Here is a 57,671-nt window from a genome sequence, read left to right as displayed (position 1 = left end):
GGCGTCCGCTCGATCATTGCCCGCGCGCCGATCTGATGGATTCCAGCCGATCCCCGGACGACCAAGGAAAACGAACACTCCCCCTGTTAGGGTCGTTGTTGTCAAAGGTTGAAGCGTCCGGATACCGCACCGGGCAGCACACCACAGCACATCCCCTCCGTCGCACCGCAGCCGGCCGGCGTTCGAGCCTGCGGTGATCCGGCACGCGCGGCGGCCCCGTGGCAGGGGCCCGGCCCGCGTACCGGCCCCAGATGCCCAGCCATCCGGACCCGGCAACAGCATGTCTTCTTCGAGGAGAAATGTTCATGGATGCCACGAACGTACGTGATCTGCTCTATTACCCCGTCAGCGCCCGGAAGATGGTGCGCGGCGAAGGGATCTACCTGTACGACGAGGACGGCAACGAATACCTCGACTGTGCCTCCGCCACCTTCAACCTCAGCCTCGGATACTCCCATCCGGCGGTCGTCGGGGCGATGAAGGAACAGCTGGACGTCTTCGCCCATCTGACGTCCTCCGTGCAGAGCGATCCGATCAACGGGCTGGTGCGCCGGCTCGTGGAGGTCTCCCCCGAGAACCTGACCAAGGTGCATCCGAAGGTGTCCGGCGGCTCCACCGCCAATGAGGGCGCCATCAAGATGGCGCAGCACGCCACGGGGCGCTCCGAGGTCGTCTCCCTGTTCCGCAGCCACCTCGGGCAGACCATGATGATGACGTCGATGTCGGGCAACGCCTTCCGCAAGGAGCCGTTCCCGTCCCTGTTCCCGCGCACGCTTCAGGTGCCGGACCCGTACTGCTTCCGCTGCTTCTACGGGCAGGAGCCCGGCAGTTGCGGGATGATGTGCGTGGACCGCATCGAGGACTTCCTGGAGTACGCGAGCACCGGCCGGGTCGCCGCGATCATCGTCGAGCCGATCTCCGGCAACGGCGGCAACATCGTTCCGCCGGACGGCTACTTCCAGAAGCTGCGGGCCTTCTGCGACGAGCACGACATCGTGCTGATCTTCGACGAGATCCAGACCGGCATCGGCCGTACGGGCCGGATGTTCGCGGCGCAGCACTTCGACGTGGCGCCGGACGCCATCACCACCGCCAAGGGCCTGGGCGGCTCCGGCGCCCAGGTGGCGGCGATCCTGACGAACGAGCGGCTGGCGGGCCTGCCTGCCGAGCACCACTCCTTCACCTACGGCGCCAACCTGCTGGCGGCCGCGGCGGCCAACGTCACCCTCGACATCGTCCGGCAGCCGGAGTTCCTGGCCAACGTGCGGGCCACCGGCAACCACATCCTCGGGCGGCTCGCGGACCTGCAAACCCGCTACCCGGCCATCGTGGACGTACGCGGTGTCGGCCTGATGATCGGTTTCGAGATCGCGCACCCCGACGGCAAGCCCGCCGTCAAGCTGACCAACCACCTGGCCGACGCGGCCGGCCGGCACGGACTGATCCTGCGCACCTCCCGCTACGGCTACGGCAACGTGCTCAAGATCCGGCCGCCGCTGATCCTCACCCTCGACCAGGCCGAGCTGCTGTGCGACCGGCTGGAGAACCTCTTCCGCGCGGAGCTGGCCGCATGAGCCGGATGAGGGAGCTGCTGACCGGCCTCGGCCGGCACGTCCGGTCCGAGCTGATGGCGTACGCCGGCCGGGGGCTCGCCCGGCAGGTGCACGGCGACTCCCCCGGCGGCGACGCCCAGTTCGACGTGGACGAGGTCGCCGAGCGGGCCGTCCTCGCGTATCTGCGCGGGCACGCCGAGGTGCCGCTCGCCGTCTACACCGAGGACGGCTCGCTGGTCGAGCTGGCGCCGGACCCGCGGTATGTGCTGGTCGTGGACCCCGTCGACGGCACCCGGCCGACCTCGGCCGGGCTGGAGATGGGCATGGTGTCGATCGCCGCGGCGCCGCTGACGGGGTCCGCGCCGACGCTGGACGACGTCACCGCGGCGCACCTGCTGGAGATCAAGTCCGGCGCCTGGATCTACGGGGACGACGCACAAGGACTCTCGCACGGCGGCTTCCCGCACCCGCTGCCCCGGCTGAGCCGTACCACCGACCCCGCGCGGATGTTCTGGTCGATCGAGTTCAACGGCCACCCCATGCGCCTGATGACGGCGGCCTACGCGCACCTGGTGGACCGGTCCGCCAACACCGGTGGCGTCTTCGTCTTCAACAGCGCCACGTTCTCGATCTCGCGCATCCTCACCGGCCAGCTCGACGCGTACGTGGACATCGGCAACCGCGTGCTGCGCGACCACCCGGCGACCGAGGCGGACTTCCTGGCGGCCGGGCGCGGCTCGATCCTGCACCTGTTCCCGTACGACATCGCCGCGGCGGTGTACCTCGCCAAGCGCGGCGGGGTCACCATCACCGACGCCTACGGCGACGACCTGGGGACCACCGCGCTGCTCGACCTGGACCCGATGAACCAGAAGTCGTGTATCGCGGCAGCCACCCCGCGGCTCCACAAGGAACTGCTCGGCGCCATCCGGTGGGACCTTCCCGGCGCCGTCCCCACCACGGCAGGAGGCACCGGATGAAGGCCCTGGTCCTGACCGGACAGCGCACCGTATCGCTGGTCGACCGTCCGAAACCGGAGGTCTCGGCGCCCGCCGACGTCGTCGTGCGGATCGCGCAGACCGGTATCTGCGGCACCGACCGCAGCGTGCTGGTGGGCAAGTTCCCCGCCGAGCCGGGCGTGGTCATGGGGCACGAGGCGGTCGGCACCGTGGACTCGGTGGGGGCGGCGGTGACCACGCACAAGCCGGGCGACCGGGTCGTCGTCAACCCGACGCTGTACTGCGGAAGTTGTCCGCCCTGCCTGCGAGGGCACTGGGACTTCTGCGACAACAAGGCCGGTACGGAGGTCGGGCTCGACCTGGACGGCGCGTTCGCCGAGTACCTCCGGCTGCCCGGACGGTTCGTCCACACCCTGCCCGACGGCATGGACTTCGACCGCGCGGTGGGCGTGGAGCCGCTGGCGTGCGCGCTGAACAACGTGGCGGCGGGCCGGCTCCGGGCGGGCGAGACCGCGGTGATCGTCGGTGGCGGCCCGGTGGGCGTGGTCTGCGCGATGGCCGCCTGGCACCACGGCGCCCGGGTGCTGCTGACCGAGCCGGACCCGTACCGGCAGGAGCTGTGCCGTGCGGTGTTCGCGGCGGACTTCGGCGGCCGGGTCACCGTGCACGCGCCGGACGAGTCCGTGCTCGTACAGCGCGGCGACGTGGTCATCGACACCGTCGGCAACCTGCTGGAACAGGGCCTGGCGTACGCGGCGGACCGCGGACGCGTCGTGATCATGGGCTACCACAGCAAGGCGTCGGCCACCGTGCGTCCCCTGGAGATCCTCCGGCGGGGGCTGGAGATCATCGGGGCCGGGGACTACAACAGCCGGCTGTTCCCGACGGCGATCGAGCTGGCCCGGTGGCTGCCGCTGGAGCGGCTGGTGACCCATCGCTTCCCGCTGGAGCGGCACGCGGAGGCGTTCGCGGCGCTCGCCGCGGCGCCCGGGACCCCGTACTCGGCGCTCAAGGTGGTGCTCGTACCCGAGTGACCGGCGGGCGGCCCTTGCGACCGGTGCGCGGCGCCGGGCGCAGGGGCCGTCGCGGCGTTCGGGGCGCGCGCTCGGCTCCACGTCCTGCTTGCACCTGACGTCGGCGTCAGGTTTTAGCGTGGCGGACCCCGGTGGGAACCCTCCCATCCGAACTATGGAGCACGCCTGTGAGCAGTATCAGTGGCGGCACGTCCCCGACTCACTTCGCAAGGACTCGGAAGCAAAGGCCTCAGGCGCAATCGGCGAGGTTCGTCGGCAACCCGGTCATGATCGCCGAGAGCGCGGTGTGGCCGGCATGACCAACACCGACAAGACCGTCGTCGTCCTGGGCGCCACGGGGCAGCAGGGGGGATCGGTCGCCGCGGCGCTGCGGGCCGACGGCTGGGCGGTGCGCGCGATCGTGCGGGACCCGTCCGGCCACCGGGCCCGGTCGCTCTCCGCCCTCGGCGTCGAAACCGTCCGCGGTGACCTCGGCGATCCGGACTCGCTCCGCGCGGCCTTCACCGGCGCCCACGGCGTCTTCAGCGTCCAGCCGAACTCCGGCCAGTCCGGCGCCGATGTGACCGACGAGGACGAGGTCCGCTTCGGCGCGGCGGTGGCCGAGACCGCCGGGCACTGCGGCGTCGCGCACCTCGTCTACAACTCGGCGATCACCGCGGGTTCGACAACGGGCGTGGACCACCTCGACACCAAGAACCGTATCGAGGCCCATGTCCGGAACCTGGGCACCGCCGGCACCATCATTCGGCCGGCCACGTTCATGGAGCTTCTGGTGACCCCCGCGACGGGGCTCGACCGGGGGCACCTGTCCTTCCTGATGCGCCCGGACCAGGCCATGCAGTTCATCGCGGTGCGCGACATCGGCCGTATCGTCGCCGCGGTCTTCGGCTCCCCCGATCGCTACGCCGGTCGCACCATGGAGATCGCCGGTGACACCCTCACCGGCAACGCCCTGGCCGAGCATCTGACCCGGGCCGCCGGCCAGAAGATCAGCTACAGCCGCCTGCCGACGACGCCGCTCGCTCAGGGCGAGGTCCTCGGCAAGCTGGAAGCACTTGTCGACGACGGCAGGCTGGCCGGAAGCTCGGACCTCGACGCGTTGCGCGCGGAGTTCCCCTTCCTGCTGCGCTTCGACCGCTGGCTGGCAGGCCCTGGTGCGGGCCTCCTCGCCGAGGCGCTCCGTTCCTAGGAAACGGGCATCGCTCCAGGCCGGGAAGCCGCCCGGGCGTGGCACGGCCGCCTCCACTACGCCGCCGGTCCGGCGCGCGATCGCCTCGGTCTCACGGCCGTGCTCGTCCGGCCGGACGGAGTAGTCGCGTGGGCCGGAGGCGACCGTGACGACTTCGAACAGGCCGCCGCGCAGTGGTTTGCCGCACCGGTCAGCCGACCGTCGCCCGAGCCGACGGAAGGTGCGGTGGGCACCGACCCTGGGCGGTGCCCACCGCACGGCCCGCCCGGCGCCGGGTCTAGCGGTCCTGCCTGGCCTCGCTGTACGGCGCCCAGCCGCGGTCGAGGAGAGAGAACCCTGCGTCGATGGCCGCGACCGGGTCGGGCTCGCGGACGGCCACCAGCTGGATCTGCAGGGCGAAGCGGACGTAGAAGCGGATCTCCTCGCTCGGCTCGTCCAGGCCGAACTCGTCGGTGATGACCGCGACCAGGGCGTCCTCGTGGCGCAGCCACATCTTCTCCGCGTAGTCGACCAGGGCTGGAGTGTCTTCCATGAGCGCGAGGATCCGGCTCTCCGGTTCGCGGGTCAGCGCGTCGATCTCAGCGGCGTAGTGCGCCTTGAGCGCGTCGGAGATCGAGGCCCCCGCCGCACGGTCGGCCACCGCGGCCACCAGCCGGGCATGCCGTTCGCCTTCGTCACTGAAGACCAGCGCCTCCTTGTGCGGAAAGTGCGTGAACACGGTCTTGGGCGACACATCGGCCGCGTCCGCGATCTCCCGCACGGTCACGGCATCAAAACCGCGCGCCACAAACAGCGTCGTGGCCGCCTCCAGGATCACCGCACGGGTCGCCGCCTTCTTGCGCTCCCGCCGCCCCACCGTCGTCTCGTCTGCCATGACCCGCACTCTACTCCCGAGCACTTACTACATTGACGGTAAAAGTAGTCTCGGTGTAGTTAGTAAGTGGGTGAAGCGTGATGCCGCCGAGAGCGGCATCCCCGCGCCGAGCCCCGCACGGCCTCAGGGCTCCGCGCCCGCCGCTTGACGCCACCTCCCGCACTAGGAACGGACCCAAGGACATGGCTGGACCGACCACACGGCGCGCTGCGCGCGTGCCCGCCCGAACGAAGACCGCCGGCGGGCTCCTGACCGCGGGCGGGGTCGTCTACTTCGCCGCGGAATTCATCTCCGCCGCGGCGTGGACCGACCCGCCCTACAGCTACACGTACCACTACGTCAGCAACCTGGGGGTGCGCGGCCCGGTCGAAACACTGCACCAGGTCATGAACTCGCCGCTGGCCTGGGTGATGAACACCGGCTTCTTCCTGTTCGGCATTCTGATCGCCCTCGGCGTCCTCATGCTGCGCGGGCTGCACGGCTGGCGCAGAGGGGTCTCGCTGACCCTGGGACTGCTCATGGCGATCGGCGGCGTGCTGCTCGCCCTGAACCCGGGAGGCGGCCAGGAAGCGGCCGGCCAGATCGACTACCACCCGATCGGCGCCCTGGCGTCGATCGTCAGCGGCAACGTGCTCGCCGTACTGATGGGCCGTCAGCACTCAGCCCTCGGAGTGTCCCGCCGCGTCGGCAGGAGCATGGTGGTGCTGGGCGCGATCGGACTCATCGGCCTCCCGCTCTACCTCAGCGTGGCCGGCTCGGAATTCGGGCTCATCGGCCTGGTCGAACGGGTCGCGATCTACCCCCTGTTCATCGGCCAGATCCTCGCCGGCGCATCCCTGTGGAGGGGGCGGGCCACCGCTGCCCTGTCGCCCCGCCGCGCCCCCGAAGCAGCCCGGACCACGTGAAAAGGGGGTGGCGGGGAGGAACAGGGCGGACAGGATGACGTCTGCGATCCCAGCCGGGCCGAACGGCGGCGCGTCCGGCGGCGGCGCAGGCTCCGTTTGAAAGCCGCTCTGCTCGGGCGCTCGCGAGGCGGACAGACCAGCAAGATCCACGTGGCTGCCGACCGTCGTTGCCGACCCCTGGCCCTGATCCTGACCGCCGGCCAGGCCGCGGACAGCCCGCAGTTCATCCCCGTACTCGCCAAGGTGCGCGCCCGCAGGCCCGTCGGACGCCCCCGCACCCGGCCGGACGCGGTCGCCGGAGACAAGACAGCGCTTACTCCTTCCGGAAGATCCGCGTATACCTGCGCCGCCGCCAGATCCCTCACACTATTCCGGAGAAGCGCGACCAGGTCGGCCACCGCCGACGCCGGGGTTCGGCCGGCGGCCGCCCACCCGGCTTCGACCGTGAGAAATACAAGGCCAGACACGAAGTCGAGTGCCGGATCGGGCTCCTCAAGCAGGCGCGGGGTGTCACGGCACAGTACGAGAGACTTGCCGTCCGCTTCGAAGCCACGATCCAGCTCACCTTGATACGCCAGGCGCTGTGCCATCTCAACCGCGCCCCAGGTGCCCTCCAGCGGCTGCACTACAGTTGGCCCACCATGCCCGAACTCTTCGGAATCAACCATCTGACTCTGTCCACGACCGACCTCGACCGGCTCGTGGCGTACTACACGGAGTTGCTCGGAGCAGTGCTCGCATTCGAGCGCGCCGCGACCCCTTTTGATCCGCGCATCGCAGTCATCGATGTCGGCGGCGATGACCACCTGATGATCGTCGAAACCGCTACCGCCCCCACCACTGATCTCGATCCCCTCAGCAAGGCCGGATGGGGGCTGTGCGTGGGAACACACGCGCAGCTGTGTGAGGTCCGCGAACAAATCCTGGGTGCCGGGTGGCCGGTCGGACAGATCGAAACACTGCCCACGCAGTGGACGATGACAGCTCGCGATCCCGATGGACGCCCTGTGGACGTCCGAGCCCATCGCCCACGCACTTCATCGCCGTCACCAACCACTGGCTACTGAGGTTTTCTCCGCAATGTCGACCGAGCGCGTGACGGCAAGCGAGCCGGAGCAACTGGCCTGCACCCTGAACACCGTGTGAAGCCCCTGGTAGGACGAGTTCGGGAGAACTTCGGATCAGTCGAGCAAGTCGGGCTGCTCCGCTGTGATCTGGTCCCACAGGGGGCGGAAGCTGAGCCAGCCCGCGTAGGGGGAGCCGACTTCCTTGCGGGAGAACTCGGCCGTCTCGTGGTCGATGCTGATCGGACTGCCCGCGGCCATGGCGACGAGCTGGGCTTGGCAGGAGCGCTCCATGGTGAAGAACCACCATGCCGCCTCGCCCACGCTGTGGCCCACAGTGATCAGGCCATGGTTCTGGAGGACGGCGGCCTTGGTGTCGCCGACGGCCTCGGCGATGCGCTCGCCCTCCTCCCGGTAGCCGGCCGGGCCGCCGTATTCGGCGTAGAGGCCGTGGTCCCGGTAGAAGGCCGTCGCGTCCTGCGTGATCGGGTCGAGCCGCATGCCGAGCGAGGCGAACGCCTTGCCGTACAGGGAGTGCGCGTGAGCGGCCGCCACCACGTCCGGCCGGGCCTGGTGGACCGCCGAGTGGATGTGGAACCCGGCCATGTTCACCGGGCCGTCGCCCTCGACGACTTCGCCCTGTTCGTTGACGAGGAGCAGGTCGGAGACCCTGATCCGGTTGAAGCTCATCGCGAAGGGGTTCAGCCAGAAGTGGTCGGGGAACTCCGGGTCGCGCGCCGTGATGTGCCCGGCGACGCCCTCGGAGAATCCGAACCGGCCGAACAGTCGGAAGGCTGCGGCCAGTTCGCGCTTGCGCAGCAGTCGCTCCTGCGAGAAGGGCAAGTTCTCCGGCGGGGCGGGCAGCCCGCCCTGGCCCGTCCGGAAGACGTTCACGTCTCCGTACCGGCCGGGCTCTTCGGTCGGGGCCTGGGGTGCGTCCTTGGTTTCGGTCATGTCTTCACGCTAGGGACGAGTCCGGAGGCCCGGTATGGAGAAAGCCCCCTGGATCTTGACGCGCTAATGTGTGCTGTGCACATAGATTCGTGTGTCGGGCGGAAAGGGTGTGATGACCGGGTCCTGGCTCGAACTGCTGCTGGCGGGAGCGTCGGCCGAGACGATCAGCGCCCACCGCGACGACCTTGTGCGGGGCGGCGCCGAGCCCATGGAGGCGGAGCGGCAGGCGAGTGCCGCCCTGCGGCTGCTGGCCCGGCTGGACGAGCGGCGTCGACGGGCGGCGGAGCTGGCCGCGCTCAATGACATCGCCGCCCGGCTGGCGGGCCTCCATCAGCCTGGCGAGCTGCTCCAGGAGATCACCGCGCAGGCCCGCAGGCTGCTGGGCGCGGACCTCGCTTACATCGGCCTGGTGGACGGCGACGACTTCGTGATGGAGGTGGCGAGCGGGGCCCTGACTCCGCAGCTGCCGGGTCTGCGCGTGCCCCGTGCCGCCGGGATGCTCGGCGCGGTCCTGAGCGGCGGTGCACCGGTCTGGTCCAGCGACTACGCCACGGAACCCGCCTTCGCCCACGGCCCCTTCGACACCGTCGCCGCCGCCGAGCGGTTCCGCGCACTGCTCGGCGTGCCGCTCGCCGCGCGCGGCCGCCAGCTCGGGGCCCTGTTCGTCTGCAAGCGCAGGGAGAGCCACTTCGCGGAGGAAGAGATCACCTTGCTGTCGGCGCTGGCCTCGCATGCGGCGCTCGCCCTCGACAACGCCGCGGCGATCGAGCGGCACCAGACGGCGGCCGAACAGCTCGCCGCGGTCAACGTGCGGCTGGAACGGGCGTTGGCGTGGGAGCAGCAGCTGACCGCCGTGGTGCTGCGGGGCGGCGGCGTCGCGGAGTTGGTGGACGAGATCGCGGCAGCGGCCACCGGGGAGGTGTGGTTCGTCGGCGCGGGCGACGCCGTGCCCGCCGACCTCGCGGCGCGCATGCCCGGGCTGCCCTCCGTGCTGGCCGCGCTCTTTGACGATCCGCCGGACGCCTGCCGTGCCGACCCGGCCGACCGCGGGGCCGCCCGGATCACGGCGGTGATAGCGCGGCAGGTCGTGGTGGGCGCGCTGGTGCTCCTGGGCGGCGAGGACGCAGAAACCGATCGATCGCTTCTCGAACGGGCCGCCCCGGCCCTTGCACTCGCCGCCGTCGGCGAGCGAGCAGTCACCGAGGCGACCCGGCTGGCCCGGGACGCGCTGCTGCTCGACCTGCTCCACCGTCCGGAGCCGGACCCTACGGCGCTGCGCCAGCGCATGCGCAACGCGGGACTCGACCTGTCGACCGCCTACTGCCTCGTGTCGGCCGAGCCCGGTCAGGGACCGCCGGGAGAGCCCCAGCGACGGGCGCGCCAGGAACTCGCCGCGCTCGGCCCGCCCGCAGGCACCATCGTCGCGACGGACGGCGCGCGGCTGGTCGCCGTCGTGCCTGCTCGCGACCCCGAGGAGCTCGTACGGGCCTGGGGCGCCGGCGGCGCGACCCCGTCGGCCACCGTCGGCGTCGCCGGTCCCGCCACGGGCCCTGCCGATCTCCACCGCTGCTACCGCGAAGCGGCGCGTACCGTGGACGCGCTGCGGACCCTCGGCCATACCGGCGTCGCTGCCACGGCCGCCCGGCTCGGCATCTACCGCGTGCTGCTCAGCCACGCCGGGCGCGCCGAACTCCAGGCGCAGTTCGACGCTTTGCTGGGCGATGTGGTCCGGGAGCAGGAGCGCCGCAGCATGCCGATGCTCGCCACGCTCAAGACCTACCTCGACCACGGCTGCCGGGCCGCACCCGCCGCCAAGGCCCTCGGCGTCCACGTCAACACGCTCTATCAGCGACTCGCCGTCCTGGACGGCCTGCTCGGCCCCACGTGGCGCGAGCCGCCGCGCTCGCTGGACCTGCACGTCCTGCTCCGGGTGCACCCGGACGCGAAGCCGTGGTGACGTTCCGGTGTGCCGCCGCCCACCTGCGGTGCGGTGACACCTGCGCCTACTGATCTATTCGGTGGGGTGTCGGGATGGGTGTAGGACCGGGCCGGTCTCGGTGAGGCAGCCGTCGATGAGTCCGGGGTGGTGCCGGATGTGGCTGAGGCCCCGGCGGAGAGCGCGTTCGAGGTGTTCGGCATCGGTGAAGGAGACGTTGGCGAGCGGGCCGCGTCGCAGCAGTGACCAGATGCCTTCCACCGGGTTCAGGTCCGGTGCGTACCGGGGGGGGAGTTGCACGATGGTGAGCCAGTCGTCGTGATCGGCGGCGTACTGCCGCATTCTGGCGGCCCGGTGGGTGTTCACATCATCCCAGACGAGGACGACCGGGGTGCCGAGCTGCAGGTGGGCGCGGACCGCCAGGTCGCGGTAGTCGGTCCACGTGAAGCTCTTGCGTGCCCCCTTGAAGGGCAGGTGGAAGCGGGGACGGTAGATCAGCCGGGAGATCACCGGGTCTGTAGCAGCACATCGCCGCGATGGAGATGCGCCGCCGGGACCGGTCGCGGGCCCTGACGACGGGCGTATGCCCGCGCCGTCCCCAGGTACGGGCGCGTGGCGGCGTCATCGCGAACCCGGCCTCGTCCTCGAAGACGATGTGAGCCCCGAGCGCCGCCGCGGTGCTTCCACCCGCGGCCATATCTCCTTCCTCCACAGCTCCACCGCGTGCTCGTCGCGTTCCAGTGCCCGGCGGGCCGGGCACTGCCGAGACCAGCCGTGCAGGTGCATCAGCCGCCACACCCCGACCATCGAGCAGGTGATCCGAAACCTCCGGGCGATCACGGTCTTGATCCGCACCAGGGTCCACCGCTGGCCCTCCCAGCCATGCGCGGCCGGACCCCGGGCCAACTCCCCGTCCAGCTGGGCGAACTGCGCACCGGACAGCTTGGGCGCCCGGGGCGGCCCCTTGGACGGCGGCGCCGGCATCCCGCCTTCCCACCACGCGCGCCGCCAGCGCTCCACCGACCGCTCGCTCACACCCGCAGATCCTTCGCGATCACCGCGGTCTTCTCACCGTTCCCGAACCGCTCGCCGGCCTGCCGGCGGACCCGCTCACGCAACCGCTGCCGCTCCACGGGTCAGCCCGCCACCCTGCGCGTACCGCACAGTTCCGGCGTACCGCAGAAAACAGCCCCCCGTCACGACCCGACTTCCCACCTAAGAGATCAGTAACGGCTACTCCAACTTTCAAAACACTCCCTAGTGGAACTGCTCCTCCTCGGTGGAGCCGCGCAGCGCGGTGGTCTCGGAGGCCGGGTTGACGGCGGCGGCGACCAGGTCGAAGTAGCCGGTGCCGACCTCGCGCTGGTGCTTGACGGCGGTGAAGCCGTGCTCCTGGGCGGCGAACTCGCGCTCCTGGAGGTCCACGTAAGCGGTCATGCCGTGCTCGGCGTAGCCGCGGGCGAGGTCGAACATGCCGTGGTTGAGGGAGTGGAAGCCGGCCAGGGTGATGAACTGGAAGCGGTAGCCCATCGCGCCCAGCTCCCGCTGGAACTTGGCGATCTGGTCGTCGTCCAGCGCCGCGCGCCAGTTGAAGGACGGCGAACAGTTGTAGGCCAGCAGCTGGTCGGGGTACCGGGCGTGGATCGCCTCGGCGAACTCCCGGGCCTGGGCCAGGTCGGGCGTGCCGGTCTCCATCCACAGCAGGTCCGCGTACGGGGCGTAGGCCAGGCCGCGGGCGATGACCGGGGCCATGCCGCTGGTGACCCGGTAGAAGCCCTCGGCGGTGCGCTCGCCGGTGCAGAAGCGGGCGTCGGCCTCGTCGACGTCGCTGGTCAGCAGGGTGGCGGCGAGGGCGTCGGTACGGGCGACGATCACCGTCGGCACGTCGGCGATGTCGGCGGCCAGGCGGGCGGCGCCCAGGGTCCGCACGTGCTGGGAGGTGGGCACCAGCACCTTGCCGCCGAGGTGGCCGCACTTCTTCTCCGAGGCGAGCTGGTCCTCGTAGTGGATACCGGCCGCGCCCGCCTCGATCATCGCCTTGGTCAGCTCGAAGGCGTTGAGCGGGCCGCCGAAGCCGGCCTCGGCGTCCGCGACGATGGGCACGAGCCAGTCGGTGCCTCCTGCCGGAGCATCCGGGCCGGCCGCCTCGGCGGTGGCGATCTGGTCGGCGCGCAGCAGCGCGTTGTTGATGCGGCGCACCACCTGGGGCACCGAGTTGGCCGGGTACAGGCTCTGGTCGGGGTAGGTGTGACCGGCCTGGTTGGCGTCGGCGGCGACCTGCCAGCCCGAGAGGTAGACCGCCTGCAGTCCGGCCTTGACCTGCTGCACGGCCTGGCCGCCGGTCAGCGCGCCGAGCGCGTGGATGTAGTCCTGCTCGTGCAGCTGGCGCCACAGCCGTTCGGCGCCGCGCCGGGCCAGGGTGTGCTCCTCGCGGACGCTGCCCGACAGCCGCACCACGTCGGCGGCGCTGTGCGTACGGGTGGTGCCCTGCCACCGCGGGTCGCTCGCCCACCGCTGGGCCAGTTCCTCGGCCGCCTTCGTTCCTGCCTGTGCCATGACCGTCTCCCGGAAGTTCGCTCGGACCGCTGTGCTCGGTGGTGGACTGCTGGTGAACGCTGCGAATTACCGGCACCGAGTGCCGCACCAGTGCCACGAAACTGCTGAAGTGCGGCCCGCCGGATGTCCCGGTAGCGGGAGTGAGCAATGCTGCCGGGGGCCGCACCGCCGACTCTGGCAGTGGCACTTGGTGCCATCAAGCATGGCCCCGAGCCAAGTTCTGCCAATTTTGTCCGCAAGTTTTGCCAAGGTTGCGAAGGTCCGGAACGACCGTACGGCGACTAGGGTGTGCTGCGCGGCAGCGACGGAGGGGGCACCGTGAGCAAGACCTACGCCGGGGCGCGGCTGCGGCGGCTGCGGGAGGAGCGCGGGTTCAGCCAGGCCGCGCTGGCCCGCGTGCTGGCCATCTCGCCCAGCTATCTCAACCAGATGGAGCACGACTCACGGCCGCTGACCGTGCCCGTGCTGCTGCGGCTGACCGAGGCGTTCGGCGTGGACCCCGGCTTCTTCTCCGAGCGGGACACCGGCCGGGTGCTGGCCGGCCTGCGCGAGGCCCTGGCCGACGAGCTGGCCGCCGGCCGGGTCTCCCCCACCGAGCTGTCCGAACTCGCCTCGCGGCAGCCTTCCGTGGCGTCGGTCCTGCTCGGCCTGGGCCGGCGCAACCAGGCGCTGACCGAACGGCTGGCGGAGCTGGCGGAGGGCCGGGACGGCGGCACCGACCCGGCCGCGCCGCTCTCCCCGCACGAGGAGATCCGCGAGTTCTTCTACCGGCGGCAGAACTACCTGCACGAGGCCGACCTCGCCGCCGAGGAGCTCGCCGCCGAACTGCGCATCCGTCCCGGCGAGGTGGGGCGCGCCCTGGCCGCGCGGCTCACCGGGCGGCACGGCGTACGCCTCGTCGACACGCCCGACGGGCCGCTGCACCACTACGATCCGGCCGCCCGGGTGCTGCGGCTGTCGGCCGGCCTGCGCCCCGGCCAGCGCGCCTTCCGCATGGCCACCCAGCTGGCGCTGCTGGAGGCCGGTGACGAGCTGTCGCGGCCCGCCTCGGAGGACTTCGAGGAGGGCTCGACGGCCTGGTCGCTGGCCCGGATCGGCGTCGCCAACTACTTCGCGGCGGCACTGGTGCTGCCGTACGGCCCGTTCCACGCCGCGGCCGAGGAGCTGCGGTACGACATCGAGCGGCTGACCGACCGCTTCGGCCTCGGCTACGAGACGGTGTGCCACCGGCTGAGCACCCTGCAGCGGCCGCGGCGGCGCGGGGTGCCGTTCTCCTTCGTCCGCGTCGACCGGGCCGGCAACATGTCCAAACGGCAGTCGGCCACCGGCTTCCACTTCTCGCGGGCGGGCGGCACCTGCCCGCTGTGGAACGTCTACGAGGCGTTCACCGCGCCCAGCCGTATCCACGTACAGATCGCGTCCATGCCGGACGGCCGCCGCTACCTGTGGACGGCGCGCACGGTCACCCGGCACCGCGGCGGCTGGGGCGACCCCGGCAAGACCTTCGCCATCGGCCTGGGCTGCGAGATCCGGCACGCCTCCCGCCTCGTCTACTCCGACGGGCTGGACCTGGACAACGCCGGGGCGGCCACCCCCATCGGCATGGGCTGCCGCGTCTGCGAACGGCTGGAGTGCCCGCAGCGGGCCGTACCGCCGCTCGGCCGGACGCTGGCGATCGACGAGAACAGCAGCACGTTCGTGCCGTATCCGGTGCGGGAGGGGTGAGCGGGAGGCGCGCCGGGGCCCGCCCGCTCGGCAGCACGGACGACGTCGTCCACCGGAGCCGGAAAAAGTTTTCAGGCGGCGATGTCGAGAACCGGCGACCGGCTCCGTCCCCGTGGTGAACGCGACCACAATGGGTCGCCTCAGCACCGAGGAGAGTCTCATGGCCAAGTACCTGTTGCTCAAGCACTACCGCGGCGCCCCGGCCCCGGCCAACTGCGTTCCCATGAGCCGGTGGACGCCGGAGGAGGTCTCGGCCCACATGAAGTACATGCAGGACTTCGCGGACCGGCTGGAGAAGACCGGCGAGTTCGTCGACGGCCAGGCGCTCGCCCCCGAGGGGACGTTCGTCCGGTACGACGGCGAGGGGCGCCCGCCGGTCACCGACGGCCCGTTCGCCGAGACCAAGGACCTCATCGCCGGCTGGATGGTGATCGACGTCGACAGCTACGAGCGCGCCGTCGAGCTGGCCGGGGAGCTGTCGGCCGCCCCCGGCGCGGGCGGGAAGCCGATCCACGAGTGGCTGGAGCTGCGCCCCTTCCTCGCCGCGCCGCCCACCATCACGGAGTGACCCCGGAGGTGGACGAGAGCCTGCTCCGGAGCCTCACGCCGGGCGTGCTCGGCATCCTCGTCCGCCGCGGAGCCGACTTCGCGGCGGCCGAGGACGCCGTACAGGACGCGCTGGTCGAGGCGGTCCGCGCCTGGCCGGCCGACCCTCCACGGGACCCGAAGGGCTGGCTGGTCACCGTGGCCTGGCGCCGGTTCCTCGACGCGACCCGGGCGGACGCCGCCCGCCGCCGGCGTGAGGACCTCGTCGACGAGGAGCCCCCGCCCGGTCCCGCGCCCGCCGCGGACGACACGCTCCAGCTCTACTTCCTGTGCGCCCACCCCTCGCTGACACCGTCGTCGGCGGTCGCGCTCACACTGCGCGCCGTCGGCGGTCTCACCACCCGCCAGATCGCCCAGGCCTATCTGGTGCCGGAGGCGACCATGGCGCAGCGGATCAGCCGGGCCAAGCGCACCGTGTCGGGCGTGCGCTTCGACCGGCCCGGCGACGTGGCCACCGTGCTGCGCGTCCTCTACCTGGTCTTCAACGAGGGCTACTCCGGCGACGTGGACCTGGCCGCCGAGGCCGTCCGGCTCACCCGGCGGCTCGCCGCCTCGATCGACCACCCCGAAGTGGCGGGGCTGCTGGCCCTCATGCTGCTCCACCACGCCCGGCGCGCCGCCCGGACCGCTCCCGACGGCGGCCTGGTGCCGCTCGCCGGGCAGGACCGCGGCCGGTGGGACACCGGGGCGATCGCCGAGGGCATCGGCGTCCTGCAGGCGGCCCTCGCCCGCGACCGGCTGGGCGAGTTCCAGGTCCAGGCCGCCATCGCGGCCCTGCACGCCGACGCGCCCACCGCCGAGGAGACCGACTGGGTGCAGATCGTCGAGTGGTACGACGAACTCGTGCGGCTGACCGGCAGTCCGGTGGTCCGGCTCAACCGCGCGGTGGCCGTGGGCGAGGCCGACGGCCCGCGCGCCGGCCTGGCGGCACTCGCGGCCCTGGACGCCGCCCTGCCCCGCCACGCGGCGGTGGCGGCCTACCTCCACGAACGCGACGGCGACCTGCCGACAGCGGCGCGGCTCTACGCCGAGGCGGCCCGAAAAGCCCCCAACCTCGCCGAACGCAACCACCTGACCCTGCAGGCCGCCCGGCTCAACGTCCGCCTGGGGCGGTGAGGGGTCCGGGTGGGCCGGGTCACGAAGCACCCCCTGGACTTACTAGGACGTCCAACTATATCTTCGTGACCAAGGCCCGCGGTGCAGGGAAGCCGGTGTGAATCCGGCGTGGTCCCGCCACTGTGACCGGGGAGTGCGACGCCGAGCAACACGCCACTGACGAGAACGAGGTCGGGAAGGCGGGCGGCGCGCGGTGATCCGGAAGCCAGGATACCGGCCGCGGGTGTTGTTCCGTGTTGTCCACGAGGATGGAGCAGACACGCATGGCATCGGTGCGTATCCACAGCCCAGGTGATCCGGTCCGGCCCGCGGCACCGCCCGCGCGCTGACGGTTCCACGCCTTCGCGTCCCACGGCCCCGCCACGGTCCGCGCGCCCTCGCGCCGCCCGTGTGCCCCGCCGTGCCATCCCCGGACCTCACCTGACGAGAGCAGGCTCCCATGGCCCGTGAACTGACCCATTTCATCGGCGGCAAGCACACACCGGGAACTTCGGGTGCTTACGGCGACGTGTACGACCCCAACACCGGCACCGTGCAGGCCCGGGTCCCGCTCGCGGACCGGGCCCAGACGACGGCCGCGATCGCCGACGCGGCGGCGGCCCAGCCGGAGTGGGGCGAGTGGAACCCGCAGCGGCGCGCCCGGGTGCTGCTCAACTTCCTGCGCCTGGTGGAGGGAGAGCGGGAGTCGCTGGCCCGGCTGCTGTCGAGTGAGCACGGCAAGACGGTCCCGGACGCGCACGGCGACCTCCAGCGCGGCCTGGAGGTGGTGGAGTTCGCCGCGGGCATTCCGCACCTGCTCAAGGGCGAGTTCACCGACAACGCCGGGACCGGCATCGACGTGCACTCGCTGCGCCGCCCGATCGGCGTGGTGGCCGGCATCACCCCGTTCAACTTCCCCGCGATGATTCCGCTGTGGAAGGCCGCGCCGGCCATCGCCTGCGGCAACGCGTTCGTGCTCAAGCCGTCCGAGCGGGCGCCGTCCGTGCCGCTGCGGCTCGCCGAACTGTTCCTGGAGGCGGGCCTGCCGCCGGGCATCCTCAACGTCGTGCACGGCGGCAAGGAGTCGGTGGACACGCTGCTGGAGGACCCGCGCGTGGAAGCGCTCGGCTTCGTCGGCTCGACACCGATCGCCGCGCACATCTACGCGACCGCCGCCGCCCACGGAAAGCGCGCCCAGTGCTTCGGCGGCGCCAAGAACCACCTGATCGTGATGCCGGACGCCGACCTCGACCAGGCGGTGGACGCGCTGGTCGGCGCCGGGTACGGGTCGGCGGGCGAGCGCTGCATGGCGATCTCGGTCGCCGTACCGGTGGGCGAGGAGACCGCCGACGCGCTGGTGGCGCGGCTCAAGGAGCGCGTCGGCACGCTGCGCATCGGCCGCTCCGACGACCCGCACGCCGACTTCGGGCCGCTGGTGAGCCGCGACGCGCTGGACCGGGTCCGCGCCTACGTCGACCTCGGCGTCAGCGAGGGCGCCGAGCTGGTCGTCGACGGACGGGACTTCGCCCTCCCCGGCCACGAGGACGGCTTCTTCGCGGGCGCCTCGCTCTTCGACCGGGTGACGACGGACATGCGGATCTACCAGGAGGAGATCTTCGGCCCGGTGCTGTCGGTGGTCCGCGCGGCCGACTACGAGGAGGCGCTGCGGCTGCCCACGGAGCACCCGTACGGCAACGGCGTGGCGATCTTCACCCGCGACGGCGACACCGCGCGGGACTTCAGCCGCCGGGTGAACACCGGCATGGTCGGCGTGAACGTGCCGATCCCGGTGCCCGTCGCGTACCACACCTTCGGCGGCTGGAAGCGGTCCGGCTTCGGCGACCTGAACCAGCACGGCCCGGACGCGATCCGCTTCTACACCCGCACCAAGACCGTCACCTCGCGCTGGCCCTCCGGGGTCAAGGAGGGCGCGAGCTTCACCATCCCGACGATGGGCTGAGCGCGATGAGCGTCATGACCACCGCCACCTCGGCCACCTCGCTCACCGCCGACCAGCTCGCCATCGTCGAGACGACACTGGACTTCGCGCAGGAACACATCGCGCCGCACGCCGTGGCCTGGGACCAGGACAAGCACTTCCCCGTGGACGTGCTGCGCAAGGCCGCCGGGCTGGGGCTCGGCGGGATCTACGTACGGGAGGAGTGCGGCGGCTCCGCGCTGAGCCGCGCGGACGGCGTGCTCGTCTTCGAAGTACTGGCCACCGCCTGCCCGTCCATCGCGGGATATCTCTCCATCCACAACATGGTCGGATGGATGATCGACCGGTACGGCGACGACGCGCAGCGCGCCCGCTGGCTGCCCGGTCTGTGCTCGATGACGGACCTCGGCAGCTACTGCCTGACCGAGCCGGGCGCCGGTTCCGACGCGGCGGCGCTGCGTACCCGCGCGGTGCGCGACGGGGACGGCTATGTACTGACCGGCGTGAAGCAGTTCATCTCCGGGGCCGGGGCCTCGCGGGTGTACGTGGTGATGGCCCGTACCGGTGACGAAGGGCCGGGCGGCATCTCGGCGTTCGTCGTGGAGCGGGACGATCCGGGCCTGTCGTTCGGCGCCAACGAGAAGAAGATGGGCTGGAACGCGCAGCCCACCCGGCAGGTGATCCTCGACGAGGTCCGGATTCCGGCGGACCGGCGGCTCGGCGCGGAGGGCGACGGCTTCCGTATCGCGATGAGCGGCCTGAACGGCGGCCGGCTCGGCATCGCCGCCTGCTCCCTCGGCGGCGGGCAGAGCGCCCTGCACGCGGCGCAGTCCTACCTCGCGGACCGGGAGGCGTTCGGCGGGCGGCTGCTGGACGCGCAGGCGTTGCAGTTCCGGCTCGCCGACATGGCGACGGAGCTGGCCGCCGCGCGTGCGCTGGTGCGGCAGGCGGCCGAGGCGCTGGACCGCGGCGACCCGCAGGCACCGCAGCTGTGCGCGATGGCCAAACGCTTCGCCACCGACACGGGCTACTCCGTCGCCGACCGTGCGCTGCAACTGCACGGGGGCTATGGCTACCTGAGTGAATACGGCATGGAGAAGATCGTCCGCGATCTTCGGGTGCACCAGATCCTGGAAGGGACGAACGAGATCATGCGCTTGATCGTGGCCCGCGGGCTGACCGGGGCGGGAACGGGGAACGGCGCCCGCGCCGGCGCCGGAACGGGGGCCGCCCGATGACCGACGACTCCGTACTGCTGCGGACCGAGGGCCGGGCCGCGTACCTCACCCTCAACCGGCCGAAGGCCCTCAACGCCCTGGACCACCCCATGGTGCGCCGGATCGGCACGGCCCTGGCCGGATGGGAGCACGACCCCGCGGTGGAGACCGTGGTGATCACCGGCGCGGGCGGGCGCGGGCTGTGCGCGGGCGGCGACATCCGCGCCATCCACGAGGACGCGCGGACCGGCGACGGTGCGGCGTCCACCGCGTTCTGGCGGGACGAGTATCTCCTCAACGCCCGCATCGCGCGCTTCCCCAAGCCGTACGTCGCCGTCATGGACGGCATCGTGATGGGCGGCGGCGTCGGCGTCTCGGCGCACGGCAGCGTACGGATCGTCACCGAACGCTCGAAGGTCGCCATGCCCGAGACCGGCATCGGCTTCGTACCGGACGTCGGCGGCACGTACCTGCTGGCGCTCGCGCCCGGAGAACTGGGTACGCACCTGGCGCTGACCGGGGCGCCGGTGGGCGCCGGGGACGCGCTGCTGTGCGGGCTCGCCGACCACTTCGTCCCGTCGGAGCAGGTGGAGCGGCTGGTGGCGGACCTCGCCACCGCCCCCGTGCCCGAGGTGCTGCCGCGGTACGTACAGCAGGCCCCCGAAGGCGGGCTGGCGGCGCACCGGGAGTGGATCGACACCTGCTACGCGGCGGGCACCGTCGAGGAGATCGTGGACCGGCTGCTCGGCAGCGGCGTCCCGGAGGCCAAGGAGGCCGCCGAGACGATCCTCGCCAAGTCCCCCACCTCGCTGAAGGTCACCCTGGCCGCGCTGCGCCGGGCCCGTGACCTCGGGCCGCTGGAACGGGTCCTGGACCAGGAGTACCGCGTCTCGTGCGCGGCGCTGACCACACCCGACCTGGTCGAGGGCATCCGCGCCCAGGTCGTCGACAAGGACCGCGCGCCGCGCTGGTCCCCCGCCACCCTCGCCGAGGTCTCGGACGAGGACGTGGCCCGGTTCTTCGCACCGCTCGGCGACCGCGAGCTGGGGCTCGCCGACGGTGCCGGTACGCAGGAGGTGCCCTGGTGAGCGCGTCGGTGGACAACGGGAAGGGCACGGTCGGGTTCGTCGGGCTCGGCAACATGGGCGGGCCGATGGCGGCCAACCTGGTGACGGCGGGTTACCGGGTGACCGGCTTCGACCTCGTGCCCGAGGCGCTGGCGTCGGCCGTGGCGGCCGGTGTCGAGCCCGCGGACTCGGCCGCCGGTGCCGTGGCGCACGCGGACGTGGTGATCACCATGCTGCCCGCCGGGCGGCACGTGCTGGCCCTCTACGAGGACGGCGGTCTGCTCGCGGCGGCCCGGCCCGGCACGCTGTTCGTGGACTGCTCGACCATCGACGTGGCCGACGCCCGCGCCGCCCATGAGGCCGCCGTACGCGCCGGCCACCAGGCCCTGGACGCGCCGGTCTCGGGCGGCGTGGTCGGGGCCGAGGCCGGCTCGCTGACGTTCATGGCGGGCGGCGGCGCGGGCGAGTTCGCGCGCGCCGAGCCGCTGCTCGCGGCGATGGGCAAGAAGGCCGTGCACTGCGGCGCGGCGGGCGCCGGGCAGGCCGCGAAGATCTGCAACAACATGATCCTCGGCATCTCGATGATCGGCGTCAGCGAGGCGTTCGTCCTCGGCGAGAGCCTGGGCCTGTCCCACCAGGCCCTGTACGACGTGGCGTCCACCGCGAGCGGACAGTGCTGGGCGCTGAGCGTCAACTGCCCGGTGCCGGGTCCGGTGCCCGGCAGCCCGGCCAACCGCGACTACCGGCCCGGCTTCGCGGCGCCGCTGATGGCCAAGGACCTGGGACTGGCCGCCAACGCGGTCCGCTCCGGCGGCGTACAGGCCGAACTGGGCCTGCGCGCTGCCGAGTTGTACGCGGCGTTCGCCGAGGGCGAGGGCGCGGCCGAGGACTTCTCCGGCATCGTCCGGACCATCCGGCAGCGGTCCGGAACCGGCGCGCCCGCCGCACAGGAACCCGAGCAGAACGGAACGAGCGCATGACCGACACCACCGAACGCGCCGAGGCCACCCCGCCCGCCGGCGACCGCCCGCAGCCGTACGAGACGATCCTCGTGGAGCGCACCGGCCGCACCGCCACGCTCACCCTCAACCGCCCCAAGGCGCTCAACGCCCTCAACCTCCAGGTGATGACCGAGGTCGTGGCGGCGACCGAGGAACTGGACCGCGACCCGGAGATCGGCTGCATCGTCATCACCGGCTCGGCGAAGGCGTTCGCCGCCGGGGCCGACATCAAGGAGATGCGCCCGCGCTCGTACATGGACATGTACCTCAGCGACTGGTTCACCGCCTGGGACCGGCTGGGCGCGCTGCGCACACCGACCGTGGCGGCGGTGGCCGGGCACGCGCTGGGCGGCGGCTGCGAACTGGCGATGCTCTGCGACATCCTGCTCGCCGCCGACACCGCCGTCTTCGGCCAGCCGGAGATCAAGCTCGGCGTCATCCCCGGCATCGGCGGCTCCCAGCGGCTGACCCGCGCCGTCGGCAAGGCCAAGGCGATGGAACTGTGCCTGACCGGCCGCACCATGGACGCGGCGGAGGCCGAACGGGCCGGGCTGGTCTCCCGGGTGGTACCGGCCGCCGGCCTGCTGGACGAGGCACGCGCCGTCGCGGAGCAGGTGGCCGCGATGTCCGCGCCGGTCGCGATGATGGCCAAGGAAGCCGTCAACCGGGCGTTCGAGACCACCCTCGCCGAGGGCGTCCGCTTCGAACGGCGCCTGTTCCACGCGGTGTTCGCCACCGCTGACCAGAAGGAGGGCATGACGGCGTTCGTGGAGAAGCGGGCGGCGGAGTTCACGCACCGCTGAGGCACCCGCGCCGTGACGGCCCGGCCGAAACGACCTCGCCCCAGGCGCTCCCTGGCTAGGGTGATCCTCTTGAAAGCGCAGGGGAAACACCGTAGTCGGCGACTGGGGCGGAGCATCGATGGAAGCGCGGGAAACGACGTTCGAGCGGCTGATCCAGGGGGACAACCAGTTTCAGATCCCCCTCTATCAGCGCACGTACAGCTGGGACGCCAAGGACCACCAGCGGCTGTGGGACGACTTGTTACAGCAGGCCGACACGGGCACGGCGGACGCGCCGACCGGGCACTTCCTCGGCTCCGTGGTGCTCGACCCCCGTCCGCCGCTGCCGGACACGGTCCAGCGCTGGGTCGTCATCGACGGACAGCAGCGGCTCACCACGCTGATGCTGCTGGCCTGCGCGATCCGCGACCACGTACGCGCCTTCGACGCCGAACGGGCCGGCTACGTCCAGCGTCGGTACCTGGTCAACGAGAAGGACTACACCGGGCTCGACGCCTACCGCCTGCTGCCGACCCAGGCCGACCGGCCGTCGTTCCTCGCCTGCGTGAACGGCGACCCCACGGCGGGCGGGGAGGACAGCATCGGAGCCGCCTACCGGTTCTTCCGGGCCGCGCTCACCGAGTACGACCCGGTCGGCGAGTGGGACCGGGTGCGCCACGTCGACCAGGCGCTGCGCAACCGGCTGACGTTGGTGACGATCACGGCCGGGCCGCAGGACAACGCCTTCCGGATCTTCGAGTCGCTCAACAACACCGGCAAGTCCCTCAGCCAGGCCGACCTGCTGCGCAACTACGTGTTCATGCAGCTGCCGACCCTCGGCGAGCAGGTCTACGACCGCGTGTGGCTGCCGCTCCAGACCGAACTCGGGCCGGAGCGGCTGACCATGCTCGCCTGGCTCGACCTGGTGTTGCAGGGCCAGAGCCGGCTGACCGTCAGCGAGGTCTACGAGGGACAGCGGCGCCGGATGGGCCGGATCGTGGCCGCGGCCGGCGAGGAGGGTCTGCGGGAGGACATCGCCCGACTGCGCCGCCTCGGCCACCTCCTCCTGCGGGTCTTCGAACCCGACCGGGAACCGCGCGCGGAGCTGGGGGCGGTCCTGGAGCGGCTCGGGCGGTGGGGTGGCGAGGCGCACTACCCGCCCGCGCTGCACGTGCTGGACCAGGTGGACCGGGGCGCGACGGAGACCGCACAGGCCGTCGAAGCACTGAACTGCGTGGAGAGTTTCCTGGTCCGGCGCATGATCTGCCGCGAACCCTCGCACAGCGTCCGGCAGCTGCTGGCCGCCGTGCCTTCGGCGCTGGAGCGGGACCGGCCGCTGCACGAGGCGATGCGGCGCTATCTGTCCGGACCGCGGCGGGGCTGGCCGCAGGACGAGGAGCTGGCCGAGGCGATCCGCACGCAGCCGTTCTACTGGCAGGGCAGCAGCCGTCACCGCACCTACGTACTGCGGCGGTTCGAGGAGGACTACACGTCCCCGGAGCCCGTCGACTTCTCCCGCGCCTGGTCGTCGATCGAACACGTCCTGCCGCAGCGGCCCGGGCAGGAGTGGCTCGACATGCTGGCCGAGGACGCCGGGGAGGGGGAGCGGCCCGAGGAACTGCACGAGGCGTTGGTGCACACCCTGGGCAACCTGACGCTCACCGGCGAGAACACCCGGCTGTCCAACCACCCGTACGAGCGCAAGCAGCAGATCCTCGACCAGAGTGCCCTGCGCATGAACCGGGAGATCGCCACCGCCGACCGGTGGGGGCGGCGGGAGATCCTGGACCGTGCCGACCGTCTCGCCGAACGGGCGGTGCGGATCTGGCCGGGGCCGCTGGCGAGTGAGGACGCCCGCGCCGACGAGCGCTCGGAGTGGCTGCGGCTGCGGAGGGTGCTGGCGGCCGTGCCGGCCGGGAAGTGGACGACGTACAAGGACCTCGGCACGGTCACCGGAGCGGGCTCGGCCCAGACCGTCGGCACCTACCTGGCCAAGCGCGCGGACGTGCCGAACGCGCACCGCGTGCTGACGGCCGGCGGCACGTCCTCCCCCGGTTTCGCCTGGCTCGACAGCCGTACGGAATCGCAGCAGGAAGCGCTGGAGCGGGAAGGCGTCCGGTTCAACGGCGCGGTGGCCGATCCCGGGCAGCGGCTGCTCACGACCGAGCTGGCCGAACTCGCCGGGCTCGACGCGCCGCAGGAGCCGGCGGACGACCCGGCAGCGCGGCGCCCTGGCACCCCTGCCGAGCGGCCGGACAACTTCGCCGCTCTGCTGCGTACCCACCAGCCCGCGGTGGCGGAAGAGGTGCTGACCCTGCTGGGCAAATGGGAGGCCGAGGGCGGGTGGCTCGGGTACGGAGCCGCCGTGGAGACCAGTTGCGCGCCCATACTGCGGGAGGGGAGAGGACCGCAGGGCTGCCTCTGGCCGGTGAGCGTGTACCCGCGTACGGGGACCGTGGAGGTCGTCTTCGAGTACCTCGCCAAGCGGGAGCCCTTCACCCGGCCCGGGCTCTTGGCCGAACTGCGCGACCGGCTTCAGGGCATCCCCGGTGTGGTGCTGGACGTCCCCGACGCCGAACTGCACAGGCGGCGGCCGAGCTTCCCCGTGACGGCACTGCACGGCGACGGGCTGGCGCGTTTCGCCGAGACCCTGGAATGGTTCCGGCAGCAGAGCCTGTGAGCCCCGCCCGCCACCGGTGACCCGGCCGTCTCCCCGTCACCACCGGCCCGTCCGCCTCCCGTCCCCCGGCTCCCTCCCGCCGACCACCGGATACGGCACATGCGCCCGCCGGTTCGGGTCGACGGCGAGGCGTCCGCCTGCCGGGGGGCGGGCGCGCTGGGCGCAGTCGGGGCGTTCGCAGAGGCGGCAACCCAGGCCGATGGGGGTGGCCGCGCGGGGGTCGTCCAGGGCGATGCCCGCCGTGTAGACGAGGCGGTGGGCGTGGCGGAGTTCGCAGCCCAGGGCCACGGCGAAGTCGGCGCGGGGCGCGTGGTGGCCGAAGCCGCCGCGGGTCACGGTGCGGGCGATCCAGAAGTAGCGCTTGCCGTCCGGCATCTCGGCGACCTGCGTGAGGACGCGGCCGGGCGCGGAGAACGCCTCGTAGACCGTCCACAGGGGGCAGGTGCCGCCGAGGCGGGAGAAGTGGAAGTCGGTGGCGGACTGGCGTTTGGAGATGTTGCCGGCCCGGTCCACGCGCAGGAAGGAGAAGGGGATGCCGCGCCGCCCGGTGCGCTGGAGGGTGCTGAGCCGGTGGCAGACCGTCTCGAAGCCGACGCCGAAGCGGGCCTGGAGGAGTTCGATGTCGTAGTGCAGGTCCTCGGCGGCCGTGTGGAAGGCGGTGTACGGCATGAGGAGGGCGCCCGCGAAGTAGTCGGCGAGCCCGATGCGGGTGAGCGCGGCCGACTCCGGTGAGGCCGGGTGCGCGGTCGCGGTGAGCGTGTCGAGCAGTGACTCCTGTTCCAGCAGGGCGAGCTGGGTGGCCAACTGGAAGGCACGGCGGCCTTCGGTGAGCCAGGGCGAGAGGAAGAGCAGGCCCGCCTCGGGGTCGAAGCGCCGGACGTCCGACGAGCGGGCCGGGGCGGCCTGGACGGTCCGTACGCCGTGCCGTTCGGCGAGACGGGCGGCGAGCGGGTCGGCCGCGCGGCCGGGGCGCAGGCCGAGTTCGGCGGCGGTGTGTTCGGCGGCGGCGTCGAGCGGGGCGACGTGGTTGTGGTGGGCGTAGAAGAAGTCACGTACCTCGTCGTGCGGTTCGGCGGGCGGCAGGGCGGGGCTGTCGCCGGGGCTGGCGAGGGCGGCGGCCTGCTCGGTGGCGGTGCGGTAGCGGCGGTGCAGGGCGACCAGGGCGCGGGCCACCTCGGGGTGGTCGCGGGCGACCTCGGCGATCTCCTCGGCGGGCGGCGGGGGGCCGCACGCCTCGTCGCCGAGCGCGGCGCGCAGGTCGGTGGTCAGGCGTTCCTCCGCGGCCTCGGAGAAGTACTCGGCGTCGACGCCGAGTACCTCGGCGATGCGCAGCAGGACGGGCGCGGTCAGCGGGCGCTGGCTCTGTTCGATCTGGTTCAGGTAGCTGGTGGAGATGCCCAGTTCGCGGGCGAGCTGCACCTGGTTGAGGCCGTGTTCGCGGCGGAGTCTGCGGAGTTTGGCGTGTGCGTAGATCTTGCGGACGGGCGGTCGTGCCATACCGCTGCCCCCTTCGTCGCGTGCGCCGTCGTTCCGTCGCCCCTTGCGAACGTAGCATCCGCAGGTTTTGCACCTTTCGCCGATCCGCAGCCCGGGGCGGGAGGAAATCCGCACGGTGGAGCGGTCGCGGGCGGGCGCGTCGCGGGGCAGGCTCAGGGGCGTGGGACACCGCACCACGCACCCGCGCCACGCAACCGCACGACCGAGGAGCCCCGTGATCGACCATCAGGTACGTGTCCATCCCAGCGCCGCCCGGCTGCCGCGCGAGGAGCAGCTCGCCTGGAAGCTGGCGGCCGTCGCCACCGGCACCCAGGACGCCCCGGACCTCGATCCGGACGCGGCGGCGATGGCGGCCAACCGGGTCGTCGACAACGCGGCGGTGGCCGTGGCATCGCTGCGCCGGCGGCCGGTCGCCGTGGCCCGCGCCCAGGCCCGGCCCCATACGGGCGCGCCCGGCGCCTCGGTCTTCGGCGCCGCGGGCCCGCGGGTTTCTCCCGAGTGGGCGGCCTGGGCCAATGGCACCGCCGTACGGGAGCTGGACTTCCACGACACGTTCCTCGCCGCGGACTACGCCCACCCCGGCGACAGCATCCCGCCGCTGCTGGCCGTCGCCCAGCACACCGGGCGCAGCGGCGGCGACCTGCTGCGCGGTGTCATCGCCGCGTACGAGGTGCAGGTCGCCCTGGTGAAGGGCATCTGCCTGCACCGGCACCGCATCGACCACGTCGCCCACCTGAGCGCGGCGCAGGCGTGCGGGCTGGGGGCGCTGCTGCGGCTGCCGACGGAGACCGTCTGCCAGGCCGTGCAGCAGGCGGTGCACACGACGACCGCGACGCGTCAGTCCCGTAAGGGCGAGATCTCCAGCTGGAAGGCGTTCGCCCCGGCCTTCGCCGGGAAGGCCGCCGTCGAGGCGGTGGACCGGGCGATGCGCGGGGAGGGCTCGCCGTCCCCCGTCTACGAGGGGGAGGACGGGTTCCTGGCGTGGCTGCTGGACGGTCCGGAGGCCGCGTACACGGTCACGCTGCCGGAGCCCGGGGAGGCCCGGCTCGGCATCCTCGACACGTACACCAAGGAGCACTCCGCCGAGTACCAGGCGCAGGCCGTCATCGACCTGGCGCGGCGGCTGCGGGAGCGGACCGGGCCGCTGGAGAAGGTGCGCGGCATCGTGCTGCACACCAGCCAGCACACCCACCACGTGATCGGTTCCGGCTCCGGCGACCCGCAGAAGTACGACCCGCACGCCAGCCGCGAGACGCTGGACCACTCGGTGCCGTACATCTTCGCGGTGGCGCTGGAGGACGGCGGCTGGCACCACGAGCGCTCGTACGCACCCGAGCGCGCGCGGCGGCCGGAGACGGTGGAGCTGTGGCGGAAGATCAGCACGGTCGAGGACCCGGAGTGGACGCGCCGCTACCACGAGCCGGACCCGGCGCGGCGCGCGTTCGGCGGCCGGGCCGTGGTGACGCTGGCCGACGGCACGGTCGTCGAGGACGAGCTGGCGGTGGCCGACGCGCACCCGGCGGGGGCGCGGCCCTTCGGCCGGGACGGCTACACGGCCAAGTTCCGCACCCTGGCCGAGGGCGTCGTCGGACCCGGGGCGCAGGATCGTTTCCTGGCCGCGGCCCACGGGCTGCCCGCGCTGGACGGGCCCGGCCTGGACGCCCTCTTCCCCGCCGTGGACACCGACGCCCTCGCCGCGTACGACGCCGACCTCCCGAAGGGCCTGTTCTGATGCTGCACACCCGCACCACGGCCGCCGGGCGCCGCCGCGACCTGCGCGAGAAGCTCGCCTCCGGCCGGCTGCTGCGCGTCCCCGGCGCCGTCAACCCGCTCTCCGCGAAGCTCATCGAGGACACCGGCTACGACGCCTGCTACCTGTCCGGCGCGGTGCTCGCCGCCGACCTCGGCCTGCCCGACATCGGACTGACCACCTCCACCGAGCTCGCCGCCCGCGCCCAGCAGTTCACCCGGGTCACCGGCCTGCCCGTCCTGATCGACGCGGACACCGGCTTCGGCGAGCCGATGAACGCCGCCCGGACCGTCCAGCTGATGGAGGACGCCGGGCTGGCGGGGCTGCATCTGGAGGACCAGGTCAATCCCAAGCGGTGCGGCCATCTGGACGGCAAGGCGGTGGTGCCGCGCGAGGAGATGGCGCGCCGGCTGCGGGCCGCGGCGGACGCGCGCCGCGACCCGGACTTCCTGCTGATGGCCCGTACGGACGCGCGTGCCGTGGAGGGCCTGGACGCGGCGATCGAGCGGGCGCGCGCCTACGTGGACGCGGGCGCCGACGCCGTCTTCCCCGAGGCGCTGCGCGACGAGGCGGAGTTCGCCGCCTTCCGGGACGCCGTGGACGTGCCCCTGCTCGCCAACATGACCGAGTTCGGCAAGAGCCCGCTACTCGACGCCGCCACCCTCGAACGCCTCGGCTACAACATCGCCCTCTACCCCGTCACCCTGCTGCGCCTGGCGATGGGCGCCGTCGAGGACGGCCTGCGCACCCTCGCCGCCGACGGCACGCAGGAGTCGCTGCTGCCGCGGATGCAGACCCGTGCCCGGCTGTACGAACTCCTCGGCTACGAGCAGTACGCGGCCTTCGACTCGACCGTCTTCGACTTCACGCTCCCGCCCGGCGACCGCCCCGCACCGGAGGACTCATGACCGTCACCCCGCCGGAGATCCACCGCGGCCTGGCCGGTGTCGTCGTCGACACCACCGCCGTCTCCACCGTGATCCCCGAGACCAACTCCCTGACCTACCGCGGCTATCCGGTGCAGGAGCTGGCCGCCCACCGCTCGTTCGAGGAGGTCGCGTACCTGCTCTGGTACGGCGAGCTGCCCGGCACCGCCGCGCTGCGCGAGTTCCGGGCCCGTGAGCGGGCGCTGCGCCCGCTGGACCGCACCACGTCCGACCTGCTCGCGCGGCTCCCGGAGAGCTGCCACCCGATGGACGTGCTGCGCACCGCCGTCAGCTTCTTCGGCGCCGAGGACCCCGCCGAGGACGACGGCAGTACGGCGGCCAACCGCGCCAAGTCGCTGTCGCTGCTGGCGAGGCTGCCGGTGGTGGTCGCCGCCGAGCACCGCAGGCGGCGCGGGCTGGCGCCGGTGCGCCCCGACGCCGGGCTGGGCTTCGCGGAGAACTTCTTCCACATGTGCTTCGGCCGTGTCCCGGACCCCGAAGTGGTCCGCTGCTTCGAGATCTCCCTCATCCTGTACGCGGAACACAGCTTCAACGCCTCCACGTTCACCGCGCGCGTCGTCACCTCCACCCTGTCCGACCTCTACAGCGCGGTGACCGCGGCCATCGGCGCGCTCAAGGGCCCCCTGCACGGCGGCGCCAACGAAGCGGTGATGCACATGCTGGAGGAGATCGGGTCCCCGGACCGCGCCGACGCCTGGCTGGCGGACGCCCTCGCGGCCAAGCGCAAGATCATGGGCTTCGGGCACCGCGTCTACAAGCACGGCGACTCCCGCGTCCCGGTGATGCAGGAGGCCACCGACCGGCTCGTGTCCCTCTCGGACACCCCGGAAGCGGCCCGGCTGGCAGCACTGCACACGGCGTTGCGCGAGGCGGTCCTGCGCCGCAAGGGCATCCACCCGAACCTGGACTACCCGGCGGGCCTCGCCTACCACCTGATGGGCTTCGACATCCCCGCCTTCACGCCCCTGTTCGTCATGAGCCGCATCACCGGCTGGACCGCCCACATCACCGAACAGCTCGCGCACAACGCCCTGATCCGGCCGCTCGGCGCGTACAACGGGCCGGGGCAGCGGGTGGTGCCGGTGGCCTGACGACGGCTCACCGCCCCCGGTACAGCTCCCGCGCGATGATCGACCGCTGGACCTCTGTCGCGCCCTCGTAGATGCGCGGTGCGCGGACCTCGCGGTAGAGGTGTTCCAGGAGGTGGCCGCGGCGCAGGGCGCGGGCGCCGTGGATCTGGACGGCCGTGTCGACGGCGTGCTGGGCGGTCTCGGTCGCCAGGAGTTTGGCCATCGCGGAGCGCCGGGCGATGTCGGGGGCGCCGCTGTCGTAGGCAGCCGCGGCCGCGTAGACCAGCAGGCGGGCGGCCTCGATGCGGGTGGCCGTCTCGGCGAGCTGGTGGGAGACGGTCTGGAGGTCCTTCAGCGGGCCGCCGAACGCGGTGCGCTGTGCGGCGTGGTCGAGGGCGGCGTCCAGTGCGGCCTGGGCCATGCCGACCGCGAAGGCGCCGACGCTCGGGCGGAAGAGGTCGAGCGTGCGCATCGCGACGCCGAAGCCGCGGTCCGTCGCGCCGACCACGTCGTCGCGGGTGACCGGGACGCCGTCGAAGACCAGGGTGCCGATCGGGTGCGGGCTGAGCATGTGCAGCCGGGTGCCGGACAGGCCGGGGCGGTCGGCGGGTACGAGGAAGGCGGTGACGCCGCGGGCGCCCGCGGCGCCGCCCGTGCGGGCGAAGACGGTGGCGAAGTCCGCCTCGGGCGCGTTGGAGATCCAGCACTTCTCGCCGGTCAGCCGCCAGCGGCCGGCGGACGGCGGGCCGTCCGGCTCGGCGGCCAGGGTGAGCGCGGCGGCGTCGGAGCCCGCGTCCGGCTCGCTGAGCGCGAAGGCGGCCACCGCGCGGCCGGCCACGACCTCCGGCAGCCAGCGCTCACGCTGTGCGGCCGTGCCGGACTGGACGACCGGGTACGCGCCCAGGCCCTGGAGCGCCAGCGCCGTCTCCGCCTCGGTCGACTCCTGGGCGAGGGACTCGCGCAGCAGGCACAGGTCGAGGGCGCGTACGGGGCCTTCGGCGGGGAACATCCGGCGCAGCAGGCCGAGTTCGCCGAGGGCCGTCACGAGGGGGCGGTTGACGCGGCCCGGTTCACCCTGTTCCGCCAGGGGGCGCAGCCGTTCGGCGGCCAGCGTGCGCAGTTCGGCGCACCACTTCCGGTCCTCCGGTCCCAGCGCGAATGCGGTCACGGGCGGCTCCCTCGTCTCGGGCCCGGAGTGGCCGGGCGGGTCGCTCGGGTCGGGTCGGCGCGGCGCCCCCGGCGGCGTCCCGGTGCCGTCCGCGCCGCCGGACCGTATCGCGCTCTGTTGACTGCCGTCACCAACACGTTACGCTGACGACGGGTCGGCACGGCAGTACCCGGACGGTTTCCGCAGCACTTCCCCACCGCTCCCCCGACCGCTTCCGGGTCGCTTCCGGCGCAGGTCCGGGCTGTTCTTCCGCTCTCCGCGTCCCCGCCGTCGTCCGCAAGGGGGCACACCGGCATGGCACCGACGCCTTCCGCACACGTCGACACCTTCGCGCGCGACCACCTCCCCCCGGCCGCCCAGTGGCCGCACCTCACCGACCTCGGCTACCCCGCCCGCCTCAACTGCGGCGCCGAACTGCTCGACGCCACCGCCGACCGGCTGGGCCACGACCGCCCGGCGTTCCGGAACGAGGCCGGCACCGTGTGGACGTACGGGGAACTGCGCGAGCGCGTGGACCGCATCGCGCACGTCCTCACCGACGACCTGGGCGTGCTGCCCGGCGGGCGGGTCCTGCTGCGCGGCCCCACCACTCCCCTGCTGGCCGCCTGCTGGCTGGCGGTGATGAAGGCGGGCGCGGTGGCGGTGACCGTGCTGGCCACGCAGCGCCCGCACGAGCTGGCCACCGTCTGCGGCCTGGCCCGGGTGGAGCACGCGCTGTGCGACGTGCGGGCCGTCGCCGACCTCGTGTCGGCAGGCGTGCCGGGGCTGCGGATCACCACCTACGGCGGGGACGGGCCCGCGGACCTGCTGCGGCTCGCCGGACGCCGCCCCGGCACGTACGAGGCGGTGGCGACCGCGGCCGACGACGTCGCGCTGATCGCCTTCACCTCGGGCACCACCGGACGGCCCAAAGGCTGTATGCACTTCCACCGCGACGTGCTGGCCATCGCCGACACCTTCTCCGCGCAGGTGCTGCGCCCGAGGCCGGACGACGTGTTCGCCGGGAGCCCGCCGCTCGGCTTCACCTTCGGGCTCGGCGGGCTGGTGGTCTTCCCGCTGCGGGCCGGGGCCTCGGCGTACCTGGCCGACTGGGGCGGCCCCGAACAGCTGCTGCGCGACATCCGGCGGCACCGCGTTTCGGTGCTGTTCACCGCGCCGACCGCTTACCGGGTGATGCTCCCGAAGCTCACCGGATACGACGTCAGCTCGCTGCGCCGCTGTGTGTCGGCCGGCGAGAACCTGCCCGCCGCGACCTGGCGGGCGTGGGAGAAGGAGACCGGGCTGCGCATCATCAACGGCATCGGCGCGACGGAGCTGCTGCACATCTTCATCTCGGCCGCCGACGAGCAGGTGCGCCCGGGGACGACGGGGGTGCCGGTGCCGGGGTTCGAGGCGCGGGTGGTCGGCACGGACGGCCGGCCGGTGCCGGACGGCACGCCGGGACTGCTGGCGGTGCGCGGACCGACCGGGTGCCGCTATCTGGCGGACGAACGGCAGCGGGAGTACGTACGCGACGGCTGGAACCTCACCGGCGACACCTACGTGCGGGACGCGGACGGCTACTTCAGCTACGTGGCACGGGCGGACGACATGATCGTCTCGGCCGGGTACAACATCGCCGGCCCCGAGGTCGAGGAGGCGCTGCTGCGCCACCCGGACGTCGCCGAGGCGGCGGTCGTCGGGCGGGCCGACGCGGAACGCGGGCAGGTCGTGGTGGCCCACCTCGTGCTGCGCACGGGAGTGCCGCGCGGCGCGGAAACCGTCGCGGCGCTGCGGGAGTTCACCAAAGCGGCCATAGCGCCGTACAAGTGCCCGCGCGAGATCGTCTTCCACGACGCGCTGCCCCGCACACCGACGGGCAAGCTCCAGCGGTTCCGGCTGCGGGGCGGCGGCGCGGGCGGCGCGGCATGACCCGTGGTGCCCGCTGCGCCGGTTCGCGGTCCCGCCGTGCCGCCCCTCGGCGGCTGCGGCTACGATCGCGCCCTGAGCGGCCACGGCCCGGCAGCCGTCCGTGCGCGCCCCCGCGTCCCGGGACGGCGGACCGGAGCCCGACAAGGCGGGAAACGACCACGTGAGCGACCAGTACGCGCAGCGCACGCCGCGGTCCCTGATCGTCACCTTCTACGGTGCGTACGGGCGCGGCCCGAAGGGCGGTCCGGGCGATCCCCCGGGACCGGTTCCGGTCGCCGCGCTGATCCGGCTGCTCGGCGTGCTCGGCGTCGATCCGCCGTCGGTGCGCTCGGCGGTCTCCCGTCTCAAGCGCCGCGGTCTGCTCGTCGCGGGCCGTACGGAGTCGGGGGCCGCGGCGTACGGGCTCTCGGAGGCGGCGCACCAGCTCCTGGACGACGGTGACCGGCGGATCTACGGCCGGCCGTCCCCCCGGCCGTCGGACGGCTGGGTCCTGGCCGTCTTCTCGGTGCCCGAACAGGAGCGCCACAAGCGCCACCTGCTGCGCTCCCGGCTGGCCCGGCTCGGCTTCGGCACGGCCGCGCCCGGCGTGTGGATCGCGCCGTCCCACCTGTACGACGAGACCCGGCACACCCTGGACCGGCTGCAACTCTCCCCGTACGTGGACCTGTTCACGGGCGCGCACGCGGGCTTCGAGCCCACCGCCGACGCCGTGGCGCGCTGGTGGGACCTGGAGTCCCTCGCCGACCGGCACCGCGCGTTCCTCAGCGACCACGAACCGGTGCTGCACCGCTGGTCGAGCCGCCGCCCCGTACCCGCGGAGGCGGCGTACCGCGACTACCTGCTGGCCCTGGACGCCTGGCGCCGCCTGCCCTACGCGGACCCCGGGCTGCCCGCTCCCCTCCTGCCCGAGGGCTGGCCGGGCGGCCACGCGGCGGACGTCTTCGGCCGGCTGCACGCCAGACTGCGGGCGGGGGGCGCGCGGTTCGTGCGGGCCGCGGTGGACGGGCCGGGCCGGGCGGCCGCCACCGCCTGACGCCGGCGCGCGCGGTCAGCGCCTCCTCTGGTGGCCCACGGCGGTGGCCATCGGCCGCGGCCGGGCGGCGGCGATGGTGGAGACGACGTCCTTGAACGAGCCGCACATACGGGTACCGGCGACCGCCGCCAACTCACCGAAGCTGCCCACCCCGTAGGTCACCGCGACCGGCTCCATGCGGGCGGTGACCGCCATCCGCATGTCACTGACCGTGTCGCCCACGTAGGCGCTCTCCCAGGGCGCCACGCCCAGGTCGGCGGCGGCCCGCAGCACCATCTCCGGGTGCGGCTTGCCGCGCCGGACCATGTCCTGGGTGACGACCGGGCCCAGCAGGTCGCGAATGCCCAGCACGTCGAGCAGGGCCTCGGCGCCGCGGGTGCCCTTCGAGGTCGCCACGGCCAGCTCGATGCCGTGGGCGCGCAGCGCGGACAGTCCGGCGGCCACCCCGGGGAACAGCAGCCGGGGCCCCTCGCGCAGCACCTCGTACGCGAACAGCTCGCGGTAGCGGCCGATGGCCGCCACCACGGCGTCGTGCTCCTCCGGCATGCCGAGCAGCTTGCCGAAGGCCGGGCCCGGCGGCTTGCCGATCGCGGCGGCGGCCTGCCGGGGCGTGACCGAACGGCCCTGTTCGGAGGCGACCTTGACCAGCAGTCTGCTGATGGCCGGCAGGGTGTTGGCGAGGGTTCCGTCGAGGTCGAAGACGGCCGCCTTGATGGTCTCACCGACCGCGGCCCGCACGGCGCTCCCGGGACGTGGCACGGCTCCCGCTGAATCACGCATTGCTCGACACCTTCCGATTTCCTGTGGGCCTTGTGCAGCTGTGGGTCCGGTCACCGTCCGTGACGGCGGTGCCGGACGCGGGAAGACGTGCCGGCGGCGCCCGTCCGGGAAGCGGCGGACGCGCCGTGGCACCGGTGTCCAAAAGTGGCGTACTGGCGCCGGAGCGGCGACTCAGGGAAGCGGGCTTCCCATGAATCGCCTTCGCCAGATTTAAAAACCGTCTGCGCTGTTTGTCAATGCACCCTGCGGCTCCCCACCCGGCGCCGGCCAACGATCCACGTCGCCGCGGGGAAGCCCGGACTGATGAGGCGTAAAGCAAACAGCAAACTCGCTCACCTCATCTGCACCAATGATGCTCTGGAATCACACAAGCCACTGGTCAATTCAACTTTCGAACCGCATGGTTGGTTTTGTATGTAGACTGCGCTGCGCTCACAGCCGGACTAGAGACAGGACGGACACTGTGCCGACGCAGCATCGAGCGATACAAAGCCGCCAAGCTCTCATCCGATCGGCCGCCGAGGCCTTCTCCGAGAAAGGCGTCCCCGCCTCGGGCATGGTCGACATCAGCCGACGCGCCCGGCTGAGCAAAGGAGCCCTCTACTTCCATTTCGCGTCCAAGGAAGACCTCACCCTGGCGGTACGCGACGAGGCCCTCGGCGCGGTGCGGGACCTGGAACACGAGCTGACCCGGGCCCCGCACCCGGCGGCCGCGGCCGTACGGGACTTCGCGATCGGGCTGCTCGGCCGGGTGGACGCCGACATCGTCGTACGGGCCGGGCTGCAACTGCGCCCGGAGACGGCGCCCGGCATCGCCGAACCGGATCTCCAGCAGCGCTGGTACGCCCTCTTCCTGGAAAAGGCCAGGGCCGACCGGGCGGACGGGAAGCCGCCGGCCGGCGACGACCCCCAACGCTCCGCGCAGCTGCTGGCCGCGGTCGTCGTCGGCCTGCTGCACCTCGGCCAGGAGGACCGGACGTGGTGGGACAAGGACGTCGTCACGGACATCTGGGAGCAGTTGCTGCCCGCGGACGCGGGCACCGCGGCCGATGACACGTGCGCCGGGCCGGGCGCGGAGAACGCGACGGCGACCGGGCACGAGACGGTCACGCCAGCCGGGCGCACGGCGGTGGCGGCGGCCGAGGAGATCGCGGCGGCCGGGCCGGTACCCGCGCAGGCCCGCTGACGGTTCACACCTCGACCGGCACCGCCCCGGTGTGACACCCCCGCGTCAGCTCGCACAGGGCCCGCGGCGCCCGGTCCAGTCCGCGCAACCGGGTATGAGGGAAGGTCAGCGAACCGTCCCGCAGCCCGCGCCCGAACTCCCCCATCCATTCGCGCGGCAGGTCCGAATGGTCGTACAGGGAAAGCCCCGCAACGTCACCCTGCGGGTCACCACGAGCGAGGAGCCCAGCTCGACCGGCGCCGCCACGCCCGCGCAGCTGCTCACCGCCCACGGTGTCCAGCAGGACGTCGATGCCGTCCGGCGCCGCGCGGCGCAGCTGTTCCTCGGCCGGTCCGGCGCCGCGCAGCACCACCTCGTCGTAGCCGAGCGTCTCCCGGAGGTGCGAAACCTTGCGCACGGACCCGGTGCCGCCGATGACGCGGGCCGCGCCCAGCCGACTGGCCGGCAGGCCCGCCGGGTCGGCGATCGGCGGTGCCCGGCAAACCCTGGTGGAGGGCTGCTGTCGGCCTGGTTTTCAATACCGCATGGTTGGCTTTTTTAAGGTTCCGAAAATAGACTGACAGACCGACCTCGTAAGGTTGCCCCCAAGTACAACACCCCCCAAGAGAGCATACGGAGGACGATCGGTGGTCAAGCAGGAACGCGCAGTGCGCACTCGACGTGCCGTCCTCGAAGCGGCGGCCCAGGTCATCGGCACACGCGGGTACGAAGCGGCCACGATGGCGGAGATCATCCAGCGGGCCGGCGTGACGAAGGGGGCCCTGTACTTCCACTTCGCCTCCAAGGACGCCCTCGCCAGAGCCGTCATCTCGGAACAGACCGATCCCTTCATTCCGCAGGTCAGCGACTCCCGGCTACAGGACGCCATCGACTTCACGCACCAGGTGGCGGTGGCACTGCGGGACAATCCGCTGCTCCAGGCCGGCACCCGCATCGCCGTCGAGACCACGTTCAGCGACGAGCCGCTCGTGCCGTACCAGGCCTGGATCGACATCGTCACGAAGATGTTCGCCGACGCCCGGGAGAACGGCGAACTGCTCCCGGCGATCGCGCCGGACCGGGCGGCGGAGTTCTTCGTCTCGGCCTACATGGGCGTACAGCTCTTCTCGCACGCCGCCTCCAACCGCCACGACCTGCCCGAACGGGTCACGGCGCTGTGGAAGCACATCCTGCCCGGCCTGGCCTCACCCGGCGCGCTGAGCCATCTCGATCCGCACGGCCGCTCGGTGAAGACCGCGGCCTGACCGCAACTGCCGTCGCCCGCGCGCACATTGCGTGCGTCCGGGGCGCCGTCGTACTCTCGGGCGCACCCCTCCGGGACAGGCGTGCCTGCCCACGCGGACAGTAACGGCGGGCTTTGTGCATCTCGTTCCTTTCTCCGAATTCTTCCCGCAAGAAAGCCCCGTGGAAGCACTAGAAAACAAACCATCCGGTTTGTATCTTAGTCCGCGTTGGTCCGCCACCGAGGCTCACGTTGTCCGAGCGAAGTGAGCCGCCACCAGGGAGGGAACCCGCATGGCCAGCGCCACGCTCACCGCGCCGCCCACCGCAGCAGGCCGTCGTCCGTTCACCGGAGGGGAGCGCACCGGCCTCTCGGACCTCCCGCCGCTGACGACGACCGTGCCCCGGCAGTATGTGCACCGGACTGCCGTGTCCGAGGTGTTCCTGACCGACTGGCGCCGCGCGGGGACCGATGGCTGGGTGGTGAGCGCGCAGTGGCCGCGGGCGCACAGTTTCTACGGCCCTGTCGACGGTCTGCACGACCCGGTGCTGCTGGTGGAGACGATGCGGCAGGCCAGCATTCTGCTCAGTCACGTGGCGCACGGTGTACCCCTCGACCACCCGATCATCTGGCAGGACCTGCACTACTCCCTGGTTCCCGAGGCCCTGCGCGTCACCGGCACGCCCGCCGAGATAGAACTGCACATCACCGACCACGACTTGGTGTACCGCGGCAAGCGCCTGGCCAGCGCGCGGCAGCTGTACCGCGTCCGGCGCGACGGCACCGAACTGGCCCGCGCCGAACTGAACTTCTCCTGCCACAGCCCCGCCGTCTACCGCCGCCTGCGCGGCAAGTACAGCGACCTCCAGCGGGCCAACGACCGCAAGCTGGACCTGGCGGAGCCGGTCGCACCGCGTCTGGTGGCGCGCGACCGCACCGGCGACGTGGTCCTCTCCCCCACCGGGCACGCCAACCGCTGGCAGCTGCGCGTGAACACCGCGCACCCGGTGCTCTTCGACCACCCGGTGGACCACGCCCCCGGCATGCTGATGGTGGAGGCCGCCCGGCAGGCCGCGCACGCCGCCGCGGGCCCCGGCTTCTCGCTGCCGGTCGACATGGCGTGCTCCTTCCACCGCTACGCCGAACTGGACGCCCCCTGCTGGGTCGAGGCGACCGTGGCCGGGCGCGACGGCCGGGACCACCTCCTCCTCGACGTGGACATCCGGCAGAACGGACAGTCCGTCTTCACCGCCCGCGCCGCAAGCCAGTCCATCCGCTGAACCGCCGCCCGGAAACAGGCCGCCCCCACGCGCCGCTCCGGGCCCCGCCGCTTCCCCCCGGGCCCCGCCGGGCGCCGTGACACGGGCCGCAAGGCCCCGTCACCCCAGCGTCAGGCGGGGCTTCGGCGCGTCCGTACGGCCGGTGGGCGGGATGCGGCTGCCCGCGCGGTACGGCAGCGGCCAGGGCGCGCCCGGTCCCGTGTAGCCCTGCTCGGCTGCCGCGTGCAGCGTCCAGTGCGGGTCGTACAGGTGCGGCCGGGCCAGTGCGCACAGGTCGGCGCGGCCCGCCAGCACCAGGGAGTTGACGTCGTCCCAGGACGAGACGGCGCCCACCGTGATCACCGGTACGCCCAGCCGGTTGCGGATGCGGTCGGCGAACGGGGCCTGGTAGGAGCGGCCGAACTCGGGCTGCTCGTCGGGCACGACCTGGCCGGTCGACACGTCGATGGCGGCGGCGCCGTGCGCGGCGAAGGCGCGGGCGATCTCCACCGAGTCCTCGGCGGTGGTGCCGCCCTCGGCCCAGTCGGTGGCGGAGATCCGGACCGTCATGGGCCGGCTGTCGGGCCAGACCTCGCGCACCGCGTCGAAGACCTCCAGCGGGAAGCGCAGCCGTGCGGCGAGGTCGCCGCCGTACGCGTCGGTGCGCCGGTTGGTGAGCGGGGAGAGGAAGCCGGAGAGCAGGTAGCCGTGGGCGCAGTGCAGTTCGAGGAGGTCGAACCCGGCCCGGGCGGCCGCCCGGGCGGAGTGCACGAACTCCCGTCGTACGTCGGCCAGTTCCGCCTCGATCAGGGCGTGCGGTATCTGGTTGACGCCGGGGCGGTACGGCAGTGCGGAGGCGGCGACGACCGGCCAGTTGCCGTCGGGCAGCGGCTGGTCGATGCCCTCCCACATGAGGCGGGTGGAGCCCTTGCGGCCGGAGTGGCCGAGCTGGACACCGATGGCGGTGCCGGGTGCCCGCGCGTGCACGAAGTCGGTGACGCGGCGCCAGGCCGCCTCGTGCTCCGGTGCGTACAGGCCCGTGCAGCCGGGGGTGATACGGCCTGCGCGGCTGACGCAGACCATCTCGGTCAGCACCAGCCCGGGGCCGCCGAGCGCGCGGGCGCCGAGGTGGACGAGGTGGAAGTCGCCGGGCGTGCCGTCGCCGTCGGCGGAGTACATGTCCATCGGGGAGACCACGACCCGGTTGCGCAGAGTCAGGCCGCCCAGCCGGAAGGGGGTGAACATGGGTGGGGTGCCGGCCGGGACGCCGGCCTCCTCCTCGACCGCCGCGACGAAGGCGGGATCGCGCAGCCGCAGGTTGTCGTGGGTGACCCGGCGGCTGCGGGTGAGCAGGTTGAAGGCGAAGCGGCGGGGCGGCTGGCCGGCGTACTCCGCCAGTTCCTCGAACCAGGCGAGGCTGGCGCGGGCAGCCCGCTGGGTGGAGGCGACGACGGGCCGCCGCTCGGCCTCGTACGCGGCCAGCGCGTCCGGGAGGTCCGGGTGCTCCGCCAGGCACGCGGCCAGCGCGAGGGCGTCCTCGACGGCCAGTTTGGTGCCGGAGCCGATGGAGAAGTGGGCGGTGTGCGCGGCGTCGCCGAGCAGCACCGTACGGCCGTGGGACCAGCGTTCGTTGACGACGGTACGGAACGCGGTCCAGGTGGAGTTGTTGCCCCGCAGGGGGCGCCCGCCCAGCGCGTCGGCGAAGGTCTTGGCGCACCAGTCGGCGTTCTCCCGCTCGTCGCCGCGGTCCAGGCCGGCCCGGCGCCAGACCTCCTCGCGCATCTCGACGATGACGGTGCTGGCGCCGTCCCCGGCCGCCGTATCGCCGTCCCGTGGGCCGGTGCCGGCGCGGGCGTACGGATAGCCGTGCAGTTGGACGATGCCGTGCTCGGTCTCGGCGATCTCGAAGCGGAACGCGTCGAAGGCGAAGTCCGCGGCGAGCCAGATGTAGCGGCAGCGGTGGGTGGTGACGCGCGGGCCGAAGACGTCGGCGTGCGCGGCCCGGGTGAGGCTGTGCACGCCGTCCGCCGCGATCACCAGGTCGTGCGTGGCCGCGAGTTCGGCGGCGGGCGGGGCCTGGGTGCGGAAGTTCAGCCGTACGCCGAGGGAGCGGCAGCGCTCGTGCAGGATGCGCAGCAGCGTACGGCGGCCGAGGGCGGCGAAGCCGTGCCCGCCGGACGTCAGGGTGCGTCCGCGGTGCACGATGTCGATGTCGTCCCAGCGGACGAACTCCCGCTGGAGCGCGCGGTACACCTGCGGGTCGGCGTGTTCGATGCCGCCCAGGGTCTCGTCGGAGAGGACGACGCCGAAGCCGAAGGTGTCGTCGGGGGCGTTGCGCTCCCAGACGGTGATGTCGCGGCCCGGGTCGAGGCGCTTGAGGAGGACGGCGGCATACAGGCCGCCCGGGCCGCCCCCGATGACGGCCACCCTGCGGGCGCCCACCCCTATTTCCCCTGCCACTTCGGGGGCCGCTTCTCGGTGAAGGCGGCGTGGAACTCGGCGTAGTCGGCGCTGTTCATCAGCAGGGCCTGGGTGGCGGCGTCCAGCTCGACGGCGGCGCCGAGCGACATGTCCAGCTCGGCGGTGAGCAGTGCCTTGGTCTGGGCGTGGGCGAGCGCGGGCCCTTCGGCGAGCCGCCGGGCGAGGATGTGTGCCGCCACGTCCGCACGGCCTTCCTCGGCCAGTTCGCCGATCAGACCGATGCGTTCGGCCTCGGGGGCGCGGACCGGTTCGCCGAGCATCAGCAGCCGGGTGGCGTGGCCGAGGCCGACCACGCGCGGCAGCAGGTACGCGGCGCCCATGTCGCCGCCGGAGAGGCCGACCTTGGTGAACAGGAAGGCGAAGCGGGCCGAGGGGTCGGCGACGCGGAAGTCGGCGGCCAGGGCGAGCACCGCGCCGGCGCCCGCCGCGACGCCGTGCACCGCGGCGATCACCGGGCACGGGCACTCCCGGATGGCCCGTACGACCTGGCCGGTCATCCGGTTGAAGTCCAGGAGCTGGGCGGTGTCCATGGCGAGGGTGGCGCCGATGATCTCCTCGACGTCGCCGCCGGAGCAGAAACCGCGGCCCTCGCCGCCGAGTACGAGGGCGCGCGCGGACCGCTCCCTGGAGAGTTCGGCGAGCAGGTCGCGCAGGTCGGCGTACGCCTCGAAGGTGAGCGCGTTGAGTTTGTCCGGGCGCGCGAGGGTGACGGTGACGATGCCGTCTTCCCTGGTCACGCGGATGTGCTGCCATGCGTCGGTGGTACGGGCGGAACCTGTGAACGGGCTCATCGGGCCACTGCCCCCTTCAGCCGGGCGGCTGGTGCGGACTCTCGATCGCGCTTCGAAGCTATCACCGTTGTGTGACTGTCGTCATGAGTGCGCGATAGCCGCCCGGTGCGGCGCCGTCCGGTTCCGGCCGAAGGTCACTTTCCCCCGCGGACCAAGGTCACCGGTCCTGCGGTCGCCCGTCCCTGACCGTTGTGAGGTCGACCTCATACGGTTGACGGATGCGATCCGGCCATCGGTGAACGGAAACAGTGCCTTGCCGCAACACTCCCCTTCGATGTCCTGGAGGACCGCGCTGCCGCACACCACGGCCGCGGTGCCCCTCGCCCGCGCCCTCGTCCGTACGGCCCTCGCGCAGGCGACCGCCCCGGACACCGCCGCACCCCGCCCTGCCCCCTCCGCCGGGGCCCCCGCCCCCGCGGACCGCGACACCGCCGAGCTGCTGACCGCGGAGCTGGTCGCCAACGCGGTCGAGCACACCCCCGGGTCCGCGCCCCTCGAACTGGTCGTGGAACTGCTGCCCGGCGGCTGCCAGGTGGAGGTCCACGACCACGACCCCGCACCGGTGGCGGGGCTGGACGCCCGCACGCCGGCCCAGTGCCCCGACCCGTCGGCCGAGCACGGCCGCGGGCTGCTGCTGGTCCGGACGCTCAGCTCGGCGGCCGGCTGCCGGACCACCGCACACGGCAAGGCCGTGTGGTTCACGCTCCCGCCGGCACCCCGGCATCCTTGACGCCGCTGTTGCCGCTGCCGTCGTCGCCGGACGCATCGCCGGGCTCCGTACCGTCCCGGCCCAGCCGCGAGTGCCGCCGCCCGTACAGCGCGTAGACGACCGCGCCGACCGCCAGGAATCCGGCGAACTGCAACCAGGTCGCCGGCCCCGTCCCGTAGATCAGATAGCCGCAGAACGCGATGCCGAGCACCGGGCTGAGCGGGAAGAGCGGCACCCGGAAGCGGCGGGGCAGGCCGGGGCGGGTGCGGCGCAGGACCATGACGCTGACGTTGACCACGGCCATCACGGCCAGCGTCCCGATGGTCGTCAGATTCATGACGACGTCCAGCGGCACCACGGCGGCCGGGACCGCGAAGACCACGGCGACGATCCAGGTGCCCGCCACCGGGGTGGAGGTCTTCGGCGAGATCCGTTCGAAGACCCGCGGCACGAGCCCGTCGCGGGACATCGACATCAGGATGCGGGTCTGCCCGTACATGACGGCCAGGACGACGGAGGCGATGGCGACGACCGCGCCGAAGGCGATGACGCCGCCGCCGACGGCGGAGTCGGTGACCTGGTTGACGACGAGGGAGAGCGCCGCGGGCTTGTCGCCCACCTCGTCGGCGGAGAGCGCGCCGATGGCACAGAGCGCGACCACGCAGTACAGGACGGTGACCAGACCGATGCAGATCATGATCGCGGTGGGGATGTTCCGGCGCGGGTTGTGCACCTCTTCGCCCGCCGTGGTGATCGCGTCGAAGCCGATGTAGGAGAAGAAGGCGACCGAGGCGCCGGAGGTGATGCCGGCGATGCCCTCCGGGGCGAACGGCGTGAGGTTGCCGTCCCGGAAGGCGGTGAACGCGATGGCGCAGAACAGGACCAGGACCGCCAGCTTGAGCACGGCCATCGCGGCGGTCGCGCGGGCGCTCTCGCGGATGCCGCGCACCAGCAGCACCGCGGCCAGCAGCAGCACCACGACGGCCGGGACGTTGACGATGCCGCCGTCGCCCGGCGGGCTGGACAGGGCGGCGGGCAGCTGCCAGCCGACGAGGCTGTTCAGCAGCTCGTTCAGGTACTGCCCCCAGCCGACCGCGACCGCCGAGACCGAGACGCCGTACTCCAGCAGCAGGCACCAGCCGACGAGGAACGCCGCGCGCTCGCCGAGCGTGGCGTACGCGTAGGAGTACGAGCTGCCGGAGACCGGGATGGCGCCGCCCAGCTCCGCGAACGAGAAGGCGGTGAAGACGCAGGTGACGGCGGCGAGCACGAAGGAGACGAGGACGGCGGTGCCGGACCGGGCGACGGTGTCGGACAGGCCGACGAAGATGCCGGTGCCGACGATGGCGCCGATGCCGAAGCACACGAGCTGGAAGAGCCCCATGGTGCGCTTGAGGCCGTGGCCTTCGAGGTCCGCGCCGGATTCGGCGACGAGGAGGTCGGGGGACTTGATGCGCAGTCCGGACGGACCTGACGGACTCATGGGGTGGTTCTCATCTCTGGTGGTGCGTGGTGCGTGGTGCGGTGCGCGCGGCGGGGTGGGCCGCGCACGGAGCGGGGTCCGGACCGGTCGGGTCCGGACCCCGGAAGCCGGTTCGATGGTAGTCCTTATGGCTGCATGATCGCCCATGGGGGCGTATAGCCATGCAATGCGGGCGTACGGGGCCGTGCCGCGCCGGGCCGCGCGGATACGGCGGCGGCCCGTCGGGCCACTGCGGCGGCCCGTCACGCCATGGTGGCGACCAGCACCGCCTTGATCGTGTGCAGCCGGTTCTCCGCCTCGTCGAAGACGACCGAGTGCGCGGATTCGAAGACCTCGTCCGTGACCTCCAGGGAGGTCAGGCCGTGCCGCTCGTGGATCTCCCGCCCCACGGCGGTGCCCAGGTCGTGGAAGGCGGGCAGGCAGTGCAGGAATTTCACGTCCGCCTTGCCGGTGGCGCGCAGCACGTCCATCGTGACGGCGTAACCGCCGAGCAGCGCGATCCGCTCGTCCCAGACCTCCTTCGGCTCGCCCATCGAGACCCACACGTCGGTCGCGACGAAGTCCGCGCCCCGCACCCCCTCGGCCACGTCCGCGGTGAGCGTGACGCGGGCGCCGCTGTGCGCGGCCAGCTCCTTGGCCCGGGTGACGACCTCCTCGTCCGGCCAGAGGTCCTCGGGCGCGACGATCCGGACGTCCATGCCGAGCAGCGCGCCGGTGATCAGGTAGGAGTTGCCCATGTTGTAGCGGGCGTCGCCGAGGTAGGCGAGGGCGATCTCCGTCAGCGGGCGTCCGGGCGCGTGCTCCTTGACCGTCAGCACGTCGGCGAGCATCTGGGTCGGGTGCCACGCGTCGGTCAGGCCGTTGAAGACCGGCACACCGGCGTACTCGGCCAGCTCCTCGACGGCGGCCTGGGAGCTGCCCCGGTACTCGATCGCGTCGAACATCCGGCCCAGGACCCGGGCGGTGTCCTTCACCGACTCCTTGTGCCCCATCTGCGACCCGGCCGGGTCGAGGTAGGTGGTGGAGGCGCCCTGGTCCGCCGCGGCGACCTCGAAGGCACAGCGGGTGCGGGTGGAGGTCTTCTCGAAGATCAGCGCGATGTTGCGGCCCCGCAGACGCGCGACCTCCTCGCCCGAGCGCTTGGCGGCCTTCAGCTCGGCCGCCAGATCGACGAGCCGGACGAACTCCTCCGCGCTGAAATCCAGCTCCTTGAGGAAGTGGCGGCCCTTGAGGTCTATCGCCATGGGTGGGCTCCTAGGTCGCGGCAGATCGGAACAATTGGAAGTGTATACGACCAACCGTATCCCTATGCAGGGTGGCCGCCGCCGACGGCTCCGTACGACGCCCCACCCCCGGCATTCTTCCCCTGCCGCGGGGGCTCCTCCCCTACACCGGGTCGCGTTCCACCGGGCAGCTCATGCAGCGCGGGCCGCCGCGGCCCCGCCCCAGCTCACTGCCCGGAATGGTAATGACCTCGATCCCGCGCCTGCGCAGGAAGGTGTTGGTGGTGACGTTGCGCTCGTACGCCACGACCACGCCCGGCTCGACGGCCAGCACGTTGCACCCGTCGTCCCACTGCTCGCGCTCGGCGGAGTGCACGTCCTGCGTCGCGGTCAGCACCCGGATGCCGTCCAGGCCCAGCGCCGCCGCCATGGCGCGGTGCATGTGCTCCGGCGGATGGTCGGTGACCTTCAGGTCCTGGTCGCCGGCGCCCGGCTCGATCGTGTACGAACGCAGCATCCCCAGCCCCGCGTACTGGGTGAACGTGGTGCCGTCGACCATCGTCATGACCGTGTCCAGGTGCATGAAGGCCCGCCGCTTGGGCATGTCCAGCGCCACGATGGTGCGCGCCGACCCGGCCGCGAACAGGCCGCGCGCCAGCATCTCGACGGCCTGCGGGGTGGTCCGCTCGCTCATCCCGATCAGTACGGCGCCATGGCCGAGCACCAGCACGTCGCCGCCCTCGATGGTCGACGGGTAGGCCGCCTGCCCCTCGGACCAGACGTTGAAGCCGCCGCTCCGGAACAGCTTGTGGTGCCGGTAGATCGCCTCGTAGTGCACGGTCTCGCGCTGCCGGGCCGGCCAGCGCATGGCGTTGACCGACACCCCGTCGTACACCCACGCCGAGGTGTCCCGGGTGAACAGGTGGTTGGGCAGCGGGCGCAGCACGAAGTCGTCGAGGTCCATCACGTGGAAGCGCACCGAGGTCGGCTCCGGGTGCGCCGCCAGGTACTCCCGCTTGGTCATCCCGCCGACCAGCGCCTCCACCAGCTCGGGGACGGGCAGCGCGTCGAAGACGGCCCGCAGGTGGTCGGTGGCCAGCGGCCCGTACTCCTTCTCGTGGAAGACCCGGTCCAGCACGAGCGACCGGGCCTCGGGGACCTGGAGGGTCTCCGCCAGCAGATCCCCGAACAGGTGCACCGCGACGCCCCGGTCCCGCAGGATGTCCGCGAACGCGTCGTGCTCGGCGCGCGCCCGGCGCACCCACAGCACGTCGTCGAAGAGCAGGGCGTCCTTGTTGGACGGGGTGAGTCGCTTCAGCTCCAGATCGGGGCGGTGCAGGATGACGCGGCGCAGCCGCCCGGCCTCGGAGTCGACATGGAATCCCATCCCCCCATCTTGGCCGCTCGGGGCCCGCGGCGGAGGACCGCGGACGGCCCGCGACACGGGGTTTCCGCTTCCGGTAGGGCGGCGTACGGCACCGGCGGCCGCTCCTAGGACCCCGCCGCGAGGATGACGACGATCAGGATCACGGGGACGGCTATCAGCATGAGGAGCGCGGTGACCCAGAGCCGTCCGGCCGGTTCCTCGGAGCGGCGCGGCGCGGCGTCCGGGGGACGGCTGTCGCGGGAGCGGCGGCCTGCGGGGCGGAGCCCGAACCAGGGACCGGGCCGGGGCCCGCGTCCGCCGGGCCGGCCGGCGGCCCGGTGGCCCGGCGGCTCCTCTTCCGCCGCCGGCCGCGTCGCGACGCCGAACAGCGCCTTCCAGCCCGCGTCACCGAAGCCGGTGGGCCGGCCGCTGTCGATCAGCTGCCACAGCATCGCGCGGCCCCGCCCCGCGTGAGCGTGCCACAGGTCCGGCAGGGCCTGCCGCAACAGGCCGGGCACGCTGCCCTGGCCGGCGTACGGGAGCACCAGCTCCTCGTAGAGGTGTACGGCGGTCCGTATCCGCGTCCGGCCGTCCGGTCCGGTGACCGGGTCCTCGTCGCGGTGTCCGTCGTCCAGGCCGAGGAACAGGTGGGCCAGGAGGAGGCGCTCGCAGACCGTCCGGGCGTCGGGGACGGAGCGGTGGGGGGCGCGGAGCGTCAGTACGCGGGCCAGGCGCTCGGCCCCGGCCGCGGGGAGGCCCTTCTCCAGCACCTCCAGGAGTACGGCGTCCGAGCTGTGGCGCAGGTAGTCGTCGGCGGCGTCGCCGTTGCGGTGCAGCGCCTCGCGCAGCTCGCGGGCGTTCACGTCGCGGGCGAATCCCGTACCGGCCCTGACGGCCTGCGAGGCGGGCGGCGCGGACCGAGCGGGGTACGCCTGCCGGTCCGGGCCCAGGTCCCGGTCCGGTGTCCGCCGGCGCGACGGCTGTTCCTGGTCCTGTCGCATGTTGTCGAACACCTGCTGGTCGTACGCCTGGTCGCCGTACCCCGGCTGGTCGTACCGCTCGTCCCGGGCCCGCTCGTCTCCGGCCCGCTCCGCCCGGACCCGTTCGTCCCGGGCCCGCTCTTCTCCGGCCCGTTCGTCTCCGGCCCGTTCGTACAGCGGCTCGCGCGGTGCCTCGCGCGGCTCGCCCGCCCGGTCTTTGCGGGACCGGCGGTGGCTCCGGCCGAACAGCTCCAGTGCCTCGTTCACCAGGCGCACCCGTTCGTCGAGGCTCGCCTGTTCGAGGAAGCGCGCCCGGCTCAGCGCGTCGCGGATCGCGCGCAGTGCCGCCTCGTCGGAGCGGTGTTCCATGTAGTGCTCGACCAGGCGCAGGGCGGCCTCCCCGGCCAGGTCGCCGTGGTCCGGCAGACCGTCGTCCGGCCCGCCGCCGGGCGCGCCGGGCCCCGGGCGGGCCGGGTCCAGGCGGGTCAGCTGCTGGTCCCGCGTGGCCGACACGGGCCACCGCGGCACGAACACGTAGTGGAACCGCCCGCTGTCCCGGGTGTCGTGGGTGGCGAAGGACCAGCCGGGCAGCGCGGGGCCGGCCAGGTTCCGCAGCCCCCACAGGACGTGCACCGGCGCGGCGCCGCCCGTACGGTCCAGGACGGAGAGCCGCTGCCGCGGCTGGCGCAGGCGCCCGGCGAGCACCGCCGTCAGCTCGCCGGTGAAGCGCCCGGCCCGCTCGGTGAGCACGGGTGCCTCGCGCTCGGCGGCCTCCCGCAGCGCCTTGGCCGGTACGCACTCCAGGGAGCGCCCCTCGACCTCCCGCAGGTTGACGTCGCTGCCCTCCCAGCTCCAGGCGTGCAGGGCCAGGCAGCGGCGGGGCGTCAGCACGGACGCGCTGCCCAGCAGCGCGTGGGAACAGGTGCTGGGGCGGCCGCCGCGGTCCTGGTCGGGGATACGGCGGATCAGCAGCACCGACCGCTCCCGCCCCGGCTCCCCGGGCAGTTCCACCCGGGCCAGGCTCTCCCGCGCGTCGTCGCCGGGCACGCGCAGCAGCGGGGCGACGCTGCGGTAGATGGGCTTCAGCCCGTCCGGGTTGCCCGACCAGGCGACCGGCCCCACGCCCGCGCCGCCGACGGCGTGGTCCGCGTCCCAGCGGAAGACGATCTGGTGCACCGGCGCGTCCGTCCCGCTCACAGTCCCACCTCCTGGGGATCGGCTCCCGGCAGGAGCCCGCACATCGCGAAGACCGACAGCAGCGGGGAGAGCACCCGCCGCGGCCGTACTCCCTGGGGGAAGCCGCCCGCGTCCTCCTGGCCGCCGGTGGCCGACGCGAAGTGCAGGGTGCACCGCGCGCAGTCGCCGAAGGGCTTGAGCCAGGCGGGCCCGCCGTGGTGACGCAGGAAGGCGTACACGTCGCGGCTCTCGGCACGCAGTGCCCGCGCCGTCGGCCGGGCGCTCTCGGGGGCGGTCAGCCAGCGCGCCACCGCCGGTTCGAAGCGGATCAGATCGCTCTTGCCCACCACGATCGCGGCCGCCGCGTCCACGTAGGGGTCATCGCCCCGCGCCCGGTCCAGCACGGTGCCGAACGAGCGGTCGCCGAGGTCGTCGGCGCGCTGCTTGGTGCGTTCGCGTACCGCGTCCAGATACGGCAGCGGCAGGGCGCGCAGCGGGTCGACGACGAAGATGAACGCGCTGACGGCGGCGAGGAACCGGGTGACCCGGCCGGTACGTTCCAGATCCTCGCCCGACAGATCGAAGAAGACCACCGGCCGCGTCGTGCCGCCGCGGCTGATCAGCAGCCCGTCGGCGAACTCGGCGAAGTCGGTCTGCTCGGTGTGCGCCAGCATCTCGCCGGCCCGCAGCTTCATCACCCGGTCGTCGAGGTAGGAACGGTGCGACTCGGTGTGCAGCGGTGTGGCCTTGAGGCCGTGCGCTTCCAGCGCGCCGCGCTCCACCTCGCCGATCATCGAGGCGAGCAGGTGGGTCTTGCCGGCGCGGGAGCTGCCGACCAGGGCCACCGTGAGCGGTTCGCCGTTGGTGAGGTAGGGCGCGGGCAGGTAGTGCTCGGGCATCCCCGCCGTGTTGCCGCAGACCTGGAACGCCTCGCGCAGGGCGTCCTGGCGGCGCAGCGGATTGTGCTCGTCCGTCAGGTCCAGGCGGACGAAGGTGCTGGTCTCGTCGCGTACGTACAGCCGGTCCTCGTCGAAGGCGATCGGGTCGAGGCAGTACGGGCACACCACCGGCCGGGGGCCGGGCGGCATCGGGTACGTGCTCACCGGCGCCCTCCCGTGCCCGTGCGGCCCGCGCCGAACAGGGAGCGCAGCCCGCGGCCCGGCGCCCGGCCGGGCGCGGACTCCGCCGCCGGGTCGTCGTCCAATCCCAACTCCGTTCTCTTGCGCGCCAGTTCCTCGTCGAAGGCGCGGCGTCCGGGCTCCAGGGGGTCGGCGGGCAGCGGGCGCCCCTGGAGCGGGTCCTGCCGGTTGAGCATCCGCAGCACCTCGACGGGCTGGTTGCGCTCCTCCGCCCTGGGCGCGTAGGCGGTGGACAGCACGCCGAGCGCGGGCAGCCGCGCCAGGTCGCGCGGCGGCCCGTCCGGGTCTCCTTCGCGGCCGGTGACCAGGTGGTACATCACCTGGGCCACGCTCCACAGGTCGTCGCGCGGGTCCGCGGTGCCGTGCCCGGCGCGCTGCTCCGGTGAAGCCCAGGGCGCCTCGCCCAGCGCCTCGCGGGGGTGTCCGGCGCGGGTCGCGAGGCAGGGCTCGGGCAGCCGGACGTGGCGGCCGTCCCACCGCACGGTCTGCGGGGTCAGCCCACGGTGCACCACGCCGACCGCCTCCAGCAGCCGGACGGCCAGGACCAGTTCACTGCGGATGCGCTCCTGTTCCCTGACCGGGGCGCGGCCCGCGAGCGCCGCCAGCGGGCGTCCGCGGGCGGGTTCGTAGAAGACGAACGGCTCCCGTACGTCCAGGTGGTAGCCGCCGAACCGGGCGAACAGCTGGTGGTACGGGGCGTCGCCGAACGCCCGGCGCACCGCGAGGCCGACCCCCACCTCCGCCTCCAGCCGGTCGCGGGCCCGGTGGTCGCCGCGCGCGGTGTGCGCGAGGCGGTACTGCATCACCCGCCAGTCGTCGCCCAGCGTCACCGGCCTGGCCTTCAGCCCCGGCCGCTGCTGTCCGGGAGGCAGCTCGCCCCAGTAGGCCGCCAGCAGCCGGGCGGGCGCGCCCTCGTCGGTGAAGAAGGCCAGCTCGGCACGGTCGCGTGCCGGGCGGCCCCCGTTGTGCGCCCCGGCGGGCCCGGGCGCGCGGTCCTCGGGCGCGGCACCGTCGCCCGGCGTGCGCTCAGATGTCCGTACGGTGTTCCGCCGGTCCGCCCACTCGTCCATGACGTCCCCTCATTCGTTCGCGTTCGCGGGCAGTTCCGGCCCGGTGGTGTCGCCGCCGCGCAACCGGACCGTGCGCACCGATCCGGTGCGCAGCGGCAGCAGCCGGAAGACGCCCGCGTACCGGCCGGCGGGGGTCCACACCATGTCGTCGGCGCCCCGGCCGTCGGCGGACAGCGGGTCCTCGCCGTGCCGGGCCACGTCCGGGGCGAAGCGCACCCCGCGGCCCGCGTGCCGGTCGCGGGAGAGCAGCCGGCGGTGTTCGGCGGCGCAGAGCGGGACCGTGCCGGTGCCGTCGCCGTGCGCCTGGAGGATGCGGGTGACCCGGTCGGGCGCCAGGCCGAGCAGGACGGCCGGGTCGGGCCGGGAGGCGGGGTCCCGGGCGAACGCGGGCGCGGCGGCGACGCCGTCCCGGGCCAGCCGGGCGGTCTCGTCGTCGATCAGCGCCCGCACCTCCCGGTCGACGGGGAGCGCGGTGGCCGCGCCGGGGTCGCGTTCGATGGCGCCCCAGTACGGGTCGAGGAGTTCGGCGATGCCGTCGGCGAGGTCGCCGACGAGGGTGGCGACCAGCTCGGACCCGCCGTCGCCCACTTCGCGCTCCAGCCAGGGGACGGGCACGTCGTCGGGCGGCGGCGCGGACACGGCCGAAGCGGGGGCCGGGGCCTCGGCGGGGCCGCTGTCCGCCGGCTGCCGGGGAGGCGGCACCGGGTCGGCGAGCGGGTCCTGCCAGGCGGCGGAGCCGGTGTCCGATCCGCCGTCGGGCTCCGGTTCGCGGTCCCATTCGTCCCAGTCGTCCCAGCCCTGGGCCGTGGCGCCGTCGTACCGGGGGTCGGTGTCGAAGGAGTCGTACGAGGCCGGCGTCGCGGAGTGCCGCTCGTACGACGGCGGGCCGAACCAGTCGTCCTCCAACAGGTCGTCGGAGGGCGGCCCTTCGCCCCCCGCCCCGTGCCGGCCGCCCCACGCTCCGGCCGCCGTACCCCCGTCGCGCGCGGCCGCCGGAACCGGGTCACGGCCTTCCGCCGCGGCTGCCGCGCGCCGGATCATCCCGGCCACCGCCCGTGCCCCGTCGGCGCAGTACAGGCGGGCGTCCGCCAGCAGCCAGTCGTGGACGACGGCGTCCGCCAGCAGCCCGTCGAGGGAGTGCAGCACATCGCGCCCTTCGGGGCCGCCGCCCGCCGCCCACCAGGTGTCCAGGGCCTCGGTCCAGCGGCGTACCGCCAGCAGCGGCAGCACGATCAGCGCCACCAGCAGGGTGCTCAGCCCGAGCCACGCGGGCACCGCGAGCGCCTGGCCCAGCGCGATACCGGCGCCCGCGCCCAGCAGCCCGGCGCACAGCTGCGCCAGGGCGCCCGACTGCCCGCCGCCGTCGAGGTGTCCGTCCCCGGTGCGTCCCGGGCGGCGGGCCAGCGCGAGCGTGGTCAGCGCGGCGGCGGCCAGCGCCGCCAGCGGCCCCAGCGCCCAGCCGGGCCCGGGCCACAGCCCCGCCGCCGCGGCGACTGCGCAGCCGCCGGCCAGCTCCCCGTACGCCGCGCCCCGCACCTCGAACGGCCGGGGCCCGGCCAGGAGCCGCGGCAGGTCGGGCGGGCACAGCTCGTCGAGCCGGCCGAGGCGGGCCGCGCTGCCGGTGGGCGTGGCCAGGTCGGAGAGCGCGCTGAGCCGGGCCGCGGTCGAGCGCAGCGGCAGCCGGCGCGCCAGCAGGCCCTGGGCGTAGCCGCGCAGGCCGGGGCCGATCCGGTCGCGGGCGGCCTCCGGCACCCGGGGCAGATCGATGCCGTGTTCGTGCAGGCGGCGGCGCTGCTCCGGGGGCAGGCCGACGCCGTCGCCGTCGCGGAGGGTCTCGGCGACGGTCTCGCGGTAGGCGGCCAGCTCCGCCGCCGCGGCGTCCAGGCTCTCGGCGAGGTCGACGTCCCCGGCGGCGCCGCGCACCAGGCCGCCCGCGCCGCGCTGCCGCTCGTACGCCTCCTCGGCCTCCGCGAGCGCCAAGTCGCAGGCCCGGGAACGCTCGTCGGCCTCGCCGCCCGCCCGCCGCCACTCCGCGCGTTCCACGCTCCGGGGCATTCCGGCGCCGACCAGCGGCGCGAGCTCGGCGGGCACCCCGCCCGCCTCCGGATCGGTGACGGCGATCCGGCCGCCGGGGTCGTCCTGGCCGACCAGGTCGGTCAGCGCCTGCCGCCAGACCCGGGCGCGGGCGGTGTGCGAGAGGTCGTGCTCCAGGACGCGCAGGGCGGGCACCGCCACGCCGTCGGGAAGCCGGGACACCGCGTGCAGGACGGCGTCGAACACGGCGGGTGCCGCCAGGATTTCGAGGAGGGGGCGCAGCGCGCCCTCGTCCGCGTCCGCGGTGGGGCCGGCCGCCATGCCGCAGTGGGGGTCGAGAATCCACAGCACGCCGACGGCGGGCGGGCGCAGCGGTGAGGGCCGGTCCAGGGCCCAGGGGGTCGGCGCGGGCGGCACCGTGACGCCGTCCCCCGCTTCCGCGGGCGGGGCGCCGACCGCGACGCACAGCGCGTGGCCGGGTCCGTAGGCGAGGACCTGTTCGTAGGTCCGCTGGTGGCGGGCGAGGCCGGTGGCGGTGTCCACGAGCAGGAAGCGTTCGGCCTCCTGGGCGGGGGCGCCGGCGAGCGCGGCGCGGACGGCGCGGTGCAGCCCGTCCGCGCCGTCCAGGGCGGCGTGGTCGCCCCGCAGGTCGAGGGTGACGACCGGAGCGGTGGTACGGGCGCTCACAGCAGGTCATCCTCCCTCGGCTCCTCGTCCCACGGGTCGGCCCATCGTTCGCGCCCGGAGTCGTCCGCCGGGCGGTCCGGGCCGCCGGGCTCGGTCCGCTGCTCGTACGGGCCCGTCGTCTGGCGGGGCACCGGCCCGCGCGGGTCCGGTTCGCGAGGATCGGCCCCGTGCGGGTCGGCCCCGTGCGGCTCCGGTCCGCGTGCGTCCGCTCCGTGCGGGGCCGTTCCGTACGGGTCGGGTTCGTGCGGCTCGGGTTCGTACGGCCGGGTCCGCCGGGTCCGCGGTTCCCCGGCCGGGTCGTATCCGTTGGCCTTGCGCAGCCGTGCCGGGTCGCCGCCGGGCTCCCGCAGCTGCGCCTGCGCCAGGGCGCGCAGCGAGGGCCGGTTGGCCCGCAGGCCCCTGGGGAAGCGCAGGTCCAGCGCGCCGTCCAGGGTCGTGGTCCAGAAGTGGCGCAGCGGCTCGATCCACTCCTGGTCGTCCTCGTCCAGGTCCCGGGCGCGCTGCCGCAGCCGGGCGGCCTCCGCCGGGGCCACCTCGCGCAGGAAGGTCCAGAACAACGGGTCCGGTTGCGCCGGCGTGGTGCTCAGCCCCACCGGCAGGGCCTCCATCAGCACCGAGCAGAAGTCCTTGACCGCCGACCCGGCGTCCAGCAGCGCCCAGCGCTCGTACGCCCGCAGCAGGTCGGACCAGCTGGAGACGTCCCGGTCGTACGGCTGGAGGGCGAGCGTCATGGTGGCCGAGTCGCCGCCGCGCAGCCGGAAGCAGACGCTCTGCGGGGAGAGCGGGTCGCCGACGGCCTCGACGTGCCCGTTCCACATCGCGCACAGCATGTGCTTGAGCACCCGCTGCCGGTCGCTCTCCGTGCTGGCCAGCCAGGCGTCGCGGTAGCCGGTGCGCTGGCGCCACTGGAGGTGGTCCTCGCGGCCCTCCCGTTCCCTGGCCCGGCCCCACAGGCGCAGCACCTGGCGCACCTCGGAGATGTCGGTCAGGCTCATCTCGCTGCGGAACAGTACGACGGTGATGGACTCGGTGACCACGGCGCGGAACTCGGGCGGCAGCCGGTTCTCGTCGCGCGGCAGCAGCAGCGACTGTTCCAGGAAGCGGTCCACGCTGCCCTTGGCCTTGGTCTGCGGGCGGACGATGAGCGTCTTGAGCTTTCCGGTGCCGTCCGGGGTGAAGCCGGCCGGCAGCAGCCCGGCGAGCTGGGAGCGGAACTGGTCGAGCCACTTCTCGTCGACCGCCTCGACGGACTCCTCGTCCCCGGACGCCGCGGCGAGCAGGTCGCCGAGGGAGGGCAGCAGCGGCCGCTCCTGGTGGACGCCCGCCTCCCCGAACAGCTTCTTGATCCGGGCCTCCAGGACCTGCTTGACCTCCTTGACGGCGGCGCGCGGCGAGCGCTGGACGGCCTCCAGGGCGTGTTCCCAGTGCTGCGGCTCGACGATGCGGGTGAGCAGCGCCGCCTCGTCCTGGTTGTCCGCGATGCCCTCGCGCTGGAGGAGGCGGGTCAGCACGTCGTCGTAGAAGGCGTCGAGGGTGTTCTGCGGCGGGAGCAGGTACGACACGCCCGTGCGGTCCTCGCGGTACAGCTCGCGGCGCCGCTCGCGGAACAGGCCGTTCTCCTCCTCCTCGTGGTCGCGGAAGGCCCGTACGAGCGCGGACAGTTCCTTCATGGACCGGTCGGCGAGCGGGCGCCAGCGGGGCTCCTGCTCCTTCCACCGGGCGTGCCACACCCGGCAGGCCGCCCAGCGGTACCAGGCCTCCTGCTCCTGGAGCGCGGCCTCCACCTCGGGGTCGCCCCAGCGCGCGGGCACCACGCCGCCCATCCGGCGGCCGATGCGCGGCACCTGCGGCGGGTTGGTGTCCACCCCTTCGGGGCGCTGCGGGCGGTTGCGCCGGTTGTCGAGCATCCCGGAGAAGCCCGCCTGCGCGACCCGGTCGCGGTCGCCCGGGTTGCCGGTGAACACCCGCTCCAGCCGGAACGGGTCGTGCTGCTTGAGCAGGGTGAGCAGCCCCCGGCGCGGGTTGAAGCGCTCGGCGAGCTCCACCGAGCGGCGGTCGAGCTGCCGGTCGAGCGTGGCGAGCTGGTCCTCCATGTCGCCGACCCGGTCGCGCAGTGCCTGGCTGATGGCCCTGGAGCCCTTGGGCAACGGGTCGGGCGCCTGCACCTCGCGCGCGTCGCGGGCCCACACGTCCTCGATGCCGGACTCCTTGAACGCCTCGGCGACCAGGGCGCGGTGGTCCTCGCCGCCCTGGCGGGCCCGGTCCACCAGGCCCCGTACGGCGCAGGCGAGCATCCGGGCGGCGACGATCTCGGCGAGTTCGTCGACCGGGACGGTCATGGACGCGGCGAGGCTGGTGGACATGCCCTGCAGGCCGATGCCGGTGGCGGCGGCGGCCGACCGGCTGGTGCCGCGGTTGACGAAGCTGGCGGCGAAGGACTGGTAGGCGTCGTCGGCCCGGCCGCGGGTGTTCTCCTCGCCCAGGTCCGTGCCGATCAGCGAGGTCACCATGGCGGTGATGGAGCGGCGCAGATCCTCGGGGCGCATACCGGCGGTACGGCTGAAGAGGAACGCCGTCTGGACGGTGGAGGTGCGCAGGCTGACCGGCACCATCTCCGGGTACTTCACGCTCAGCGAGCCGCGCTGCTCCACGTCGCCGAGGTCGGCGGTGGCGTCCGCCGCGTTCTGGTCGTCGATCAGGTGCGAGAGGTCGACCAGGGCGCGGGCGGCGTTCAGTTCGGCCTCCCGGCCGCCGCCGGACTCGGCGGGGAACGCCGAGGGCATCACGACCAGCGGATAGATCTTCGCGCCGGGCAGGTTCACCGAGTGGAAGGCGTGCCCGAGCAGGTGGAGGAAGTCGTAGAAGATGCCGGCGCCGGTGCCGCCCGCGACGGAGAACGCCACGAACACGTCGTAGCCGCGGATCTGCCCGCCGCCCAGCTCCTGGAGGTCGCCCGCCGACTTGCTGAGCGCGTCGATCGCCGAGCGCAGCGGGCCGAGCACCTGGTCGGGCCCGTTGCGCATGGTGGCGAACAGCGCGGCCCGGCCGACGGTGGGCAGCTGCCCGGCGCCGGTGTGCAGCGGGGAGACCCGGGGTTCGTCGATCCGCGGTGGCAGCCAGCCGGCGGTCTCCTCGTGCTGGGCGATGCGCAGCATCCGGGTCATCTCGGGCGAGTTGTCGTAGGTGGGCAGCAGGTTGTGCACGGCCCGGGAGGTACGGGCGAACGCCGCCGCCTCGGGGCCGCGGGCGCTCAGGTGCGGCAGCCGGTCCAGTTCGGACTCGCTGAAGTCCGCGTAGACGAACTGCAGGCAGTCCGGCAGCTGGAAGGGAACCCGTTGCTTGCCGCGGCCGACCAGGTCGGTACCGTCCGGGCCGCACAGTTCGCGGCGCAGGTTCCGCTCCAGTTCGGCGCCGATGCGGGCGCCGGTGCCGCCCAGCCCCACGAACAGCATGGGCTGGTAGATCTTCATGGTGTCGCTCCCCTCGTCCGCCCGTCGCGGGCGGCCTGTGCTGCGAGATGTGGTGCTGCCGGTGGTCCGGGCGGCCGGCCGCCCGGACCACCGGCAGCACCAC

The 57,671-nt window shown here is 73.2% G+C and carries 43 protein-coding genes, 3 pseudogenes and 1 riboswitch; of the genes and pseudogenes, 27 read left to right on the top strand and 19 right to left on the bottom strand.

Annotation, left to right across the window (positions count from 1 at the left end):
• The first annotated feature begins 305 nt into the window (after positions 1 to 305).
• The 5 genes and pseudogenes from ACFV57_RS31845 to ACFV57_RS31825 all read left to right on the top strand — a co-directional run.
• Positions 306 to 1,574, top strand: a complete 1,269-nt coding sequence (locus ACFV57_RS31845) for an aspartate aminotransferase family protein (protein ID WP_385239316.1) — start codon at positions 306 to 308, stop codon at positions 1,572 to 1,574.
• Positions 1,571 to 2,533 (top strand): inositol monophosphatase family protein, encoded by a 963-nt coding sequence (locus ACFV57_RS31840; RefSeq protein WP_385239314.1) that lies wholly within the window; start codon positions 1,571 to 1,573, stop codon positions 2,531 to 2,533. Before ACFV57_RS31845 ends, ACFV57_RS31840 begins: the two co-directional genes overlap by 4 nt.
• Positions 2,530 to 3,546: a zinc-binding dehydrogenase gene (locus ACFV57_RS31835; RefSeq protein ID WP_385239312.1), complete on the top strand. Its 1,017-nt coding sequence runs from the start codon at positions 2,530 to 2,532 to the stop codon at positions 3,544 to 3,546. The genes ACFV57_RS31840 and ACFV57_RS31835 overlap by 4 nt, the downstream gene beginning before the upstream one ends.
• A gap of 295 nt (positions 3,547 to 3,841) precedes the next feature.
• Positions 3,842 to 4,735: an NmrA/HSCARG family protein gene (locus ACFV57_RS31830; RefSeq protein WP_385239310.1), complete on the top strand. Its 894-nt coding sequence runs from the start codon at positions 3,842 to 3,844 to the stop codon at positions 4,733 to 4,735.
• Positions 4,736 to 4,744: 9 nt separating this feature from the next.
• Positions 4,745 to 4,912, top strand: a pseudogene (locus ACFV57_RS31825) (FAD-dependent oxidoreductase); the annotation flags it as partial.
• A gap of 100 nt (positions 4,913 to 5,012) precedes the next feature.
• Here ACFV57_RS31825 and ACFV57_RS31820 read toward each other — a convergent pair.
• Positions 5,013 to 5,609 carry a TetR/AcrR family transcriptional regulator gene (locus ACFV57_RS31820; protein WP_385239308.1) on the bottom strand — a complete coding sequence of 199 codons (597 nt, stop codon included), beginning with the start codon at positions 5,607 to 5,609 and terminating at the stop codon, positions 5,013 to 5,015.
• 215 nt (positions 5,610 to 5,824) lie between these two features.
• Between ACFV57_RS31820 and ACFV57_RS31815 the strand changes: the two genes are divergently transcribed.
• The 3 genes and pseudogenes from ACFV57_RS31815 to ACFV57_RS31805 all read left to right on the top strand — a co-directional run bounded on the left by ACFV57_RS31815 (position 5,825) and on the right by ACFV57_RS31805 (position 7,581).
• On the top strand, positions 5,825 to 6,514 hold the full coding sequence (locus ACFV57_RS31815) for a DUF998 domain-containing protein (RefSeq protein ID WP_385239306.1): 690 nt from the start codon (positions 5,825 to 5,827) through the stop codon (positions 6,512 to 6,514).
• A pseudogene (locus tag ACFV57_RS31810) lies at positions 6,515 to 7,077 on the top strand (transposase); the annotation flags it as partial.
• Between the two features lie 78 nt (positions 7,078 to 7,155).
• Entirely contained in the window at positions 7,156 to 7,581 is a 426-nt protein-coding gene (locus ACFV57_RS31805) for a VOC family protein (RefSeq protein WP_385239340.1), read from the top strand.
• 114 nt (positions 7,582 to 7,695) lie between these two features.
• Here the strand turns inward: ACFV57_RS31805 and ACFV57_RS31800 are convergent, their stop codons facing one another.
• Positions 7,696 to 8,532: a class II aldolase/adducin family protein gene (locus tag ACFV57_RS31800; protein ID WP_385239304.1), complete on the bottom strand. Its 837-nt coding sequence runs from the start codon at positions 8,530 to 8,532 to the stop codon at positions 7,696 to 7,698.
• A gap of 112 nt (positions 8,533 to 8,644) precedes the next feature.
• Here ACFV57_RS31800 and ACFV57_RS31795 point away from each other — a divergent pair, with 112 nt between their 5' ends.
• The gene (locus ACFV57_RS31795) at positions 8,645 to 10,489 is read left to right on the top strand and encodes a GAF domain-containing protein (protein ID WP_385239302.1); all 1,845 of its coding nucleotides are present in this window, start codon (positions 8,645 to 8,647) and stop codon (positions 10,487 to 10,489) included.
• A gap of 54 nt (positions 10,490 to 10,543) precedes the next feature.
• Here the strand turns inward: ACFV57_RS31795 and ACFV57_RS31790 are convergent.
• The 3 genes and pseudogenes from ACFV57_RS31790 to aceA all read right to left on the bottom strand — a co-directional run bounded on the left by ACFV57_RS31790 (position 10,544) and on the right by aceA (position 13,024).
• Positions 10,544 to 11,093: pseudogene (locus ACFV57_RS31790) on the bottom strand (transposase).
• Positions 11,090 to 11,503 carry a winged helix-turn-helix domain-containing protein gene (locus tag ACFV57_RS31785; protein WP_385239300.1) on the bottom strand — a complete coding sequence of 138 codons (414 nt, stop codon included), beginning with the start codon at positions 11,501 to 11,503 and terminating at the stop codon, positions 11,090 to 11,092. Before ACFV57_RS31785 ends, ACFV57_RS31790 begins: the two are co-directional and overlap by 4 nt.
• 222 nt (positions 11,504 to 11,725) lie before the next feature.
• Complete coding sequence (gene aceA, locus ACFV57_RS31780; RefSeq protein WP_385239298.1) at positions 11,726 to 13,024, bottom strand: isocitrate lyase; 1,299 nt, start codon at positions 13,022 to 13,024, stop codon at positions 11,726 to 11,728.
• A 318-nt stretch (positions 13,025 to 13,342) separates the two neighbouring features.
• On the opposite strand from aceA, the gene ACFV57_RS31775 reads away from it, so the two are divergent.
• The 9 genes from ACFV57_RS31775 (at position 13,343) to ACFV57_RS31735 (ending at position 25,136) form a co-directional block, all read left to right on the top strand.
• Complete coding sequence (locus tag ACFV57_RS31775; RefSeq protein ID WP_385239296.1) at positions 13,343 to 14,749, top strand: short-chain fatty acyl-CoA regulator family protein; 1,407 nt, start codon at positions 13,343 to 13,345, stop codon at positions 14,747 to 14,749.
• 160 nt (positions 14,750 to 14,909) lie between these two features.
• Positions 14,910 to 15,317 carry a YciI family protein gene (locus ACFV57_RS31770; RefSeq protein ID WP_385239294.1) on the top strand — a complete coding sequence of 136 codons (408 nt, stop codon included), beginning with the start codon at positions 14,910 to 14,912 and terminating at the stop codon, positions 15,315 to 15,317.
• 8 nt (positions 15,318 to 15,325) lie between these two features.
• The gene (locus ACFV57_RS31765) at positions 15,326 to 16,471 is read left to right on the top strand and encodes an RNA polymerase sigma factor (protein ID WP_385239338.1); all 1,146 of its coding nucleotides are present in this window, start codon (positions 15,326 to 15,328) and stop codon (positions 16,469 to 16,471) included.
• 55 nt (positions 16,472 to 16,526) lie between these two features.
• Positions 16,527 to 16,708, top strand: a riboswitch (cobalamin riboswitch).
• Between the two features lie 202 nt (positions 16,709 to 16,910).
• A complete protein-coding gene (locus tag ACFV57_RS31760; protein WP_385239292.1) occupies positions 16,911 to 18,410 on the top strand; it encodes a CoA-acylating methylmalonate-semialdehyde dehydrogenase in 1,500 nt (499 codons plus the stop codon).
• A gap of 5 nt (positions 18,411 to 18,415) precedes the next feature.
• Entirely contained in the window at positions 18,416 to 19,627 is a 1,212-nt protein-coding gene (locus ACFV57_RS31755; protein ID WP_385239290.1) for an acyl-CoA dehydrogenase family protein, read from the top strand.
• Positions 19,624 to 20,694 (top strand): enoyl-CoA hydratase/isomerase family protein, encoded by a 1,071-nt coding sequence (locus ACFV57_RS31750; protein ID WP_385239288.1) that lies wholly within the window; start codon positions 19,624 to 19,626, stop codon positions 20,692 to 20,694. Before ACFV57_RS31755 ends, ACFV57_RS31750 begins: the two co-directional genes overlap by 4 nt.
• Before the next feature lie 53 nt (positions 20,695 to 20,747).
• Positions 20,748 to 21,653, top strand: coding sequence for a 3-hydroxyisobutyrate dehydrogenase (gene mmsB, locus ACFV57_RS31745; RefSeq protein WP_385239336.1), 906 nt, complete (start codon positions 20,748 to 20,750; stop codon positions 21,651 to 21,653).
• Entirely contained in the window at positions 21,650 to 22,477 is an 828-nt protein-coding gene (locus tag ACFV57_RS31740) for an enoyl-CoA hydratase (protein ID WP_385239286.1), read from the top strand. Before mmsB ends, ACFV57_RS31740 begins: the two co-directional genes overlap by 4 nt.
• Before the next feature lie 118 nt (positions 22,478 to 22,595).
• Entirely contained in the window at positions 22,596 to 25,136 is a 2,541-nt protein-coding gene (locus ACFV57_RS31735) for a DUF262 domain-containing protein (RefSeq protein WP_385239284.1), read from the top strand.
• 36 nt (positions 25,137 to 25,172) lie between these two features.
• On the opposite strand, the gene ACFV57_RS31730 is transcribed toward ACFV57_RS31735, so the two are convergent.
• Complete coding sequence (locus ACFV57_RS31730; RefSeq protein ID WP_385239282.1) at positions 25,173 to 26,633, bottom strand: short-chain fatty acyl-CoA regulator family protein; 1,461 nt, start codon at positions 26,631 to 26,633, stop codon at positions 25,173 to 25,175.
• A gap of 214 nt (positions 26,634 to 26,847) precedes the next feature.
• On the opposite strand from ACFV57_RS31730, the gene ACFV57_RS31725 reads away from it, so the two are divergent.
• The 3 genes from ACFV57_RS31725 to ACFV57_RS31715 are packed head-to-tail and all read left to right on the top strand — an operon-like array spanning position 26,848 to position 30,421.
• Complete coding sequence (locus ACFV57_RS31725) at positions 26,848 to 28,365, top strand: MmgE/PrpD family protein (RefSeq protein WP_385239280.1); 1,518 nt, start codon at positions 26,848 to 26,850, stop codon at positions 28,363 to 28,365.
• Entirely contained in the window at positions 28,365 to 29,291 is a 927-nt protein-coding gene (prpB, locus tag ACFV57_RS31720) for a methylisocitrate lyase (protein WP_385239278.1), read from the top strand. Before ACFV57_RS31725 ends, prpB begins: the two co-directional genes overlap by 1 nt.
• The gene (locus ACFV57_RS31715) at positions 29,288 to 30,421 is read left to right on the top strand and encodes a bifunctional 2-methylcitrate synthase/citrate synthase (RefSeq protein WP_385239276.1); all 1,134 of its coding nucleotides are present in this window, start codon (positions 29,288 to 29,290) and stop codon (positions 30,419 to 30,421) included. Before prpB ends, ACFV57_RS31715 begins: the two co-directional genes overlap by 4 nt.
• Before the next feature lie 7 nt (positions 30,422 to 30,428).
• On the opposite strand, the gene ACFV57_RS31710 is transcribed toward ACFV57_RS31715, so the two are convergent.
• The gene (locus ACFV57_RS31710; RefSeq protein WP_385239274.1) at positions 30,429 to 31,568 is read right to left on the bottom strand and encodes an acyl-CoA dehydrogenase family protein; all 1,140 of its coding nucleotides are present in this window, start codon (positions 31,566 to 31,568) and stop codon (positions 30,429 to 30,431) included.
• A 294-nt stretch (positions 31,569 to 31,862) separates the two neighbouring features.
• On the opposite strand from ACFV57_RS31710, the gene ACFV57_RS31705 reads away from it, so the two are divergent.
• Positions 31,863 to 33,479: an AMP-binding protein gene (locus ACFV57_RS31705; protein WP_385239272.1), complete on the top strand. Its 1,617-nt coding sequence runs from the start codon at positions 31,863 to 31,865 to the stop codon at positions 33,477 to 33,479.
• A 160-nt stretch (positions 33,480 to 33,639) separates the two neighbouring features.
• Entirely contained in the window at positions 33,640 to 34,512 is an 873-nt protein-coding gene (locus ACFV57_RS31700; protein WP_385239270.1) for a PaaX family transcriptional regulator C-terminal domain-containing protein, read from the top strand.
• Positions 34,513 to 34,527: 15 nt separating this feature from the next.
• Here the strand turns inward: ACFV57_RS31700 and ACFV57_RS31695 are convergent, their stop codons facing one another.
• The gene (locus tag ACFV57_RS31695) at positions 34,528 to 35,292 is read right to left on the bottom strand and encodes an HAD family hydrolase (protein ID WP_385239268.1); all 765 of its coding nucleotides are present in this window, start codon (positions 35,290 to 35,292) and stop codon (positions 34,528 to 34,530) included.
• Positions 35,293 to 35,641: 349 nt separating this feature from the next.
• Here ACFV57_RS31695 and ACFV57_RS31690 point away from each other — a divergent pair, with 349 nt between their 5' ends.
• Entirely contained in the window at positions 35,642 to 36,478 is an 837-nt protein-coding gene (locus tag ACFV57_RS31690; protein WP_385239266.1) for a TetR family transcriptional regulator, read from the top strand.
• A gap of 4 nt (positions 36,479 to 36,482) precedes the next feature.
• On the opposite strand, the gene ACFV57_RS31685 is transcribed toward ACFV57_RS31690, so the two are convergent.
• Positions 36,483 to 36,875: a hypothetical protein gene (locus ACFV57_RS31685; protein ID WP_385239264.1), complete on the bottom strand. Its 393-nt coding sequence runs from the start codon at positions 36,873 to 36,875 to the stop codon at positions 36,483 to 36,485.
• Positions 36,876 to 37,125: 250 nt separating this feature from the next.
• Between ACFV57_RS31685 and ACFV57_RS31680 the strand changes: the two genes are divergently transcribed.
• On the top strand, positions 37,126 to 37,722 hold the full coding sequence (locus ACFV57_RS31680; protein ID WP_385239262.1) for a ScbR family autoregulator-binding transcription factor: 597 nt from the start codon (positions 37,126 to 37,128) through the stop codon (positions 37,720 to 37,722).
• A 271-nt stretch (positions 37,723 to 37,993) separates the two neighbouring features.
• The gene (locus tag ACFV57_RS31675; RefSeq protein WP_385239260.1) at positions 37,994 to 38,980 is read left to right on the top strand and encodes a ScbA/BarX family gamma-butyrolactone biosynthesis protein; all 987 of its coding nucleotides are present in this window, start codon (positions 37,994 to 37,996) and stop codon (positions 38,978 to 38,980) included.
• Positions 38,981 to 39,079: 99 nt separating this feature from the next.
• Here ACFV57_RS31675 and ACFV57_RS31670 read toward each other — a convergent pair whose 3' ends face one another.
• Positions 39,080 to 41,401, bottom strand: coding sequence for a bifunctional salicylyl-CoA 5-hydroxylase/oxidoreductase (locus ACFV57_RS31670; protein ID WP_385239258.1), 2,322 nt, complete (start codon positions 41,399 to 41,401; stop codon positions 39,080 to 39,082).
• A 2-nt stretch (positions 41,402 to 41,403) separates the two neighbouring features.
• Positions 41,404 to 42,231: an enoyl-CoA hydratase family protein gene (locus ACFV57_RS31665; protein WP_385239256.1), complete on the bottom strand. Its 828-nt coding sequence runs from the start codon at positions 42,229 to 42,231 to the stop codon at positions 41,404 to 41,406.
• Positions 42,232 to 42,505: 274 nt separating this feature from the next.
• Between ACFV57_RS31665 and ACFV57_RS31660 the strand changes: the two genes are divergently transcribed.
• Complete coding sequence (locus ACFV57_RS31660) at positions 42,506 to 42,961, top strand: ATP-binding protein (protein ID WP_385239254.1); 456 nt, start codon at positions 42,506 to 42,508, stop codon at positions 42,959 to 42,961.
• On the opposite strand, the gene ACFV57_RS31655 is transcribed toward ACFV57_RS31660, so the two are convergent.
• The 8 genes from ACFV57_RS31655 to ACFV57_RS31620 form a co-directional block, all read right to left on the bottom strand.
• The gene (locus tag ACFV57_RS31655; RefSeq protein ID WP_385239252.1) at positions 42,930 to 44,423 is read right to left on the bottom strand and encodes an amino acid permease; all 1,494 of its coding nucleotides are present in this window, start codon (positions 44,421 to 44,423) and stop codon (positions 42,930 to 42,932) included. The two genes, ACFV57_RS31660 and ACFV57_RS31655, sit on opposite strands and share 32 nt — an antisense overlap.
• 242 nt (positions 44,424 to 44,665) lie before the next feature.
• Positions 44,666 to 45,667: an ornithine carbamoyltransferase gene (argF, locus tag ACFV57_RS31650; RefSeq protein WP_385239250.1), complete on the bottom strand. Its 1,002-nt coding sequence runs from the start codon at positions 45,665 to 45,667 to the stop codon at positions 44,666 to 44,668.
• A gap of 142 nt (positions 45,668 to 45,809) precedes the next feature.
• Positions 45,810 to 47,033, bottom strand: a complete 1,224-nt coding sequence (locus ACFV57_RS31645; protein ID WP_385239248.1) for an arginine deiminase — start codon at positions 47,031 to 47,033, stop codon at positions 45,810 to 45,812.
• Positions 47,034 to 47,137: 104 nt separating this feature from the next.
• Complete coding sequence (locus ACFV57_RS31640; RefSeq protein ID WP_385239246.1) at positions 47,138 to 49,189, bottom strand: hypothetical protein; 2,052 nt, start codon at positions 49,187 to 49,189, stop codon at positions 47,138 to 47,140.
• Positions 49,186 to 50,271 carry a hypothetical protein gene (locus ACFV57_RS31635; protein WP_385239244.1) on the bottom strand — a complete coding sequence of 362 codons (1,086 nt, stop codon included), beginning with the start codon at positions 50,269 to 50,271 and terminating at the stop codon, positions 49,186 to 49,188. Before ACFV57_RS31635 ends, ACFV57_RS31640 begins: the two co-directional genes overlap by 4 nt.
• Positions 50,268 to 51,377: a hypothetical protein gene (locus tag ACFV57_RS31630; RefSeq protein ID WP_385239242.1), complete on the bottom strand. Its 1,110-nt coding sequence runs from the start codon at positions 51,375 to 51,377 to the stop codon at positions 50,268 to 50,270. Before ACFV57_RS31630 ends, ACFV57_RS31635 begins: the two co-directional genes overlap by 4 nt.
• 9 nt (positions 51,378 to 51,386) lie before the next feature.
• Complete coding sequence (locus ACFV57_RS31625) at positions 51,387 to 54,098, bottom strand: hypothetical protein (RefSeq protein WP_385239240.1); 2,712 nt, start codon at positions 54,096 to 54,098, stop codon at positions 51,387 to 51,389.
• On the bottom strand, positions 54,095 to 57,568 hold the full coding sequence (locus ACFV57_RS31620) for a tubulin-like doman-containing protein (RefSeq protein ID WP_385239238.1): 3,474 nt from the start codon (positions 57,566 to 57,568) through the stop codon (positions 54,095 to 54,097). Before ACFV57_RS31620 ends, ACFV57_RS31625 begins: the two co-directional genes overlap by 4 nt.
• Positions 57,569 to 57,671 lie beyond the last annotated feature (103 nt).

Origin of the sequence: Streptomyces sp. NPDC059788 (genome assembly GCF_042732265.1) — a bacterium.
Lineage (GTDB): Bacteria > Actinomycetota > Actinomycetes > Streptomycetales > Streptomycetaceae > Streptomyces.
The sequence above is the reverse complement of the archived record's forward strand: the minus strand, read 5'-3'. Positions and strand labels throughout refer to the sequence as shown.

Excerpts from the sequence above, each read along its gene's own strand:
- ACFV57_RS31845 (WP_385239316.1), top strand. The coding sequence starts at position 306 with ATGGATGCCACGAACGTACGTGATCTGCTCTATTACCCCGTCAGCGCC.
- ACFV57_RS31840 (WP_385239314.1), top strand. The coding sequence starts at position 1,571 with ATGAGCCGGATGAGGGAGCTGCTGACCGGCCTCGGCCGGCACGTCCGG.
- ACFV57_RS31805 (WP_385239340.1), top strand. The coding sequence starts at position 7,156 with ATGCCCGAACTCTTCGGAATCAACCATCTGACTCTGTCCACGACCGAC.
- ACFV57_RS31770 (WP_385239294.1), top strand. The coding sequence starts at position 14,910 with ATGGCCAAGTACCTGTTGCTCAAGCACTACCGCGGCGCCCCGGCCCCG.
- ACFV57_RS31665 (WP_385239256.1), bottom strand. The coding sequence starts at position 42,231 with ATGAGCCCGTTCACAGGTTCCGCCCGTACCACCGACGCATGGCAGCAC.
- ACFV57_RS31645 (WP_385239248.1), bottom strand. The coding sequence starts at position 47,033 with ATGGGATTCCATGTCGACTCCGAGGCCGGGCGGCTGCGCCGCGTCATC.
- ACFV57_RS31695 (WP_385239268.1), bottom strand. The coding sequence starts at position 35,292 with ATGCGTGATTCAGCGGGAGCCGTGCCACGTCCCGGGAGCGCCGTGCGG.
- ACFV57_RS31660 (WP_385239254.1), top strand. The coding sequence starts at position 42,506 with ATGTCCTGGAGGACCGCGCTGCCGCACACCACGGCCGCGGTGCCCCTC.
- aceA (WP_385239298.1), bottom strand. The coding sequence starts at position 13,024 with ATGGCACAGGCAGGAACGAAGGCGGCCGAGGAACTGGCCCAGCGGTGG.
- ACFV57_RS31620 (WP_385239238.1), bottom strand. The coding sequence starts at position 57,568 with ATGAAGATCTACCAGCCCATGCTGTTCGTGGGGCTGGGCGGCACCGGC.
- ACFV57_RS31800 (WP_385239304.1), bottom strand. The coding sequence starts at position 8,532 with ATGACCGAAACCAAGGACGCACCCCAGGCCCCGACCGAAGAGCCCGGC.
- argF (WP_385239250.1), bottom strand. The coding sequence starts at position 45,667 with ATGGCGATAGACCTCAAGGGCCGCCACTTCCTCAAGGAGCTGGATTTC.
- ACFV57_RS31655 (WP_385239252.1), bottom strand. The coding sequence starts at position 44,423 with ATGAGTCCGTCAGGTCCGTCCGGACTGCGCATCAAGTCCCCCGACCTC.
- ACFV57_RS31795 (WP_385239302.1), top strand. The coding sequence starts at position 8,645 with ATGACCGGGTCCTGGCTCGAACTGCTGCTGGCGGGAGCGTCGGCCGAG.
- ACFV57_RS31835 (WP_385239312.1), top strand. The coding sequence starts at position 2,530 with ATGAAGGCCCTGGTCCTGACCGGACAGCGCACCGTATCGCTGGTCGAC.
- ACFV57_RS31755 (WP_385239290.1), top strand. The coding sequence starts at position 18,416 with ATGAGCGTCATGACCACCGCCACCTCGGCCACCTCGCTCACCGCCGAC.
- ACFV57_RS31705 (WP_385239272.1), top strand. The coding sequence starts at position 31,863 with ATGGCACCGACGCCTTCCGCACACGTCGACACCTTCGCGCGCGACCAC.
- ACFV57_RS31730 (WP_385239282.1), bottom strand. The coding sequence starts at position 26,633 with ATGGCACGACCGCCCGTCCGCAAGATCTACGCACACGCCAAACTCCGC.
- ACFV57_RS31735 (WP_385239284.1), top strand. The coding sequence starts at position 22,596 with ATGGAAGCGCGGGAAACGACGTTCGAGCGGCTGATCCAGGGGGACAAC.
- ACFV57_RS31630 (WP_385239242.1), bottom strand. The coding sequence starts at position 51,377 with ATGGACGAGTGGGCGGACCGGCGGAACACCGTACGGACATCTGAGCGC.
- prpB (WP_385239278.1), top strand. The coding sequence starts at position 28,365 with ATGCTGCACACCCGCACCACGGCCGCCGGGCGCCGCCGCGACCTGCGC.
- ACFV57_RS31760 (WP_385239292.1), top strand. The coding sequence starts at position 16,911 with ATGGCCCGTGAACTGACCCATTTCATCGGCGGCAAGCACACACCGGGA.
- ACFV57_RS31820 (WP_385239308.1), bottom strand. The coding sequence starts at position 5,609 with ATGGCAGACGAGACGACGGTGGGGCGGCGGGAGCGCAAGAAGGCGGCG.
- ACFV57_RS31690 (WP_385239266.1), top strand. The coding sequence starts at position 35,642 with ATGATGCTCTGGAATCACACAAGCCACTGGTCAATTCAACTTTCGAAC.
- ACFV57_RS31740 (WP_385239286.1), top strand. The coding sequence starts at position 21,650 with ATGACCGACACCACCGAACGCGCCGAGGCCACCCCGCCCGCCGGCGAC.
- mmsB (WP_385239336.1), top strand. The coding sequence starts at position 20,748 with ATGGGCGGGCCGATGGCGGCCAACCTGGTGACGGCGGGTTACCGGGTG.
- ACFV57_RS31750 (WP_385239288.1), top strand. The coding sequence starts at position 19,624 with ATGACCGACGACTCCGTACTGCTGCGGACCGAGGGCCGGGCCGCGTAC.
- ACFV57_RS31830 (WP_385239310.1), top strand. The coding sequence starts at position 3,842 with ATGACCAACACCGACAAGACCGTCGTCGTCCTGGGCGCCACGGGGCAG.
- ACFV57_RS31675 (WP_385239260.1), top strand. The coding sequence starts at position 37,994 with ATGGCCAGCGCCACGCTCACCGCGCCGCCCACCGCAGCAGGCCGTCGT.
- ACFV57_RS31715 (WP_385239276.1), top strand. The coding sequence starts at position 29,288 with ATGACCGTCACCCCGCCGGAGATCCACCGCGGCCTGGCCGGTGTCGTC.